The organism is Verrucomicrobiota bacterium (assembly GCA_016200005.1).
Classification (GTDB): Bacteria; Verrucomicrobiota; Verrucomicrobiia; order Limisphaerales; family PALSA-1396; genus PALSA-1396.
Window position 1 is genome coordinate 57,672 of sequence record JACQFP010000053.1, and the last position, 57,671, is coordinate 115,342.

Genomic DNA, 57,671 nt, shown 5'->3' on the forward strand with positions numbered 1-57,671 from the left:
AGCGCCATCCACGGCGAGTGCGCGATCGAACCAGAAGATAGCCTCGCGAGTCTTGTTTTGCGCCGCGAGCAGGAAGCCCTTCAAAGCGAGTGCTTCGGCGTTACGGGGCGTGAGTCCGAGGCTTTTGTTCAAGGCGTCCAGCGCGCTTTCCGTGTGGCCGAAACTAAACTCCAGTTCCGCGACGCGTTCCCAAGCGAAGCCAAAATCTGGCGAGATGGTCACGGCCTGTTTTGCCAGATTCAACGCGCGTTCCAGCGAAATTTCGCGCACAGCGCGGGATTGTTCATGGTAGGAATTCGCAAGGAATTCCGTGGCCAGTTCCGGATTGACGATGGAGGGACTCGTCTGACGCTTCACCGCGGCGATGAGTTGGCGCAAAGCGGTGGCGAGCCGCTGAGGGCGCGCAGAGGCATCGACAACAGACAGCGAAGACAGCGCCGCTTCAGCGTCCTCGACTTGTCCGACACCAAGGAGCAGCGCCGCGTAATAGACACGTTCGGCGTCGGAGTCAGGCTGGCGCGTGGCCGGATATTTCGCCAGCGCCGCCAATAAATCACCCGCACGATATGCATCAATGGATTCGGCAAGGATTCTTTGCTCGTCGGACGTGAGTGGCAGTTCCGCCAGATCGAGCACCGCAGGATAGTAAAAGCACCATTGAAGGACGTTGTTGGCGATAAAACCCGCTGTACGAGCTGGCGCTTGGCCCAATTCCGCAACAGCCTGCTGGCCATTTGTGAGGACGAGTGTGGCCGGCTCGTTGCCAAACTGAATTCTGCCATCGATCACGGACAAAGTTGTAAATTCCGTGGCATTCGTGGCAGTGATCGCCATGACGAACTCGGTGCCCTCCACGCCCGCAACCGCGCCGCGCGTAATCACGCGGATGCGCCCCGGCGTGTCGCGATGGAAAAAGGAAATAATCCCCCGGACCAGGTGCAGGCCGAATTGTGCCTCGCGCGAGTGCGGCGGGAGAATTTCGAGTTCCGTCGAAGCGCCGAAAGGCAGGATACTTTGATCCGACCAACGAAGTGCGCCCCGGCTGTTCACCCCGGAGCGCAATCGGTCGAATGGGTGCAATACTTGGTTGGTTTGCGTGAGCACCCAGGTCGTGGCACCGGCGGGGGAGATTTCCACCGCTCCCTGGAGTTCCGCGATTCGGATTTCATTTTTGACCGCACGGACTGTTGCGGACTGCGCGCAGGACATCTCGGCCCAAGTTGCAAGACATCCCAAAATTGCAGCCAAGACAATCTTCCGACCGCCTGTGGGAAATGGGTTCAATCGTTGTTTCGTAGCGCGTGTTGCACCATGTTTAGGTGAAAAGTTGTCGCCGATCAAGTGATTCGTATGCTACCAGATTCGCTGTTCCCCTGTCCTCAACTCCGCTTCCATTTGATTTGTCGGCGATTGGGCCAAACAATACACTGGTGCGAGACACACTATATGGACGAGTTGATTCCAACGCGCGCGACTCTGATCCAGCGACTCAAGAACTGGCAGGACCAGTCAAGCTGGCAGGACTTCTTTGATACTTACTGGAAGCTCATCTACCACGTTGCCCTTAAAGCTGGTTTGCGAGAGGCCGAAGCGCAGGATGTGGTACAGGAAACAATGATTTCTGTCGCCAAGCACATGCCCAGTTTCAAGTATGACCCGGCGATTGGCTCCTTCAAGGCGTGGCTCTTAAATATGACGCGTTGGCGCATCAGCGACCAACTCCGCAAGCGCGAAATTGCCGCCGAGCACCGTGCATTTTCAAATGACACTGCCACAGGCACCCGCACGGTGGACAAAGTGGTCGATCCGAGGAGTCAGGAATTAGACGCCGTGTGGGAGGCCGAATGGAAAAAGAATCTGTACGATGCCGCAATTGCGAAGGTGAAGCGTCGTTTTGATCCGCAGAAGTATCAGATCTTCGACCTTTACGTAAATAAGGAATGGGCACCCGCCCGAGTGGCCACTGCCTTCGGGGTGTCTATTGACCAGGTTTATTTGGCCAAACATCGCGTGACGGAGATGATTACGGAAGAAGTCCAACGACTGGAAATGCAAATGACATGAAGTCTGATTCTGTGGTCGCGGATACTGTGGGTAAATGCGATTGAAAAGCATCTTTTCCTTATTCTCGAGCAGGTAACGTTTCTCGATCAAGGAATTGCAAAGCAGCTCGTCGGTCATCCCGCATCTCCTGGCAACCACAGGGGAAAATCAGATGGAAGTGCCTGCCTCGCTGCTGAACGAGCGCTTTCCAATAGCTCACGATGACCGGTGATAAGTCCGCCTGCTGCAACGGCTTTATTCACTCAATTCGTGCTGAATCCGCTTTGGTCGGCTCCCAAATGATTTTTTTTGAAAGATTTCCGCATTCCTTCCGTATTGATCTTGGGAAGAGCTATTTGGGTTGCGATAGAAACGGGCAAGAAAGGTTTAGGGGGCGTGTAAAGCCCGAGGCGGGGAAGCTGTTGCATGGCTTTCCCTGCAACAGCTTTTTTGAAGGTTGGAGTCTGGCAAGAGATCAAGTGGCAATGACAAATAAATACATTTTGGCAAAGCAAATATCATGTCCGCCGCACGGATTTTACTTTTAGAGGACAACCCTCACGACCGGGAACTGTTGGAACGAACGCTGAGGGTTAATGGCGTGACGTGCGAAATCGTTCACGTCGAATCGGAACAAGCGTTTCAAACGGTACTCGAAAAAGCCAAGGCCGATTTGATTATCTCGGATTTCTCGCTTCCGTCCTATGACGGCATGGCTGCACTGGCTCTGGTCCAGAAACTTCAACCAGAAACTCCGTTCATTTTCGTATCCGGGACCATCGGCGAGGATCGGGCTGTGGAAAGTCTCAAATCCGGTGCTACGGATTATATCCTCAAAAACCGTCTTGAGCGGCTGGTGCCAGCGGTACGGCGCGCGCTGCGCGAAGCTCAGGAGCGCACGGAACGCCGGCAAATCGAGCAACAGTTGCGCCAGGCGCAGAAAATGGAGACCATCGGCCAACTCGTCGGGGGCGTGGCACACGACTTCAACAACCTGCTCGTGGTCATCCGTGGCAATGCCGAGCTTGTGCTGATGGATGTTGAGCAGCTCAGCGAAGATGCCAGAGAGTCCCTCAAACAGATCGTTGCTGCCTCGGAACGCGCTGCTAACTTGATCCGTCAGTTGCTTGCCTTAGGGCGCCAACAAGTCATGCGGCTTCAACCATTGAACCTCAATGAAGTTGTCGAGGATCTGACTCGAATGCTCGACCGCATTATCGGCGAGAAAATCCATCTGCACTGCAGTTACACCATGCCCCTCCCTCTCTGCAAGGCCGACGTAGGCATGATGGAGCAGGTTCTCGTTAATTTGATCGTCAATGCTCGTGACGCAATGCCCCACGGCGGCCAGCTAACCATCGCAACAGAGAAAACCAACCTAGATGAAGCGCATGCAGCCGTTCATCCTGAGACTCGCGCTGGTGAGTTTGTTTGCCTGACGGTGAGCGACACTGGGACCGGTATTGCATCGGAACATTTGCCGCGAATTTTCGAGCCGATGTTCACAACGAAAGAACAGGGTAAGGGAACTGGTCTCGGATTGGCCACGGTCTATGGCATTGTAAAACAGCATCAAGGTTGGATCGAGGTATCGAGTCGGGTGGGCGTTGGTAGCAGCTTTAAGATTTTCATACCAGCTATCGCATCCCCTGCGACAACCGCGACTAGACCAGAAGCGGAAGCAAACTTACCGGGTGGCAATGAAGGAGTTCTCCTGGTGGAAGACGACGTTGGAGTTCGTATCATGACGCGGCGTGTCTTGGAGACCGTTGGTTATCGCATTTGGGAAGCCGCCACCAGTCGGGAAGCTTTGGACATCTGGAAAACTCGCGCGCCGGCAATCGATTTACTGTTTACGGATATCATCCTGCCCGACGGCCTCACCGGCCGCGAATTGGCAGAACAATTATGGGCGCAAAGACCGGCGTTGAAAGTCATTTTCACGAGTGGCTACAGCGCCGATGTGGCAGGCAAAGATACAGAGTTCCTCCGACGAACAAAGAGTTACTTCTTACAGAAACCGTGCCCCGCACCTACGCTCATAATGATGGTGCGCCGTTGCTTGGATGGGGAATAGGGAATAACTCGACTCCTAAGAAATGGCACAAATCCTTGTTATAGATGATTCCGCCGAAATGAGGGAGACGCTAGAGCAGACGCTCAGGACGGCTGGCCGTTTTCTTCAGCGACGCAAGATATTCGACTAAATCCACGAGGTCTTGTGTGGCCATGGCTTGTTGCAAACCGGTTGGCATGAGCGAAGCCTTCATCTGTTGGCGTTTCACAATGTCGGTTTTCTGATAACGGCTCACGATGCCGGTCTGGGCCTTGATCGTCAGCTCATCCGCGCTCTCGCTTACGATCAGGCCGAACGCTTCGTCGCCGTTTCTCAGATCGATTTGCCACGCCTCGTAACCGGAGGAAATGCCGGCGTTCGGATCGAGGATGGCCTCGTAAAGCGCATCCTTGCCCAGTTTGCTGCCGATTTCGGAGAGGTTTGGGCCTACCTCCGCGCCGTGGCCGTTCACCTGATGGCACTTGATACAGCCGACGGTTTCGCGGGCGAACACTTCAGCCCCACGCACGGGATCGCCTTTCATTCTTAACAATACAGCGATGGGCGGCAATGGCTCGGCGTTCCGGCCCTGTGGCAAGGGTAATAGCTTAGCGGCCTCGGTTTTGATCTCGGTCCAACGAACGTTATTGAGTTCGGTGCTCGCCGTGAATTTTAAATCGTCAGACAGTTTTTCTTCTCTGGCCAATGTTAGTATCGCCGCCGCGCCGTCCTGAATCCTGGCCATTGAGCGCACGACTTGCTTTCGCCAGTTCACTTCGCGATTCGTATCCGTCACCAGCGGCGCGAGGAACGGCACGATTTGTTTCTCGCCGGTGTTGCCCAGCGCTTCGATGACTTTGATTGCGTTGGTGCCGGTGAGCGAATTTGTCAGCAACGCGAAATCCTGATTGGCGAGTATCAACCGCATCGCTTCGACCCCGCTGCTGTCGTTTGGATGTTGAATGGCGAATGCCAACAAGGCCGGGCTTTGGTCTTTGATTTTGAAGTCACGGACGAGGTCGACGAATTGCGGAGTGCCGCGGACTTGGTCGAGTATTTTCAACACGGCGGTCTTTACCGCGGGATTGGTTTCGAGGTCGATTCCTTGTAGGCGGCTCAAAGCTTCGATGGCGATGGCCGTGCGTTCTGGAGGTTTGACGGTCTCGGGTTCAGCGGCAAAAACTGTGTGCAGATGAACCGTGAGGAGGATTGTGCAACAAACCAGTCTGATGAACGGCAAAGGAGGATTCATTCGAGAACGTGCTGAACCGGTTGCAAAAATAAATTGTCGAAAGAAACCCACCCCTGACCCCTCCCAGGAGGGGAGCTAGACCGGTCGCCAGAATATATGTCCTGATAAGAATGCGCAAACCCCTCACCCGGCCTTTGGTCACCCTCTCCCCATTCAATGGGGAGAGGGAAGGGGTGAGGGGCGATCCGGAAATTCATTTTGGCAGTCAGTCTGGCGAGCGGGCCGACCCGTCACCAATGCAGCACAATTTTCCCGACCGCTTTGCGCGAAGCCAGGAATTCCATCGCCTCGGCGACTTTCTCCATCGAATAGCGACCGCCGATCACCGGCTTGATTTTTCCCGCTTCATAGAGCGCGAAGAGATCCTTCCACGCTGCTGCGATCTTGGCCGGATTTTGTTGGCGATAAAGTCCCCAGTGGAGTCCCACGACGCTGTAGTTTTTGATCAGGATATGATTGGCGGCGAAGCTGGGAAACTTGCCGCTGGTAAAACCGATGAGCACAATCCGGCCCTCGAACGCGACGCACTTGACACTGCGCTCCCCAACCTCGCCGCCGACGGGATCGAAAATCACGTCGGCACCGCGTCCTTGCGTCTCGCGTTTGACGACCTCGACAAAATCCTCCGTCTGATAATTGAGAGCGATGTCCGCGCCGCATTCGCGAATGAGGTTTAGTTTTTCGTTCGAGCCGGCAGTGCCGATGATTTTGCCGGCTCCAAGCGCGCGCGCGATTTGCACCGCCGCAAGACCCACGCCGCCAGCGGCGGAATGAACCAACACCGTCTCGCCTTTTTTCAACTGCCCCCGATGCGTCAGCGCGAAGTACGAAGTCTGATAAACCAGTTGGAACGCCGCTCCCTCCGCTTCGCTCATGGAATCGGGCAGCGGCTGGACGGCGCTCACCGGCGCGACGGCATACTCAGCAAAGCCGCCCATGTCCACCTGCGCGATCACCCGCTGGCCGGATTTGAATCCATCAACCCCGTCACCAGCGGCCGCGATGGTGCCCGCGACCTCCAGACCGGGCGTGAAGGGCAGGGGTGGCTTGACCTGATATTTTCCGGCAATGAGCAGGATGTCGGGAAAGTTCAGCGCGGCGGTGTGGACTTTGACGAGCACCTGGCCCGGCTTCGGTTGAGGTTGCGCGATTTCATCAATCACCAAACCTTTTGGCTCACACCATTGATGGGCGCGAATGGCTTTCATTAAAAAATATTTCTTCTTACGTGGACGGAGCATTCTGCTCAAGTAGCTGGAACAATATCTGACCAACGCTCGCCCTCACCCCGGCCCTCTCCCCCAGGAGAGGGGGAAGCTTCGTCTGTCCTCAGCAAATCTTGGCGGCCTTTTGCATTCGCCGCTCCGCACAGTCCAAACGCGGTCCAGCAGGAACTCCCTCTCCCGGGGGAGAGGGCCGGGGTGAGGGCGGACGTGCACTCTGACTTCATGCGATTAACCCGCAATTATTTTTCTGGCGCGGCGCTCGTCAGCAACTCCACCAGCACGGCGTCCTTCTCCGGGCCGGTGATGAAATCGAGAGCGCGGAAGTAATGAGCGCGTTCCTTGTCCGGCGTGTTCTTGTCGTTGATGATTTTCGCGAGCAACGCCGGCGCCTTCTTGGCGCGTGAACGCCAGACGATGTCACGGCCAGCCGGCGTGTTCCATTTGTCGCCAACCTTTGCGAGCCAGGCTTCAAAAAACTTGTCCTCCTGCTTGTCCGCACCGATGCCGAGCGCTTCGAGATACCAACGGTCCTTGCCGTCGTGTTGAGCCGCGAGTTCAGCCCAAAGCGCCGGAGCTTCGGGTGACGGATTGTGACGGAGGGCGATGGCACATTCGCGGCGAACTTGCGGGGAGGCATCTTTGACCAACAGCTTGACGCAAGGAATCACATCGAGCTTCAACTCACGGGCGATGCGCAAACCAGTGATGCGGATATCGGCGTTCTTGTCCTTGAACGCCTGCTCAACATACTTTTTCTCGCTGCCTTTGATGCGGGCAAGGAGTTGCAGCGCGCGGGCGCGTTGCCGCGGATCGTTGCCTTTCCACAGCCGCAGCAAATTCTTTTCGGCCTTGGCCTGCATTTCGTGGAGCTTCGTCCAAGCCAGGTAACGTGTGGCGTGATTGGGCGATTGCAACGCCGCCCCGCAACCGGCCGCTGATTTGAGATCGAGCTTGGGGACGGTCGCCTTGGTGCCCGGCGGCGCGACTCGAAAGACGCGACCGCGCATGGTGGCCGCGACGTGGTCGCCCATGTTGTGGCCGCCCACGCCGGGATCGTGCCAGTCGGCGACGTAAAGCGAGCCATCGGGCGCGATGCACACGTCCGACGGTCGAAACCAAGTGTCGCTGCTGGTGAGAATGTTTACGATGCTGGCGGAATAGCCGGCGCCGTCAGGCTTTACCGGATAAGCGCGCACCACGTTCGGGCCGGCATCGCAGTGAATGACTTGGTTGCGGAAAACTTCTGGAAGCAATTTGCCTTCGTAAACAGCGATGCCGGTGGGCGAACCCGCGCCGGTGTGGAGAAGATTCGGCATGACGCCGGGATCGTATTGATGCCATTCGTAAAAAACCTTTTCATCTTCGCGCGCGCCTTTTTGCACCGCCTTTTTCCAACCGTCGCTCCAGCCCGCGCCGGTCATTTCGTCCTTGTAACCGAAGTTGCCGAATTCCATGACGTAGTTGATCCGCACGCCGCGATTGCCGTCGTCGTCGTTGTCCGACTGCCACAGCGTGCCGAAGGAATCGACGGCGACTTCAAAGTTGTTGCGAAAGTTGTAGGCGAGGGTTTCGAATTCGCTGCCGTCCAGGTTGCAGCGGAAGACCATGCCGTCGCGATACGGCTTGCCTTTGTCGGCGACTTCGTTGCCAGCCATGTCGATGATCGGTGTTCCGTCCGGTTTCTTCACCTGTTTGCCCGCGTTGCCGAAGTTGAAATAGAGCTTGCCGTCCGGCCCGAACACAAAGGCATGCACGCCGTGATCGTGATCAACGCCAGAAATGCCGGTGAACAGAATCTCCTTTTTGTCGGCTTTGTCATCGCCATCGGTGTCGGTGAGAACGAAAACGTTCGGCGCGCACGAAACGATGACTTTGTTGCCGAGCACACAAACACCCAGCGCGGCATTGATGTCCTTGCCTTGATAAAATGTCGTCTCCTTATCGGCGAAACCATCGCCGTTCGTGTCTTCGAGAATCACAATACGGTCACCTTCCGGGCGCAGGTACCCCCAAGGTTTGAAACTGGAACGATAATTTACGTTCTCGACGATCCAGACGCGACCACGGGCGTCCACGTCCATGTTACTCGGCTTTCGGATCATCGGTTCGCAGGCAAACAAACTGACTTCCAGACCCTCGCCGGCTTTCAAGGACTTCATTTCTTCACGCGCGGCTTCCGGACCCGAGCCGTGTTGGGGTTGGGCGTCCTCGGCGAAAGCGGTGAACAAGGCTGAGGTCAAAAGGAGAGCGCAACCCAGAGCGAGAAACGCGCACCTCAGAGCTGTAGCCGCCGACGTAAGGAGGCGGAGATTCGCGCGAAGCTGTGCCCCATTGTCCGCCTCCTTACGTCGGCGACTACCAAGAGGAGAAGTTTTATAACCTGCTTTAGTAGGAGGAAACGCTTTCATGGGATTTACTTCTTGGCCGACCAGGTGCCTTCGCCGACGTCGCCGAATTTGACCGTGCCCTTCATGGTGCCTTTGCCTTCAACTTTGCCGGTGTAGGTGACTGTGACGTCCTCGTCCTGAAGCTTTCCCTTGAAGGAGAATTTCACGTCGCTGCCCTTGATGGTGCCGGTGAGGGGGGCTTCGCCGAGCAATCCCTTGTAGGTGCCGGTTAGGGCCTCGCCGTCCTGCTTGAAGGTGAAGCTTGGCGTGCCCGAACCCTGCTGCGTTTCCACGGTGAAGGTCCATTGGCCGTTGATGTTTGCTGCGCTCGGCTTCTGACCTTTCGGGTCGAGATTTTGTGTCAGATCTCCTTCCGTGACGACGGACTGAACACCATTGGCCGGCACTTCCGCTTTGGCCGTCCACAGCAACGCGTTCAACACCAGCTTGCGGAAATCTTCGTTGCCCCAGTTCTTGTGGAAGTGCGCGCCGGTGAAGCCGAAACCGCGTCCGCCATCGGGACGTTCCACCGCCCAGGCCAAAACCTCGTCACGACCGCTGGCGGCGACGATGTGCGGATACGGTCCGCGCGGCGACGAAGATCTGCCCTTGCGCGTTTCGTCGTCGGGCTTCGCGACGAGGATCGAGGTCACGCCTTTCATCTCCGGGCGGAAACGCATGTTGTAATACCACTCGTCCTTCACTGCGAACGGCTTCACGCCGCGCGTGATCGGATGGTTGGGCAGGCTCTTGATGTCGGCGACCCAGTGAGGGTTGGTGGAAAAGTGGTCTTCGTAGTAGCCGCCAATCCAATCCAGAAATTCCGGGCCACCCTTGTCCTTGGGCACTTCGACCGCGTAATGCACGCAGGCCAGCCCCACGCCCTTCTTCATCAGTTCGCCGATGATTCTCAGATGATCACCTTGAATGATCGGGTGGCCGACGCCGCCGTCCATGAAGAACAGGATTGTGTCGGCATTGTCGAACGCGTGCGGGTCCTGGGGCCAGCCATTGAGGTAGAATGTGCTGACGACGCCCGGCTGGCCTTGCAGGCATTTGTGGAGCAACTGCACGCCGGCGTTGAACTCATGTTCGCCCGGTCCGTGACTCGGATGACCGGCGACCAGAACGATCTTCTTGTCCGCCGCGTGCAGGTTGACGGTCGAGCATAGCGCCGCGGCCAGCAATAAAGTAGTGGTGGTTTTCATGACTTGGAGATTTTGTGGAGTTACTGCGATTTACGCTTATAAACTGCAAAGACTCTGTCTGATCCATCGGTGGATTTGAAATCGGTGGGCCGGGCGCCGCCATTGAGGGCATAGCAGGACTTGAACGTGTCGCCCGACAGTTCGTAAATCGCTGCCAACTGGTCGCCTGACCCGGTGGTAACATCCATGGCCTTGAGGTTGCCGCCTTCCACAAGTTTGAAAGTTCCCGCGTCCTGACCCTGATCGGTGTCCACGGAATAAGCGTTGCCTTTGATCTTGAGCTTGACGCTGGTGAGCGATTCGGCTGGCACTTTCTCCCCATTTGCCACCAACTCCACCGCCACCCAGTCCCCTTGCAATAGATCGAAGTCAGATTTTGCCGAGGACGCGCCGGTGAGCGTCTTGATTCTGATATCCTTGAACTGCACGGTCATGGGGTCGCCGGCGTGCAGTTGCAACGCGAGGATGCCGGACTTGGCCGCTTTGGATTCCTGCTCGTCAACGACATCGACGGTCTGCTTGCCGTTGATGAAATGCTGGAGATGATTCCCCTTGGCGATGATCACGTAATCGTTCCAACCGTCCTTCTTGATGGCCGCTTGAATATCAGCCGAGTTGCCGACAGAGCCGACGACGTCCTTCACGGTCTTGCCATCGACTTCCTTGATGACGACCTTCTGCCCACGCTCCGCCAGGATGCCGCGCATCCTTTCCTCATAGAGTATGCCTGAATATGTATTGCCCGCCTCAAAGTCGGCCTGATAACCGCCAACGACGTGATCGCCGGCCTCCTTGAACTCCCTGCTGCGATATTGAATACCGGAGTTGGCAAAACCTTTATCGTTGTTCGCCGTGATTTTGTAAGAGAGGCGTAACTCAAAATCGTCAACCGTGCCGCCGCGCCAGATCAGAAAATTGTTTCCCTTGGCGGGGTGTTCCTTTGTCGTGCGGCCGGTGATCGCGCCGTCTTCAACCGACCAATGCTGCGGGCGGCCATCCCAGCCGGTGAGGTCTTTGCCGTTGAAGAGATTCTTGAAGCCAGATTCCGCTTCGGCGGCAATCAAGCATTGCGAAGAAAGGAAGATGCTTAGAGCAGTCAGAGCAGGTGAAATGCACCCACACAAAAAATTTGTTTTCATAGTTATTTGTCTTGTTGTTATCCCAAACCTCCGTCCGCCTCCTCACGTTGGCGGCTACGAAAGCGAATTTACTTCAATGTCCGCTTCAAGAACTTCAGTCCTTTCACCGCGATGTCGTTGCGGTTCGGTTCGATCTTGCGCCAGATCGCCGCGGCACGGGCGATGACTTTCACGTCCGTGGTGAACGACTCGATGACAACGTCGCCTTTGTAGCCAATCGACTTGAGCGCGCCAGCGATTGGTTTCCAGTCGATGTGATCGTTGCCCGGCGTGCCGCGGTCGCTGCCACAGGCGTGAAAATGGCCGAGGTGCCTGCCGGCTTTCCGGATCGCCGCCGCCTGATTTTTCTCCTCGATGTTCATGTGGAACGTGTCGAGGTGCAGTTTGAGCGCGGGGCTGCCGACGTCGCGGATCATCTTCAAACCTTGATCGCACGTGTTGATGAAGTCGGTTTCGAAACGGTTGAGCGGTTCCAGGCAAACCTGCCGTCCTCGTTTCTCCGCATATCGGCAAAGCGTTTTGAGATGTTTGACCACCGTCTTCCATTGTTGTTTGTATTCGTCCGGCGGCACGGCATCCGCACGACCGACGGCCGAATACTCCGGCCCAATGAGCGACGGACATTCGAGCACGACCATCTGGTCAATCAGCTTCAACATGTAAGCCAGCCCGGTCTTTTGTTGCTTGGGGGTGCCGCGCAAATCGCGGTCCGGCCCCATGCAGGCGCAGACCGAGCCACAGACCAGCCCGTGCCGGTCCAACTCGCGCTTCACATGGGCCGGGTCAATGTGCGACGGGTCTTCAATGGGAATTTCGACGGTGTCAAAGCCCCATTTCTTGAATTGACCAAAAAGCCGCGTGCTTTGGTCGGTGAACGGCGAGGTAAACAAAAATGTGTTAATGCCAAATCTCATAATGATTTTGATTGGATGGGTGAAAGGCTAGACGAACAGCGAAAAGAGTCAAAAGTATTTCCGGCCGAAATGAACGAGGACGACAAATTCTAGCACTGGCTATTGTGACAGACCAACTACAACGGCATGAGCCTCATTGCCGCTGGGTTTGCAACCGCTCGTATTGTTTGACGGCCTGGATTGCGCGGGCGTCGCCTTTGTCGGCGAGGTTATGGATTTCCGTCATGACGGCTGCCATCGCGTCATTCAAGTCGATCCGCTGCTGGGGGGAAAGGGTGGGCATGGCGCGCAACCGTTGCAGTCGTGTGACGGCGTCTTCCAGTTGTCCGGCCTTGTATGACGCCATGGCCTGGCTCATCTGCTGCGACGGTTTGGGTTCGGCTACGGGTTGATTCTCTTGCGAAGGCTGGGCCGGAGCTCGTTCCGGGGCCGGCTCCTCGCTGGCCAGCGTGCGGGTGGCTTTCTCGAGCACGGCGTTGGCATCGGTCTTCCGGCTACAGCCCGGAAACGCCACAGCCAGAATCGCGCTCAAGAATAATCCCCGGCAACAGTTCTTTTTCATTTTGTAATACCTGATCCTACGGTGCCCGGCCGTTGACGGTACCCGGATTGCAAAAAAGCCGGTTCTTGGTGGGAATGTTGACCTCCTGGTAAAACTTGACGGTTTTCAAATACTCAATATGACCATCCACCACACCAACAGAGGTGCCGACGGAATGGAGCTTGGTGATGCCTTCAGTGGGATAGCTCGATCCATCGTTCCAATCGTCGGCGATGGTTTCCAACGCCTGCCAGAGAATGATCGCGTCGGCACGGAATTGTCCGGCTTTGTAGGATTTCCCGCCGATCTGGCCGTAGCCGCACACGGCGCCGTTCATCAAGTAGCTGCTCAACTTCTGCGCGCGGTTCCGGTAACTGGGAATGGCATTGGTCCTCTCGGATGGGCATTTGTAGATGCCGATGCTTTTGTTGTAGTCCCAGAGCAGGCCACCTTGGTAGGCCAGTTGGAGATCAGTTTTGTAGGGCGCGACCGCCGGGTTGGGCACGCTGCCTTTCGAGGCGTCGTAGAGCCAGCCTTTCGCTATCCAAGGCGAGTTCCAATTCGGTTCCGGCAGGAAATCTTGAAAATCGGAGACGTAAAGATGCGTGGCGAGGATGATCTGTTTGACGTTGTTTTGGCATTGCGCCCGCTGAGCCTTTTCCTTGGCCCTGGCCAACGCCGGCAATAACAGTCCGGCCAGGATGGCAATGATGGCGATGACCACCAGCAACTCGATCAAAGTGAATGCATTGTTCCTCGCAGGCTTGCGTTGATCGAATCTATCACATCTGTTTTTCATTGATAATAATTGGCCTGACGTTTTCACCAACCGGGTTGTGCGCCAAATCTATCGCTTCACATGACCGCGGTCAATAGTCAGCCTAAGATGACGAGTCGCACTCAATGAGGTTGCGTCAGCCGAATCATCTGAATGACTCGCTGCGCGTTGGTGTCGCCGCGCAGTGACGCCTCGGCCAATTGGTGTTGCAGAGTGAACATGGAATTGCGCGCCGCCATCGCCTGCTCGTACGTGAGGTCTTGCCGGTACTGGACGGTTTGTAAAACGACATAAGCCTTTTCGTAATCTCTGGTTTTGAGAGCGCTCGCAATCGCTCCCGCGCTTTGCTTCGGCTCGGCATCGGCGGTGGCAAAGGCTTGCTCAATCTGCGTTGCCGCTTGGGCCGGCGTTTCGACTCTAACGGTGTCCTGGTTGCCGCAACCGACAATGGTGAGCAGCGCTGCGGGCCAGATGATCAATCGCGTGTAGTCCTGCATAGCGGAAGGGCGTTAATTCCCAATCCCATACTTATTGGCCGGATTGCACCAAAGTCGTCCCGGCTTGACGCCTGCCTTGAGATTGCTGCGTGTTCCCGGAAGTCCAGCTTCTTTGTAGTAGTCTTTATACTTGATGAAGTCCACGCTCCCGCCGAAGAGACCGACGGTGGCCCCTTTGTTGTGGCGCTCGCTGATACCCTCGTCCGGAAAACTGGAAGCGTCGTTGAAGAAGAATGGGTCCCGCTCATCCGTTTCCCACAACACAATGCAATGCGGCTTGAACTGTGTGTTCTTGAAAGACCGCCCCACACCGCCCGCCGCGGAACCCTCGGAATAACCGGATACCGCGCCGTTCATCACGTAACTGGTCACGTCGCAGTAACCGTTTAGCACGCGGGCGCGGAACAGCACCGTGTTGGTGCGATCCAGCGGGCACATGTAGAGCCGCCGCTCCTTGAGATAAGGCCACAGAAGTCCTTCATCCAGACGATAGGCGGATTCTCCGGGGACGGCGCGATAATTGTAACACCAACCTTTGGTGCCGTTGCCCCAGTTGGGATAGGGCATGTAATCCTGGCTGTCCGTGACGTACATGATCATGGCCAGGAGCAGTTGCTTCTGGCCGTTGGTGCATTGGGCGCGAATGCCTCTTTCCTTCGCCTTCGCTAAAGCCGGCAGGAGTAAGCCCGCCAGAATGGCGATGATGGCAATGACCACGAGCAGCTCAATCAAGGTGAAGCCACCTTGTTCGGCCGTTGCGCGCGATGGCTCCTGTTGCGTAATGACTTTCGTGCTCAAGCTTTGCTCCCGTTAATTCTCTCCGTGCACACGCTCCATCAAATCCGACATGGCTTTGTAAAGCTGCGGGCTGTCGAGTTTCGGGTTTTGCTGAACTGCCTGCCGGGTTTGAACGATGAGAGCGTCCACGGCCTTTTTTTGCGCCTCGTCGATGGGCTGCGTCTGAACCACCCGGTCCATGGTGATGATTGCCTGCGTGTAGTTGCTCGCCTGGAAAGCCGTACTCGCCTCAACGACTTGTTGCTTCAAGGATGCGTCGGCCTTTTCAAAACTCTTTTGGAGTTGTTCGGCGGTGGCCTGCGCCGTCTGATGCTTGCTGCAGCCGCCCAACGCCAGCGCCACAACCATCACCGCCAGCAACCATCTGGATAGTTGAATCAGCGTTGCCATTAAATGCCGTTCCCACGTTCAAACCTAAAAATCCGATTGATAGGTTTGGCCATCCTCGCGGCCATTGGGAGGATGAGGATTATCCGGCTTCAAACCAAAATCGCCAGTCCGGAGCCGCAGATATTTCCTGTACTCGGCGTGACCATCAATAAATACCAGGTTGCCTCCCTGACTATGCGCGTTAGAGAGATTTTCCCGGTAAGTTTTGGAAACAAAGGATTCATGTGTGTCGTGGCTGGCCCACATTTGCCATTCTTGGTAGGTGGTCGGACTGCGCCCGTCAAACGCCGCATCTGATCGGTCATTCGGCTCGGGCTGGTTCCACAACTGGTTGGCGAGTGACCAAGCCTCTTGCATGAGGATGATCGTCGCCGGTCGTGGAACTGCGGACAGCGGCCGTCCCAACGGGACACTATTAACCGACAAACCGGTGCTGCTGTAAATTGTCGGGGCGTAGCCTTTCGACGGGTTGGGTTTCAGCGACGGACAGTTGTAAACCGCAGGCGAGATGAAACCGGGCTTGGTTCCGAGATATGGTATCAGCAGGTTCAACGCGTTTGGTGGCGCAAACGGATTGTTGAAGTCACCCACTGGATGTCGCTTGGTCGGAAGCTTCTTGGTGTCCTGCTCATACATATGCAGGGCAATACCGACCTGGCGCATGTTGCTCAGGCACGCGATGCGTCGGCCCTTTTCCTTGGCCCTGGCAAGCGTTGGCAGGAGCAGCCCCGCCAAAATCGCGATGATGGCGATGACGACCAACAGTTCGATCAGGGTGAAGCCGCGACGGCCCAGCGGCGGCAACAATCGCGGAAATGGATTTCTCGCAAATGATTTTTTCATAACGGGCGTTGAGCCAAAATAGACAGAATCGCGGCGCTGTCAATCTGATTGGGCGGGCAAATTGCGTTTGAGGGGCTGCACTGCAATGCGGACGAAAAACGGCTGTGAAAGTCGTTGGGGTTGACGCTCCGCTATTTGCCCGGCAATCTCCCGCGCGTGCCACCATTTTTGAACTGCTGTTTTGATTTTCGTTTCACGAAGTGCCTGCGATTAACGCCATCCGCTGGCGACCAGGGATCGCTTCCATTTGTCTCCCCTGTAGCAATCTACCGCCATGAAAGGAGAGTTGGAGGAAGCTAATGAGCAAAGAATCAAAAGGCGCCTGGTTCGCGTTGTGGGTTTTGTTCGGCATCAACGCGATGAATTTTTACGACCGGCAGATCCTTGCCGCCGTCACTGAACCGATCCGCAAAGAGTGGGCGCTGAGCGATACCACGATGGGCACGCTGGGCACGGCCTTCACGCTGATTTACGCAGCGGTCGGCGTCCCGCTCGGTCGGCTGTCCGATTCGTGGAGCCGCAGCAAACTTCTCAGCATGGGCGTGGCGGTCTGGAGCGTGCTCACCGCGGCGTCCGGTCTCGCGTGGAATTTCGCGTCGCTCTTCGTGAGCCGGCTCGGCGTCGGTGTCGGCGAAGCCAGTTGCGCGCCCGCTGCCAACTCTCTGATCGGGGATTTGTATCCGCCGCGCAAACGCGCCGTCGCGCTCTCCATTTTCATGCTGGGGCTGCCGATCGGGCTGTTTCTGAGTTATCGCCTCAGCGGCATGCTGGCGCACGCGTACGGCTGGCGGGCCGCCTTCTTTTTCGCCTGCGTGCCAGGTTTGCTCCTGGCGGTTTTGGCGCTGAGAATCCCCGAACCGCATCGCGGCGCCTCGGAAGAACACCCGTCCGCCGGCCGACAACGGGCCGGTTCGCCTTACTGGGTTGTGCTCGGCATTCCGACCATCATGTGGATCATTGTTTCCGGCGCCTTGCACAATTTCAACATGTACGCCGTCAATTCGTTTCTGACTGCGTTTCTCAGCCGCTACCACCTGATGGGACTTAAAGAAGCCAACAACGCTTCCTCCATCGTGCTCGGTCTGGTGGGGATCATTGGGTTGCTGGGTGGCGGGTGGGCGGCGGACCGGTTGAATCGAGTGCGCGCGGATGGGCGACTGCTGTTGTCCTCCATCACGATGCTCCTCGCGGCGCCATGCATTTACTTTGCCTTGGAACAACCACCGGGCGCCATTGTCCGGTTCATGTTGTTGATGGGCACGGGGTCGATGTTGATGTTCATTTATTATTCGTGCGTCTATGCGGCCATTCAGGATGTGATCGAGCCGGCCCTGCGCGGCACGGCGATGGCGCTCTATTTTTTTGCGATGTATGTTCTGGGCGCAAGCATGGGACCATTGCTCACCGGAATGTTGAGCGATCATTTCGCAAAAAAAGCCATGGCCGCTGCCGGTGCGACCGCGATGGCCGAACCCTTCAAAGCCGCCGGTCTGCACAGCGCAATGTATGTGATCCCGCTCCTCTGCGCGCTACTGGCTGCCGTGCTCTTCGCCGCGTCGCGCACTGTCTCCGCGGACATGGAGAAATTGCGCAAATGGCTTCGGGAACAGGCGGCCGGCTAAGATGAAGATTGCGATTAAGAATCCAAACACGCCGCCGATCGACGGATCGTCATCTTAATCGTTCTTAATCTTGATCTGGCGCGTTGACTAAGCCGCGCATGTCGGGAAATATACTCCCATGAAAGCGACAGCACTCGAACTGCCTTTGCATCGATGGCCGTACGGTTTAGAAGTCCAATCCACACGCAACGGCTTGGTGTTGCGCCCGCGCCGCAAAGCCCGCGCGAATTGGGCCAAGGCTTTCCGCCGTCCGCTCCGTTCGACAGATGATCTTGCTTCAATCCGCGAGTTGACGAATGAGTTTGACCGCAAGGATTGGGAATGGTGATCGAACGGTTCAGCATTTTCCTCGTCAAACTCGACCCGGCCACCGGCGCGGAAACGGCCAAGACACGTCCCTGCGTCATTGTTTCCCCCGATGAATTGAACCGCGCCGTTGCCACGGTCATCATCGCACCCATGACCACGGTCTGTCGCGGTTGGCCGACGCGGGTCGCGATCAAGTTTCAGGGCAAGACCGGAGAGATTGCTCTCGATCAGATTCGGGCCGTGGATAAATCCCGGCTCGTGAAACGTCTGGGCAAATTGGATTCGGAAACCAAAAACGCGGTCTTGGATACCCTCGGCGAGCTATTCGCGCTGTAACCGGAGCGCTGGCCTCCAACCTGGCATCAATCTTGTCTTTCCCTGTCCGGTTTGAGCGGCGGCGGGTACTATTCTGTAGAATGACTCGGATTAAGATGAAGATTATGATTAAGAAACCAGATAACCGGTCATAATCTTAATCGTTCTCTTAATCTTAATCTGGCTCTACGAATGAACAGTCAGACCGACCAACAGCTTTTGCGCGATTACACCGGACGCCGCTCGGAAGCGGCGTTTGCCGAACTGGTGAGACGGCACGTTGACTTCGTCTATTCCGCTGCGTTGCGAATGGTTCACGACGCGCACCTCGCCGAGGACGTGTCGCAAGGCGTGTTCGTGGCGCTGTCGCAGAACGCCCGGCAACTCACGGATCATCCCGTCTTGTCCGGCTGGCTGCATCGCACGACGCAGAACCTCGCAACCAAAGCCGTCCGCACCGACGTGCGCCGTCGCGCCCGCGAACAGGAGGCCGCCACCATGAACGAATTGCTTTCCACCGAACCCGACGTTACTTGGGAACACATCGCCCCGCATCTCGACGAGGCGCTGGGCGAGTTGAACGAGGGCGACCGCGACGCGCTGATGCTGCGCTACTTTGAACGCAAGTCCGCGCGGGAGATGGCGCAAACGCTCGGCACGAGCGAAGACGCCGCGCAAAAGCGCGTCAGCCGCGCCGTGGAACGCCTGCGCGAATTCTTCGCCAAACGCGGCCTCACCGTCGGCGCGAGCGGACTCGTCGTGGTGATCACCGCCAACGCCGTTCAAGCTGCGCCCGTTGGACTCGCCGCCACAATTGCAACGGCTGCCGCCCTTGCCGGAGCAACCATCGCCACCACCGCAACTGCAACCGCAACCAAGGCCATCATTATGACTACACTGCAAAACACTTTTATCACAGTCGCTCTCACCGCCGCCGTCGGTGTGGGAATCTACGAAGCCCGCCAAGCTTCAACCCTGCGGACCCAAGTTCAAACACTTGAACAACAACAAGCCCCGCTCGCCGAACAACCGGCCAACCTCTATTTGCTTTTGGAAAACACAGCGATTGTTTCCAATGCAGTTTTCGAGAAGGAGCTTTTTGTTCCAGACGTTCCGCCGGCAGCGCGCAAACAGACATTCTCGTTCAAGTTTGAAGGCAATAATTATGTCTTGAGTGTCGATGGCATCGACGGAGGGAGATTCGGCGACATTTACTGGCAAAGACAAGGCGGAAGTCTCACCATTTATGATCCGCAGTGGAACAAGCCAGAGGGCGGGAGTGGCGGCTTGGTGCAAACGGAGAGGGTCACGAGAATGACTGTTGATATCGTTCTCAATTGGGGCATTACGGAAATGATACCGGGCAGTGCTGTTCGGGAGAAAGGCGACAACCACTTTTCTGCAACGACGGCTGACGGAAAGAAAATATTTTTGGACATTCAGGAAGAAAACAGCCTTCCTGTGATCGCTGCCATCCGAACCGGAGATACGGGCAAGATTCTTGTCAACGTGAGGTATAAATACGCGCCACATTTTTGCGAGGGCAAGCTGCCGATTGAGTTCACTCGATATTGGGGAGATTCCGGGAACGAAAAAATGAAGATCTTCACGGTGCGGATGCGCGCACTTGAGTTGTCAAAACGACATCTTCCAAAGGAATCGTTAGATCCATTTCAAGTTGCGACGGCATCCACTGCAAAATATTTCTATTCCAACAACCTCGCATACCGGATCGGAAAAAACGGGAAGGTAAACCGAGTTTTGACGCTTGAAGAAAACAACCAAGACCTCGAAAGATTGCGGGCAAACCAGCCAACGAAATGATTGTTGCGGACGCGCGAGACAAGAGCATCCTTCGGATAATGAGATCGCCTTTGAGATAAAGCTGGTCCGGCAGAATGCTGCTGAAAGAACAGGTGTTTATCTTTTTCGGCACATTGGGGGATGAATGGAAGCTAGTGATTGAACTCACGCTGCAAGAAAACAAGCTGCAGTTCAACACATTTACGCGGCCAGCCTCGTTTCAGACGGACAAATAATGAGAGGCGTACTCTTGAGTCGAATTATCGCGACCCTACCGCTAGGTTCCAAATTCGTGCGCAACTCATCACCCGGATGCTGGCCACGTCGCTCCACTGGCCGATTTGTTCGTCGTTGAAAACGGGAGATGGCTTTGTATTTCCAGATGGAACTGGCGCCGGCAGCGGGCAGTTGGGTGGAGTTTCGTGTGGAGCGCTTTGTTTGGGATTAGAACAATACTTCGAGCGACAACAGCAACACATCTGCATTTGGAGCTGATCCATCGAGGTCAAACGAGACGTGCGCCTCAAGGTCAGCCTTTCCGCGACCTCGCCGCTCAGTCCATACCCACCGGTTATCGACGAGCTGAGGGGTTGGACCGTCCTGGAATGGCTGACATTCGTAGAGGGCTTGCGCCTTATCGTTGGCCAACCGCAATGCCAGTAACTTGGCCCGCTCAGGACTTAAGCTGGCGGCTTTGTGTGGAACAGTCGCGGCACAACCCATGATCAGTATGAGCAACGGAAGAAAAACAAGTATTTTCATACTAACACTTTCCCCATCGCCGCATCACTGCGAGCGTTTTCTCCACGCTCACCAGCGGCGGGTAGGCGTCGCTTTCGTATTCGATGATGTACCACTCCACCCCGGCGACCGTCTCGCAAAGGCGGAAAATTTCCTTCCACGGCAGTTCGTCGTCTTTGTCGCCGATCAGCGCGTTGGGTTTGGTCTTCGAGAAAGGCTTTACGTGGACGCTCGCGACGCGGCCCGGTTTCCGTTTCAAGAATTTGACGGGATCGCCGCCCTGGGCCACGCCGTTGCCGGTGTCGAATTGAATGACGACCTCCTTCTTCGCGCGGTTGAAGAATGTGTCCCACGGCAGTTCGCCGTCGAGCGCTTTGAATTCGATGCTGTGGTTGTGGTAGCCCACTCTCATGCCGTGCGGCTTCACTTTGTCGGATACTTCGCTGAAGATGTCGGCAGCCTTCTCCCAATCCTGCTTGGTCTTGCGGTATTTCTCGGGCAGCCCCGGCACGATGAGGAACGGGTTGCCGAGCGTGTGATTGAACTCGATGGTCTTCGGCAGGTTGTCGTCGAGCAATGTTTCGAGGCCGATGTGCGTGCCGCAGCATTTGAGGCCGGTGTCATCGAGCAATTTGCGCAGCGCCTTGGCATCGCGCCCGTGGTAACCGGCGAACTCCACAGCCTTGTAACCCATTTTCGCGACGGCCGCGACGGTGCCATCCAGGTCTTTGGCGCACTCGTTGCGCACTGAATAAAGTTGGAGACCGAAGGGAATCTTGTTTCCACCGTACTCTCCCGCGGCGAAAAGATTCGCAGGAGTTGCAGCGGCGAGCGCAGCGGTGGCGGTGGCGCTGGTTTTGAGAAAGTCACGGCGAGAGATTGATCGTGTTTTCATGATGATCGAAAGAACTATCAGGTTGCAGCCGGTTAAGGAAGAGCGAATTTTCAACTCATATCAATTGGCTGTGATTGTCGGCAAAACCACTCAAGCACCCCTCCCCCTTTCTCTCTCCCCCTCCGACGGGGAGAGAATTCCCTGAACTTCGCACGCGCCTTGTGCCGCTGAACCGAAGGGAATGCGGGTGGTCGCGTCGGCGTTTGGAGTGCGGCGACTTGTCGCCGCTTTGGGAAGGTGCCGACTCCACAGCGGGTGTGTCTTCCCCACACGCCCCGTGCAACAGCGGCGACAAGTCGCCGCACTCCAAACGCTTCGCGCGTATCCGACGGCTTGGAAAGCAACGAGGTTTATGGGTATGGCGGCCGAAGGCCGGGTGAGGATCTGGTGTTTCATTCGACGGATCTTTACCCGCGATTGGTATTATGCGGGGCGCGTCGGTGCCCTCCCTCAAAACTTAAAGTTCCATTCATCCGTGGAGTATTTCTGTTGCATCAGGTTGGCAATTTTGTCAGAGGGAATGTTTTCGAGTGGTTCGGTTGCGCACCAAATTCTTCGCAACGCAGACTTCACTGCATCGGGCGAGACGTGCAGATTGATCAAGAAATCGGCGTGCGTGCGGTTCTGTCGATAGTCGGGCTGTTTGGACGGCATCGCCAGGAATTTCTCCACGAGCGGAATGTCGAACTGAAGCAGAAACGTTCCGTGAAACAGGAGACACTGGCGCTTCCGCCGCTGTGAGTTGCCGGAGAATTTCCGCTTGCCGATGGCTAGGTCGGTTGTGCCGAGAAGTTCAATCGCTTGGCCGGTCAATTTGGAGAGCGCTTCGCGATGACGTTGCAGAATGAAGCGATTCGTTTCGGTGATGCTGTGCAACGGGCCGGCCTCCTGAATTTTCAGAATCAAGCTGTAGTTCAGACAACCTGGCCCTTGCAGAACCGTGCCGCCGCCGCTGCATCGTCTGAGCACTGGAACGTTGAGCGCGCGGCAAGCTGCCAGATTGACCTCGCTCGCAACCTTGTTGGCGTATCCGACGACGACGAATGGATTCTGTGGCTCCCAGAAGCGCAGAATTTCTTCCTCGTGTCCTTCCTCGCACCAATCCAGTAACGCCTCATCGCACGCGAGGTTCTCCGGCGGCGTCGGCAACGTGAGATCGACGTATTTCATTGTGCAACGGGCGAGCCAATCGGTATGGTGCCGCGCGGTTTTAGAGGCGCGCCGAACCAGCCGTCGCCCCGGACGACACGTTTAACAAAATAATTCTGACAGCGGACGGCAACAAAACGCGAGCAACAAAGTGAAAGTTCAGGAACAATCCAAAAAAGCGCACGCGACCGTGAATGCCAGCGGCGTTTCTTCGGCGCGGGAAAATCCCAAGAGCAAGGCCACGGAAAAGTGGTTGGCCGCACTGGAGCAATTGCTGGAAGCCGCCTTGAAGAACCAGGATTCGGCGGAAGCGACGTTGTTTTTCGACAAGCTGGTGGGGCGATTACGCGAGTCGGGCATTGAAGTTCCTCAACCGGTCAGCACGCCGTACCTCAACACCATTCCCGCCGACAAGCAACCGGCTTATCCCGGCGATTGGCAGACGGAAGTGCGGATCAAGAGTTACATCCGCTGGAACGCGATGGCGATGGTCGTCAACGCGAATCGTTTGCACAACGGTCTGGGCGGGCACATCTCCACTTACGCGTCCTGCGCCACGCTTTACGAAGTCGGGTTTAACCATTTTTTCCGCGCGCCCACGGCTGATTTTCCCGGCGACATGATTTATTTCCAAGGTCACGCGTCGCCAGGAATTTATGGGCGTGCGTTTTTGGAACGACGTTTGGACGAACGTCATCTCCACAATTTTCGCCAGGAGCTGGCCGAGGGCGGCGGGCTTTCGTCTTATCCACATCCGTATCTGATGCCCGACTTCTGGCAGTTCCCGACCGTCTCGATGGGGCTTGGTCCGATTCTTTCCATTTACCAGGCGCGGTTCAATCGCTACCTCCGGGCGCGTGGTCTCGGCAAGAGCGCAGAGCCGAAAGTCTGGTGTTTTGTCGGCGACGGCGAATCGGACGAACCGGAAACGCTCGGTTCGCTCACGCTGGCGTCGCGCGAAAATCTCGACAACCTCGTCTGGGTCATCAACTGCAACTTGCAGCGGCTCGACGGCCCGGTGCGCGGCAACGGTAAAATCATTCAGGAACTGGAGTCGGCTTTTCGCGGCGCCGGATGGAATGTCATCAAAGTAATCTGGGGTTCGAACTGGGACGAGTTGCTGGCGGCCGACAAATCCGGCCTGCTCCTCAAACGCATGGAGGAAGCCGTCGATGGCGACTATCAGAAGTATTCCGTCGAGCCGGGAAGTTACACGCGCAAACATTTCTTCGGCAAGTACCCCGAACTGCTCAAGCTGGTCAACCACCTTACCGACGAGCAGATCACCAAACTGCTGCGCGGCGGACATGATACGCGGAAGGTCTATGCAGCTTACAAGGCGGCGATGGAGCACAAGGGCGCACCGACCGTCATCCTGGCGAAGACAATCAAAGGCTACGGCCTCGGGGAAGCGGGCGAAGGCCGCAACATCACGCATCAGCAAAAGAAATTAAACGAAAAGGAACTGCGCGAGTTCCGCGCCCGCTTCGGCATTCCCATCGCCGACGAGGAAGTGGTGGACACGCCGTTCTATCGCCCGCCGCTCAACAGCGCGGAGACAAAGTACCTGCTCGAAGCGCGAAAGAAGTTGGGCGGTTTTTTACCCCAGCGCAAGGTCAGTGCGCCGCCGTTGCACGTTCCCAAACTCGATTATTGCGCCGAGTTGTTGAAAGGCTCCGGGAAGATGGCGGCGTCCACAACGATGGCGTTTGTCCGGCTGCTGAGCATGTTTCTGCGGCACAAAGCGATTGGCAAAAACATTGTGCCCATCATTCCCGATGAGGCGCGGACGTTCGGTCTCGACGCGCTCTTTCGCGAGATCGGCATCTACTCCACCAAGGGTCAGCTCTACGATCCGGTGGACAGCCAATCGCTGCTCTACTACCACGAAACCAAGGACGGCCAGATCCTCGAAGAAGGAATAACCGAAGCGGGGTCGATGGCCTCCTTCACTGCCGCCGGCACCGCGTACGCGAGTCATGGGATCAACATGATTCCGTTTTACATTTACTACTCGATGTTCGGTTTCCAGCGCATCGGCGACTTGATGTGGCTGGCCGGCGACATCAAAGCCAAAGGATTTTTGCTGGCGGCCACGGCCGGGCGCACATCACTCAACGGTGAGGGATTGCAACATCAGGACGGCCACAGTCTCATCCTGACCAGCGCCATTCCCAACCTGCTGACCTACGATCCGGCGTTCGCGTACGAGCTGGCGGTGATCATTTCCGATGGCATGAAGCGCATGTATGAGCAAGGCGAGGATGTTTTTTATTACCTCGCGCTCTACAACGACAACTACCTGATGCCGCCGATGCCGGAAGGTGTGGAGCAGGGGATTCTCAAAGGACTTTACAAATACAAGACTGGTCCGGCGCACAAGAAACACAAAGCCCACATCTTCGGCAGCGGCCCCATCCTCAACGAAGCCCTGCGCGCCCGCGACATCCTGGCGGAGAAATACAATGTGTCCGCCGATGTCTGGAGCGCGACCAGTTACAAACTCCTGCGCAACGACGCGCTGCGAACGCAACGTTGGAACATGCTCAACCCCACCGCGACACCGAGAAATTCTTACGTGGAAACCGTGCTCGAAAAAGAAAACGGCGTCTTCGTGGCGGTGTCTGACAACATGAAAATTGTGCCCGACCAGATCGCGCCGTGGGTGCCGGGCGGTTTGACGACCTTGGGCACGGACGGTTTTGGCCGCAGCGACACGCGGGAGAATTTGCGACGCTTCTTTGAAGTTGATGCGGAAATGACCGTCATCGCCACGCTTCACGCGCTGGCTGAAAGAGGCGATGTGGAAAAACAGATCGTCGCGAAGGCAATGAAGGATTTGGATGTCTCCCCGGACAAGGCGCATCCGGTGATTGTTTAATTGAAACCGTTCGCCCTTGTTGCGCCGTGGTAAGGCGAAGGCAGACGCAAACGGACTTCATCCAGCGGCACTCTGAGACGGAGATGATTTTGAGCGCTCACGGGGCAGGCATTTCGATTTCAAAGGAGTGAGCATGCGCACGTGGCAATCAAGCGCCGCAGCCATTGTGGATTCCGGGGTCGGCGCGTAATTGCTGGCGTCGAAACTTTACAAGGCGGGATTGCGACACTAGAATCCGGAGATGAATTTCAACAATCCAGTTTTGCTGGCGGTCGCCGGCCTGATTGTTTTGGTTGTCGTTATTGCCTGGTCCGCGCATTTCTTTTCTCCCGAGGCGAAGCTCGAACGACGACGTCGCCGCAATAACTATCGAGTGGTCAGCAAGACCCGACGGCGGCTGATAAAACTGAGCGCGCGCACGAAGAAGCGTTAAGCCACCCAATCAATCTCAAGTTGGTGACTTTCCCGATGTGAAGGTGTCGAGAGAATTGGTGGGAAGCGCTGGGAACGCTCGGGTTCGCCACTTTTGGGGCGTTATTTTGCGACACCCGATTTGCGCAAGCTGACGCGCCAGTCGCTGGGAAATCCTCTTTCGCACATCGGAAATCGAAAACGAAATGGTGCGGCTGCCGGGAATCACCGCCGGACTTCCTCCGTGGCGGGGAGAAATTCGGCTGTCAAATCACAGTCGCGCGAAAAAAGCTCATCGTTGAGGATTGATGGTGGAGGGGCCGGAAAACAATTTCTCGGCGCGGGGCCGGATAGGCCCGTGCCACTTTCAGTACAAACAAGAACAAACACCGTCACAGGGCGCCATCTCTGTGGCCACAGGCATTTGGTGGTGGACGTTTCGGTGTTTGGGCGGGCACGGAAAGGGCGGACAGGATTGCGCGCTTGACTCTGCTGATTACGACGGCATGTTATCCTGCATCGCCACAAGAGAATGAAATCGACGATCACGTTTTATCGAACACCAGAGGGCGGCCATCTCGGGTGTCGTTTTGCTGGCGGCATTGGTGCCTGCTTCGTGGCCTTGAAGCTGAATCGCAGAAAGGGCTTCACGTTGATCGAGTTGCTGGTGGTGATCGCCATCATCGCGATTCTAGCCGGTTTGCTTCTGCCCGCGTTGGCCAAGGCAAAATTGAAGGCGCAAGCCATCATGTGCATGAACGACACCAAGCAGATGATGGTCGCCACCCACATGTACACCGGTGACAATCGAGAATGGTATCCCGGCGCCTTCCACGGCGGCCTCGCCCAAAATCCACAGCCCGACGCAGCCAAAGGTCCGTGGGTGGTCGGCTGGCTGGATTGGAGCACCAGTCCACACAACACGAATATTCAGTATCTCATCGACCCGCGTTATTCGAAGCTGGCAACTTATTTCGCCAACAATCGGAACGTCTTCAAGTGTCCGGCGGACAAATACCTGAGCAACGTGCAAAGAAGCCGGGGTTGGACCGAGCGGGTGCGCAGCGTTTCAGGCAACATCGTGGTCGGCGATGGCAACGCCGAGGAAGGCCCGATGGACGCCGCCTTCACACACGTGAAAAAGACTACCGAGTTGAGATTCCCCGGACCTGCCGATGTATGGATCTACGTGGACGAGCACCCGGACAGCATCAACGACGCCGGCCTTTTCTCTCCGTCCGCCAGCGAGTGGATCGATCTGCCCGCCAGCTATCATAACGGCGCGTGCGGTTTCGCGTTTGCGGACGGCCATTCGGAGATCCACCAATGGAAAGTGTCCACCACCAAACCACCAGTTCGAATTACCGACTTGTCCCGCATCTCGGTCAAACCGGGCGATGTGGATGTGCGCTGGATGCGTTACCACACACCGCGAAAGTCAGAGAACTATTAGCGGGATCAATTCAGTCCTGGTTTGGTTGAAAGGCCAGCGGGGGCCGCCGCAGCGGAATCGGGTTGAATGAAACCGGGGAGACAACGTCTCATTAGCGGGAAACAAAATCACTGGAGCAGGAGTCCTTTATGAACATAGCAAATCGTTCAGCCGGCAGAGTTGGATTCGTTCTGGGCAGCGCGTTGCTGGTGGCGCTGGCCGGATGCACCACCTACGTTCAACCGCCACCGCCTCACCCAGTGTATTTGCCACCACCAGTGGAACAAGCACCTCCGCCGGTCGTCTATGCGCCGCCAGTGGAGTCTCCGGTGGTCGTGATTCACGCGGAAACTGATTTTTATGCGCCGCTCAGTCCTTATGGCGAATGGGTGGTCGTCGGTTCTTACGGGCGCTGCTGGAGGCCGGCTCGCGTCGCTGTAGGCTGGCGTCCGTACTGCAATGGACACTGGGTGCGCTGCGACGCAGGTTGGTACTGGGCCAGCGATGAGCCGTGGGGTTGGGCCACGTATCATTATGGCCGCTGGGATTTCACGGCACGGTTCGGCTGGGTCTGGGTGCCGCAAATCCAATGGGCGCCGGCGTGGGTTTACTGGCACGAAGGCGGCGGCTACGTCGGCTGGGCGCCGCTGCCTCCGTCCGCGAGGATTTCCGTCAGCGGCTCCGTGGAGTTTAACGCGGCCCTCATCTCGCCGCGCGCGTTTGTCTTTGTAGAACAACGCCGCTTCCTGGAACCCATCCGCCCCAACACCGTGGTCCTCAACAACACAACCGTCATCAACAAGACCGTCAACATCACGAAGATCAAAGTCGTGAACAAGACCGTCATCAATGAAGGCCCGCGCACTGAAGTCGTCGAACGGGTGAGCGGAAGAAAAGTTCAGGCCGTGCCGGTCCGAGAACTGCGCCGCAAAGAAGAAACGGAGGTCGTCGCCCGGCAACCGAACATCCCTTCAGCGACGGAGAAAAAGGTCCAGCCAACAGTGCGCGGGGAGCCTGAACCTCGTGAGAAAAAAACGGTTGCTCCACGCGGAACGCGGCAGGTTGGCAAACCTGCCGAACCGACGAAAGAATTGCCGCCGCCCGCCACCAGGCGCGACATCCGCGAGCAGAAACCGGCGGTGCAGTCCATCCAGCCCCAGGCAGAAAGACAGGGCCGGAAAGAGCCGCGACCTCAATTCGCGCAACCCGCCGAGGTTAAAAAATCCCAACGTCCACCGACCGAGAAACAGGGCGAGACGCAGCTTAAGTCGCTGAAGTCTGGCAAGGGAAAGTCGAACGCGGGCAAGCAAGGCGAAAAGAATAAGCAGAAGAAAGACGAAAAGAAGCAGGGCGAAGAACAAGCGGCGCCGCAACCCTGATGTCTCCCTGTCCCCGGCAACTACTTTTCCCTGACCGAGTAGATTCTTGCATCGCGAAGGTAAAAGCGAAGTCGTACTTTGCGGCCAACGAGCGCGCTACCGTCCGCCGTGTCCCAGCGCAACGGGATGGCGTGGCCATCTTGATTTGCGATCAAACATTTGCCGCGCTCGAAGCCGCGGATTACTCCTCCGCTCTTATCGCGCAACTCGGCCATCACGTAGGCGCGGCCGGTCGTGCCTTCGGCCGGTGCATAAAGGACGTTCGCACTGAGAAACAGGCCGGTGGACGGCATCGCAAACAGTGGAGTTGAAAACGCACCGTTGGCGCGGCAGGTGACGTAGAAGATGCGGTCTTCAGGCAGGACGGCAGCCTTGCCATCGGGCGAATAAAATCGCATAACGCCGTTTCGAGTGAGCGGCCCTTGCACCGGCAAACCACCCGTGTTTTCGGTGGCGTCGGTTTCCCGATGCGGCCGTTGCCAGTTGAGACCGTCGCGGCTGATGGCCCATTCGACATGACTGCGCGGGCCGTGTTTGGTTTTCGCACGGCGCGAATTGGCCTCCGGCGGCGGCGCCAGATAATCCTGCAACAACATGGCGTAGCGACTTTGATTCGGAAACACGATGGAGCGGTAGAATTCAAGATCGACGGGATCTTCCGCGTCGGGCGTCCAAAGTGATTCGCCCATGAGGAAGGTTGGCGAAAAGGATTCCCATTGGACTCCGTCCTTCGAGCGACGGAATGAAAGGACGCGCCGATAAGCGCCGATGTTGTCCGGGTAACGCTTGGGAAACGGCTGAAGTGTATTCTGATAATTTACAAACTCGCCGAACGGCGGATACCAGATGACGCACATGGCATCGTGATCGCCGTAAGCTTTCGCCGTCAACAGTTGCCAATCGCGCCCATTGTAACTGCGAAAAACGTGCAACGCGGCTGGTGCCCAGGCAAACAGGAACAAGGCGCCGTCAGTGGGACGCTGGATGATGTTGGCGAACCCCTGCCAGTCCTGGTTGGTTTGCGAGGCGACGATCTCCGTATTCGTGAAATGTAATCCGTCAGCCGTCATGCAACGGACGATTTCGATGGCTCGTCGCGAACGGTCTTCCCAATTGGCCATGCGCCAGCCGTAAATCCAGGCGGTGCCGTCGCTGCGCGGCAATTCGCAACCGAACTGCATGTTGGGAAACCCGATTGTGTCAGACTCAGGCTGCAAGGATTCGGCGCCAAAGACAATTTTCCCGAAGGTGTTGGTCACGTCATCTTGGTCCCAAAACAAGAGGTGCAGAGCGGGATCCGTTTCCAAAGCTTCAGCGCCAGGCGTAGAACGCACGTTGACAAAAAGAGTCAGGCAAACCAGTCCGATTGGCAGCTTCACAATTGAAAACTTTCCCAGCAAAGGTCTGCTGCCGCAAGCCAAAGGGTTGGCGTGGTCGATCTGCCTTTAACTTGCCGCGCCCGCATAGTTCGATAGCATGTCCAAGTGAGCAATCTGGTTGATCATATTGAAGAATCCATACTCACCCGCCGATTGTTCCGGCGTGGCCAATCAATCCTCGTCGCTGTCTCCGGTGGGCTGGACTCGATGGTCTTGCTTTATTCACTTCATCAACTGGCGGCAAAACAGAACTGGCGTCTGGTGGTGGCTCACTTCAACCATCAGCTCCGGGGTCGGAGCAGTGACGCAGATGAAACATTGGTCCGCCAGACCGCGACCACGCTTAAACTGCCCATCGTTGTTGAGCGCGCCCATGTCAAACAGTTCGCCGCTCAACGCGGGTTGTCCGTCGAAATGGCCGCGCGCCGGTTGCGTCACGAATTTTTTGCGCGGACCACCCGCACCCTCAACTCTCAACTCTCAACTCTCAACTCTCCTTTCGTGGTTGCCTTGGCGCATCACGCCGATGATCAGGTCGAGCTCTTTTTTCTCCGGTTGTTGCGCGGCACGGGCGGCGAAGGGCTGGCCGGAATGAAATGGGTGACCGGACTCTCAATTCTAAACTCTCAACGCTCAACCAAACTGCGGCTGGTCCGGCCGTTGCTCGATCTGGACAAGGCGGCGTTGGCAGGTTTCGCCCGGCAACAAGGCATTAAATTTCGCGAAGATGCCAGCAATCGGTCGGTTGAATTTCTGCGGAATCGAATCCGCCACGAACTGATTCCGCTCTTGCGAAAGCACTACCAACCCGCCCTGGACCGGACGACGCTGCGCCTGATGGAGATTGTCGGTCAAGAGGCGGCGTTCGTTACGCAAACCGCGAGCGCCTGGCTGAACTCTCACCTGCCCACTCACTCACCTGCCAACCTACGGTCTTCGAAAGTGGGAAAGTGGGAAAGTGGGAAAGTGGCAAAGACACTCAGCTTAACTCTCAACTCTCATCTTTCATCTCTCAACTTTCTGGATTTGCCTGTTGCGGTGCAACGTCGGGTCGTTCAGCTTCAGTTGTTGGAACTTGGGGTGGCTGGGGATTTTGATCTGGTTGAGGAACTGCGCGGCGCAACCGACCGGGTGATCACGGTAACTCCCCAACTCTCCCTGTATCGTGATTCCTCTGGGCGGATTCATACAACAAGACCTGAAACGAATCCATTTGAGAGCGCGCAAACAACACTTGAATTCACCGGGAAAAAGGGACGGACGGTGTTTGATTGTGTAAAAATCCAGTGGCAGATCGAACCGGGCGGACTGCCAAGCTTTCGACCGTCAACGCTCAACTCCCAACCCTCAACTTTCCCTTGTGAGCATTTTGACGCCGACAAGGTTGGTTCACCCATTGTGCTGCGGCATTGGCAACCAGGTGATCGGTTTCAGCCGATTGGGATGTCGTCGCGAGTGAAATTACAGGATTTGTTCACCAATCAAAAGATTCCGCGCAGCGAACGGCGTGGATTGATTGTAGCGGTAAGCGCCACTGGCGAACTGTTTTGGGTGGAAGGAATGCGAATTTCCGAGCTTTTCAAGCTAGACAAGAGGACGGTTCGCCGGTTGAAATGGGAATGGCGGCGGCGTTAATACCCGCAGTTGCGGGTCAAACTGGGCCATGTTACTGTATCGCGAACAAACTCTGACACGATGGCAGACGAGAAAAATTTGAAAGACGACGAGAAGAAGGGCGGGGAATTTAGGATTCCGCCGCGGACGTGGATTATTTGGAGCGCCATCATCAGCAGCATCCTGCTGATCCTGCTGTTCAAAGATCGCTACGATACCGCCGGCCAGGTTCTGACCCAATATCAGTTTACCCAGTTGGTGAATTCCAACTTGATTACCAAAGCCTACGTTAGTTGCGATGTGCAGAATCCCCTGCAAAGTCTTTTTCAGATTTCGGGAAAATATGATGTGACCGGCACGGACGGCAAGCATCTGGAAACTCCATTCAAGGCTGAGGTTTATCTGACGGATAAACTCAAGGACCAGATTTTCAGCAGCGATAAGTTTGAAATCAAGAAGTCGAACACATTGTTGATGGGGTTGCTGATCAACCTGCTGCCCATCCTTCTGATTGGCCTGGTGATCTGGTTTGTTTTTATTCGGCAGATCAAAATGGCGGGCAAAGGCGCGTTGAGTTTCGGCAAGAGCAAGGCTCGCTTGCTGGCCAAGGAAAAAAACAAGACGACGTTCAAAGACGTGGCCGGGGTCGAGGAGGCGCAGGAGGAGGTTTCTGAACTGGTCGAGTACCTGAAGGACCCGAAGAAATTTCAAAAACTCGGTGGCCGGATTCCCAAGGGGGTATTGATGGTGGGACCGCCCGGCACGGGAAAAACCTTGCTGGCCAAGGCCATCGCCGGCGAAGCCGATGCCGCGTTCTTCAGCATCAGCGGGTCGGATTTCGTGGAAATGTTTGTGGGCGTCGGCGCCAGCCGGGTGCGCGACATGTTCGAGCAAGCGCGCAAGGCGACACCGTGCTTGATTTTCATTGATGAAATTGACGCCGTCGGTCGCAGCCGCGGCCACGGCCTTGGCGGCGGCAATGACGAACGCGAACAGACGCTCAATGCGCTGCTGGTCGAGATGGACGGTTTCGATACGCAAGAGGGGATTATCATTATCGCCGCGACCAATCGCCCGGATGTCTTGGACCCGGCATTGTTGCGGCCCGGTCGGTTTGATCGTCAGATCACGGTCAACCTCCCCGATGTGCGCGGTCGCGAAGCGATTTTGAAAGTTCACGCCAAAAACGTGAAGCTCTCACCCTCGGTGGATTTGTCGGTCATCGCCCGCGGCACGCCCGGTTATTCCGGCGCAGAACTTGCCAACCTCCTGAACGAAGCGGCATTGCTCGCTGCGCGCACAAGCAAGAAATCCGTCGGCATGACGGAACTGGAAGAAGCGCGTGACAAGGTCCGTTGGGGCCGTGAACGCCGCAGCCTGGCCATGACGGATGAGGACAAGAAGTTCACCGCCTGGCACGAAGCCGGCCACGCGCTCGTCAACGTGATGCTCAAGCACACGCATCCGTTGCACAAGGTCACGATCATTCCGCGCGGCCAATCGCTCGGCTCCACGATGTCCCTGCCCAAAAGCGACGTGCTGAACCGCCGTCGCAAGGAAATGCTGGATATGATCGCAGTCACGATGGCCGGACGCATTGCCGAGGAAATTGTGTCGGGCGACATTTCGACCGGCGCGGCAGGCGACATTCAGCAGGCCACCACCATGGTCCGGGCGATGGTGACACAGTGGGGCATGAGCGACAAGGTGGGGATGGTGCAATACGGCGGCGACGATGAATACATCTTCCTCGGTCGCGAAATGACGCGCGGCAAGATTTATAGCGAATATACGGCGCAGGAAATCGATGCCGAAGTGAAACGAATTATCGACGAGGGTTACAAGGTCGCGAAGGACATCATTGACACCAACCGCGACAAGCTGGAATTGATCGCCAACAGCCTGCTCGAATACGAAACCTTGGATGGAACGCAAGTCGATGAAATTGTCCGGACCGGCAGGTTCACGCCGCCCGCGCCGATCCCGCAAGTCGAGCCACCAACAGGCGCGCCGGCCGGCACGCCGTTGCCCGAAGTTCCCAGCAAACCGTCGCCGCCCAAACTCCCCGGTCTGGGCACACCGGCGCCGGCCACGGCTTGACGAAACATCGGGAATCCAATTCCCGCGAGCGGTTTTCCAGTGATTGACTCAGCCGCAGTCAATTCATTAGCCTGTTGGCGCATGATTATTGCACCTTCTCTGCTGGCCGCCAATTTTGGCCGACTCGAGAAAGAAACCCTGCGCGCGGAACAGGCCGGCGCGGATTATCTCCACCTGGACATCATGGACGGACATTTCGTGCCGAACATTTCCTTCGGCCCGGAAGTCGTGCGCGTGCTGCGGCCGGTGACGAAATTATTTCTGGACGTGCACTTGATGTGTTCGCGACCGGAAATTCTCTTGGAGCCTTTCGCGCGAGCTGGCGCCGACCGGATGACTGTGCACGTCGAACTGGGCGAACAGGTCAACGCGCTGCTGTGGAAAATCAAATCGCTGGGCAGGAAAGTTGGCCTCGCCATCAATCCGCCCACGGCCATCGGTTTGGTGCAGCCTTACCTCGAACAAATCGACCTGCTCCTCATCATGACCGTCAATCCTGGCTTTGGCGGACAACCGTTCATCGTCGAGACGCTTCCCAAAATTCAACAAGCCCACGTCTGGCGGCGGGAGAAGAATCTGGACTACCAGATCGAAGTCGATGGCGGCATCAACTTCGCCACCGCCGCGGAGTGTGCGCGCGCCGGCGCGGACACGTTTGTCAGCGGCACCGGCTTGTTCGGCCAACGCAGTCTAAAGACCGCGATCAAGAAGATGCGAAAGATTGTGAACTCGGCGCAGCCCCTGCAACTTGCTCCTCAACTTGCCGCGACTTAATCCTTCAATGGCGCAAATCAAATTCGGAACAGACGGTTGGCGCGCAATCATCGCGGAGGACTTCACTTTTGCCAACCTGGACCGTGTCTCGCAGGCGACCGCTGATTACTGGAACGAAAACCCGGTCGAAGGAACGGAGAAGCGGGCGATTGTTGGTTACGACCGTCGTTTTCTCTCGGACCAATTCGCGCGCCGGACGGCGGAGGTCTTGGCGGGGAACGGTTTTCAGGTGACGCTCACATCCGAGCCAACACCGACGCCCGCCGTTTCTTTTGCGGTCAAGCACGAGCGGGCCGTTGGCGGTGTGATGATCACTGCCAGCCACAATCCGCCGGCGTTCAACGGCTTCAAACTCAAGGCTCACTACGGCGGTTCAGCCGATCCCGCCCTTTGTCAGGCCGTGGAACAAATGCTGGATAAAAATCCTATCCGCGCCCTCGACCTCAAACAAGCCCTCAAGGAAAAACTCGTTTTGTTGAAGGACCTTCGTCCTGTCTATTACCGCGCAGTTAAGAGGCTGGTGGATTTCAAACTCATTGCGCGCTCGAAACTCCGCTTCGCTCACGACGCTTTGTTTGGTGTCGGTGCGGGTTGCTTTGACGAACTGCTGGCGGGCACCAGTTGCAAGGTCACGACCTTGAACGCCGTGCACGATCCGCTCTTCGGCGGCATCGATCCTGAACCGATTGAAAAGAATTACGGGCGCAGTCAGATTTACTTGCGCAAACATCCGCACGACATCTGTCTGGTTACCGATGGCGATGCGGATCGCGTCGGCGGCATGGATGGCCGGGGCAAGTATCTGAGCACGCATCAGCTAATCTGTTTGTTGCTGCATCATTTTGTCGTTAATCGCTCGCCCCGTGGAGTTGCCGGCCTTACTCCACCGGGCAAGGGCAGGGGACGGGTCATCAAGGCCCTGACCACGACCTCGATGGTGGACAAGATGTGCGCCGCCTACGGATTGGAACTGGTCGAAACTGGCGTCGGTTTCAAATACATCTGCGCCGAAATGCTCAAGGGCAACGTCTTGCTCGGCTTCGAGGAAAGCGGCGGTATCGGCTTTCCGGGGCACATACCTGAAAGAGACGGCATCCTTGCCGGCCTGATGTTGCTGGAAATGTTGGCGACGGAACGAACTTCGATTAACAAAATGCTGGCGCGATTGGAAAAGCAATTCGGCCCGCACCGCTATGCCCGCATCGACGCGCATTTCCCGCTGGAGAAACGCAATGCGCTCATGGAATTCTGCAAAAACAATCCGCCCACCGCCCTGCTCGGTTCACCGCTGGCCGACATCAAATCGTACGACGGTATCAAGTTTGTTGCGCAAGACGGCTCCTGGCTGATGCTGCGCGGCTCAGGCACCGAACCAATTCTCCGTATCTATGCCGAGGCGAATTCCGATGCAGGCGCGAAAACACTTCTCAGGCTGGGAGTTCGTTTGACTAAAATGATTCAGAGAGATTGAAATGACCGATGGTGAACATACTTTCTGGCCGTACGGTTTTTCCAGCCGGAAGTATGATCTACTGCGTGTTGAACATGGACGACAAACTCTCATCGTGCGATCCAGGACACGGTCAAGGCACGCGGTCGCTTCATTTGGTCGTAGCAGGTTCATTGGTTTCGACGTTGTTCTTTGCTTGGTTATGGATTGAACGGAGAGGACCGGGAATGCCTAACTTTTCGAGTTCCTGAGGCGCAATATGCTCCAAAGTCGCTGCTGCAAAAAATTCACGTCCGGAAGCAGAATCGTGACAGGCTTCCAAAAGGACCGGCACCAGAAGCTCCTTGTCCGATGTTACGCGAAGCAGACTTTCTCGTGCAGCTACTCGCACGCCAACATCGGAGTCCTTGGTGAGCAGTGCCAAGGACGGCGCAGCGGACTTGGCTTCCTTTGCAAGGATTGCAAAGCCGTCCCAAGCCATGCCACGCCGCACGGATGCGCTGCGAAAGCGTAAATGAATGATGGTTTGCCGATCCAGAAGCGAATTCAACCGCGTCTTAAGCAATGAATCTTTGGCCTGTATCATTTTGAGCAGAGTCGGAATGGCATTTGTGCCTATTGCTTTGATGGCCCGTTGGACTTCCGGGGATTTCGGATCACGCTCAAACCGGGTGTTGAAGGGATTCCGCCGCTTGGGTTGCGGTTCAGGTTCGAGCCATTGCGTGAGGGTGCGCCCTTGATAACTCGGCTCCCTGAGAAGGGCGAGATCAAACACCAGACATCCCATGAGAATCACGACAGCAAGGATACCAATCAGGCGCAGTCTTTTCATGTTCGCGACAATTTACAAATGCTGTCGAATCTGAAGCAGTGTACCCGCCGTGGCGTTGGCACCCAACGATTCACCTTTTCGGCCCATATGATACGGATTCTTGGTAAATCCAAGAATCCTTCTCTACATCGTAAATGGCATCAACTCCGGCGATATGTCCAATGTCGAGCTCGATCAGTATCAGTTTCGCGGTTATCCAAGAAACCGTCACCGTGCGGAAATCTGTGATCGACAATTCCCTCGGTTGATCAAGGCCCCGTCCTTCGATCCGAATGATACACTTCTGGTTTTCGTAACCGTATTTGTCGCCTCTGGTGCGAAAAACGGTTGTCTTTCTGCGGTGAGAATCGCCCCAGACGACTACGGGAGCTTCCAGTTCGTATTCACCCAAATCGAAAGCGCGCTCGCTGCGTAACGGATAATGGCTGCTGAAGCTGTCGGAATACAAAACGTCGAAGTCCAGTTCAGGAGTATCGTTGACCTGTGCGCGTGCGTCCGGCTTAGTGACGCCTGTCTGCCGCGACTCAATGGCTTGGGGAGAGGGTTGGTATGCCGCGCAACCGGCTCCGACGATTACCGCACAACTGATGGGGAGGGAGAAACAAATAATGCCAATTGAGTGGGTGCATGTGAGGCGTCTAACGAAAGTTGAACCACGGGCGGTCAATTTGCTCATGAGACAAGATACCGCATGCACTCTGGCAGCCAAGCACACTCAGGAACTACAAGGGGCAAGGCAATCAATTGCGGAGAGGGCGGCAGATTTCGTTCATTTAATTTCAAGGGAACTGTGCGGGATGCCTGATGGAAACAGGTTCGTGCTATTTGATTGGAATAAGTTCGTGCGACTTGTTAGGACTAGATTAGGCAGATTGACTGGATGTAGTGTCGTATCGCCCCATCTACTCCGTCGGAAGTACATCCTGTCCAGGTAATGAATCGGTCGAAAGAACTTTTCTGGAATGCCTCCATAATCGGGAGCGGTTGCTGTGGCCTTAGACACTACACCCCCAGTCATTATAGCGCTCCACCACACCGTCCCGGAACGAACCATCGCAAAATAAAGCAATACGTAAACACCGACACTCAGACAAAAGGCAACCAGAAAACCTTCTATGCCGTGAGTTTTCATAGTTAGTTCCCTGTGCAAAGGAATTGTTGTCGATCTCGGTTCATACCACTGTTATCTAACGCTTTTGAAGCGTCGTGTCCAACTTGGAAAAGCATCTGTGCCAGCATATTTTTTTGAACATTGGGTAGTGAAATTGTCAATGTGGTCAATGCCAAACCGGCGGCGCATTTCTGAAGCCGTCTTCCTTTGACCAAGTTTCCATACCAAGTTGGGCGTGAACGACGATGCGATTTTTTTGATTGCTGGTGTGGTCGAAGTGAGATTCAGTTCAATGACCTCGCTGGCTGTAACACAGAAAAACTTACCAGAGAAAATGGTCACGGTCCTCGCCGGCTCGTCTTCAGTTGCAAACCCGTCATTCCTTTTGCAGGGATGTCGACCTGCTGTTGCAGGCGATAGTTCTTTGGCGTCGCCCCGACGCCCCATACTGAACCCATCTGCTGTGGCGGGGCGAGCAGCACCACAGTGATATGTCCAGCCGGTAGTTTCGCGTTGAACGAACCGTCAGCGCCAACTTTTGATTCGCTTCCCACGCCGCCACATTCCTGATCCCAGATCGCATTGATTTTATCATTATAGTTGGCGGCGAGTTCCACCGGTTCATCCGGTGGCTTCCCGTTCGCGTCCAGCAACGTGCCAGAGACTGAGACCATCGGCCGGACGGTTATGAGGAGATCATTCGTGTCCCCCCAATCGCTCGTCGCTTGCTCACGCGTCGCCGTTTTCAGGGTCGTCGTCGCGAAGCCGTCGCGATAGACGTAAAACCCGAGGATCCGCAGCGGTCCAGGGATTTCCAACTCGAACCGCCCCGCCTCGTCCGTCAGGGCCGACGAACCGGTGAGGCTAGTGAATATTTCCGAACGCACGCAGTGAACACCGGCAACCGGTTCGCCATTGACAGAATTGACGACGCGCCCTGCCACGCGAATCAGCGGTGCCAGCCTGAAATCAAGGGGGACGTTTTTCCGTGACTCGGCACCGGGGTCGGGATCAAGTTTTATATTGAGTTTTGAAGCCCGCAGTGGGTTGTCGGCCACGGCTTCAAAAACTGCCGTGGCCGGGACGGAGTGATCTTGCAAGACAAAATCGATTCCCATCATCGACCAGACTCCGTTGGCGGTGCTATGCGCGATTAATTCGGGTGTCTTGGTCAGATGCGTCTTCGTCGAGTTGAACGGGGTTTCATTATATGATTGGAGTTGAGCCAAAACGAGCGACACCTTTGCGTCGGCAACAGGACGACCTTTGGCGTCTGTCGTTCTGCCCTCGATATTGAAAGGTCTGCCGAGCCGACGCACGGGCGTCCTAGGCGCGCTCTTTGGATGGCCGGTGACGCCTACTTCGCACATCATTGCACAGCCTTCGGCTCTGACAATGAGGTGCCCCACCCACTGCTTATCCTCTTGCGTAACGTCCGCTGAAAAAATTCCGCCAGCATTGGCGATAACTTCGAAATCTGTCTTTTCGTTGCCGCTGCCATAATCACCCAATACCCGCACCTTGGCACCCGCTGCTGGTTCCCCGTCAAACCGGACAAGACGGCGCGACACATTCAGCGTCTCGGAATGCGCCAACAAAGAGAAACTGAACAAGAGACCGAGCGCGAGGCAGAAAATAATTTTGTGTTTCATGGTTTGCCTTTTGACGACTGATTCTCTACGGGTCGCTGTGGACAACCTTTCCGCTTTCAAAAATCAAATATCTCCACCTGCCCACTCCATCCACAGTAAACGTGGCTGAATATCCCGAATCAACTTTCTTCACGAGCACGGAACGCGGGCCGGATTGTGGTTGTTGGCCTGTGTAATCTGCAACCGGCCAATTGCTAGATGCGCGGATGGCTTCCGGCAATTGTTTCCACGCCAGATGTTCCGCCCAAGCAACATTGTTCACTGGCGCGTCAAGGAAGCGGAAGCTTTCCAACAGAACCATAACCTTCCGACGATTCACTTTCGTTACAGGCTCTCGCAAATAGACGGATATGTTCCACCCATGCCCGCGTTTGAAAAATCTCACGTGAAGCGCAGACACACCCGGTTCGGAAGATGCCGAAATGTGGTTTGTGGTCAGAAGAGGAAACAAATCGTTGATTACAGAATCTGGCCTCATCGTTGGGCCGCCAGGACCGTCGAAATAACCTATGGACACATATACTTCGCCCGGTTGCATTTGCTGAAGTATGGTTTTTGCACTGAACTGAAATTCACCTGGGTGTGTTTTTTGCATTTGAATTATCAAGCCAGGTCGCTTGCTGTTGACCGTCAGGAACACGTCGTTGTAATGGAACACCTCAAAATTAGTTTTCGTGGCCGTCCAGTCTTCCGGCACCATGAATTCAAATCCGTAATTCGTATTCCGATAAACTTGTCCATCTGCATGAGCAATCTTGCAACAGCCAAATAGAACGCCGGTCAAAACAAGCGCGAGGCAGAGGATGATTTTTCGGTTCATTTGCCAGAGTCGCTAATCTTCCGTCCGTTCTTGTAAAGTGCTGCGCGAACCAGTTTCCGATTGGCCGAATCGGAACCGGGTTTATTCTCATATACGAGTTCAAGCTCGTAATTCCAAGTGAGCCAGTACTGCTCCTTTTCCGGAAATGAGGAGACTCCTGCTAAATGGCCTTCGTACGGCGTAAGACGCAGTTGTTTCCAAACCTGTTCGCGACTCGTACCGGGCCGCAACGCCTTTACGCGGCGGGGCAATTCTTTGACGATCTCGGGTGAGACGGTATCAGAATTAGTCCGCACAGAACCGGGCACGCTGTTCGTGACGAAATCCCGCAGGTAAAACCAACACAGCCAGACACTGGAAATAGGGCGTTTTCCACTGTGTGCCTCTTCCCAGAGGTAGAATCGGGAAGCTGAAACATACGCATCGGCAATCGTGAAGACGAACTCCACGCCGTTTGTTCTCCAAAGCTGTTCGACGGCGCACCGAGCGATTTGGTTGTCCTCATCACCGACCGTGAGATTCGAATGGAGAAACTCGTCCATCGTGGTCTCATTTGTTTTGTAGAAGACCGCGATGCGTTTGCCAAAATTATCATCAGTAACACGGACTGAGATCGGGAATCGAGTGATGTTCGTGGGTGTAACTCGAAAGTCCATGACCGTGGCTCGGCCGCATGTGGCAGCCGTGATTATGAGGGCAAGGATGATTTTTGGTTTCATGGTTCGCTCAACGCATTCATTCAACAGTCTGTTTCAGGGTTCGCTGCCAAAGAACTTTGTAGTTCTTGCTGCTCTGCGGTTGCCACATGTGCTGAGACGGTATGTCTGTTTCAAAAACAATTAAATCCACCTCGATAATATATTGTTTGCCCGGTAATGGAATGCCTCCCTGTTTCGTGTGCCAAAAGCTCGTGCCCAGGTTGAAATCTGTTCCTCCCAATCCATATATGCCATTCGCAAGCCGGGGTTCTCCTTGAGGATAAACATACCATTTGCTCTCTACCCCGGTCACCATGTTCGTGCCAACCATGAGATTTGTGGATTCAAGCGAACTGCGATCAATCTCCACAGAAAGGCTGTCGGTTGTCCGCTGCACTTTAGTTTTGGTGGGAACGCGAACTGAAACCGCCTGGCGAATGGATGGGTTTGCATTCGTAATTGGCGGAAGGATTGGAAAGCCGTGCCATCGCTCGGATTTTGCTGAACTTTGGGTAGTAGTGGAACAGCCGAGTAAAACGCCGCTCAATACGAGCGCGAGGCAGAGGATGATTTTAGGTTTCATAGTTTAATCCTTGCTATTGTAAAAGTATCCTCCACCGATGTCGTAAATACGCTGGATGACGGTTGGCGCTCGCTTACGGTCATACTTGAAAACCTCAACTTTATCGCCCTTTCGTATCGACACAGAAACCGCCTTACCAAACTCCACAGTCTTATCCGATGGCGGTAACTCGCCAGATATTTTCTGGAGGCTGAGCACCTGCGAATGGCTAAGCTTTCGCGTCTCTTCACTCTGCAAAGCCCAATTGTAAACCTCCCGCACTGTATAAACGCTGTAGGCCTGAAGATTCAGCGTCATCACCATCGCGACGTTGGGTTTCTCATTCAAAAACCAAACGCACCGGATTTCGTTTGTGCCGCATTTCGCGAGGTATTCCTGAAAATGCTTGGTCGCCTTGGCATCATCCGTCGGGCCATCCACGTTCCCCTCAGTATCATTGGCAGCAACCTTTCGCTTTGAATTAAGATCAATCAACCCGGAGGCCATGCTCTGCGCGAGGTCTGGCGTGATGATATTTGTGGAAGTGTGCTGGACATAGACCCACAGATCCCCAAAGCGAGCGCATAGCCACTTCCCTGTCATGCGCTCAATGACCTCGCGCTCTGATAACTTCTCAACCATTGGTTCTTGAATTGTTTTGGGGTCGCCTGATTTCCAGAATTCCGCCCACAGCTCGTCAAGCTGGGCTGTGCTGAATTCTACCGGCTTCGCAGCATACGAGGCCAATGCTGGAAGCAAGACGGCGGCGATAGCACTCAACAAGAAAAAGTGTTTGGTTCTCATGGCGCGCGAACGATGCCAACGACCAATATCGCGACCGCCGCCGGAAACGCCCGGCGACTGCAAAAGTCGCATCCAAATTCTCCCGAATCGTCCGCCTGTTCAACGGGGCACTGCAGCGCACGTTTACGTCATCGTCCTATCTCCAACCAATGTAGCCGTCTGATCTGATGGTCAGCGGCTCGGACACGGTGTAACGCTTGCCAGCTTTCCATGCTCTGGTGCGCATGACAACCTGAAACCAACCGTCCTCTCGGGGCAACCACTGGATGGGTGTCGTCTCAAAACGATCATAACCGGCCCGGCCCGCGATCCCAAGCTTGCCAAAATTGCCGGCCTCCACGCCCCTGGCGTCAACCGCTAAGTAAGTCCCGTTTGTCTGGCGGAGAAATACGAAAATGATTGATGCCTTCGGTTTCGAGAGAGAAATCGCAACAGCCGTGCGATTGGAATTCCAAAGCCCCGTCTGCAAAACTCTAACCACCTCGTTGGTGGCGATGTCCTGGGGCAGCGACTTCCGGGCAGCGATAAACAGTGTGTCATCAACGCGCGACTCGCCAGATAATGCGTGAGCAGCGGCCGACAGGGCAAACATGATGACAAGTATGGCGCGTGACATGGCCTAATTTTTAGGTATGCAAACGAATTGTTGTCTATCTCGGTTCATACCACTGTTATCTAACGCTTTTGAAGCGTTGTGTCCAACTGGAAAAGCCTCATACAGTGGACAGCGGAGCGGACTGATTTACTTTGTGTCCGGCGCGGAACAAATCGGGTTTGTTGCGAATGCGTAATCCGCCACGATTCTTCCCTTGATCAGATGTTCTTGGATGATTCGCTCCAAAACTTCCGGCGTGCATGAGTGATACCAGATGCCTTCCGGATAGACGACTGCAATCGGGCCGTGCGCGCAGACGCGAAGGCAATTGGCCTTGGTGCGATATACCAGCGGTTCCGGCCCGACGAGGTTCAGTTCCTTGAGCCGGCGTTTCAAATATTCCCAGGACTCGAGGCCCTTTTCCTTTGGGGCACAGTGCGGCTCGGTCTGATCGGCGCACAGGAAGATGTGGCGCTTGTATTTTTCAAGACCCAACGAGTTTACGACTGCCTTCAATTCGTCCGCCATAAGATCATTGTCCACAAGGTTGAGTTTGCCAGCAAGCGGATTGTGTTGCTGTCTCGCAAAGTTTGCGCGCCTCCGCATATTTTCTGAGCCACCCCTCACCCGGCCAGAGGCCACCCTCTCCCCTCATCTGATGAGGGGAGAGGGAAGGGTGAGGGGAGTGCCTTCGACATTGGTTGCGGGTTCGCCAAGCTGTGTTAAAACGCAGAGGCGATGAGCCTCAAACGACATCTCATGCCTGAAAAAATAATCTCCGGCGGCCAAACCGGAGCGGATAGAGCCGCTTTGGATTTTGCCATCGCCCGCAACATTCCTCACGGCGGCTGGTGCCCGCGCGGCCGATTGGCCGAGGATGGAAGGATCAGCGAACGCTACGAGCTGGCAGAAACGCCCGCCACTGATTATGCACAGCGAACGGAATGGAACGTGCGCGATTCCGACGGCACAGTGATCTTCACGATAGGAAGAGCACTGGCTGGCGGCTCGAAGCAGACCAGCAAGTTTGCAAAGCAGTTAGGCAAGCCGTGGTTGCATTTGTCGCAAGATGCTGACGGTAACGCCACTGTTGATAAGTTGAGGCAATTTTTGTCTGAAAACCGAATCAAGGTGCTGAACGTTGCTGGTTCACGAAAATCCCAAGAACGACAGGTTGGCGACTTTACCACGGTCACCCTGACGAGACTCTGGGATGGAAGTGAGGCTGCTTATACCAGTTGCCAAAAGTAATTTTCGATTAGAACGACCTGACACCGACACACCCACCCCCGACCCCTCCCAAGAGGGGAAGAATTCACCGTGTGCCGCTCCCCTCCTGGGAGGGGCAAGGGGTGGGTTCGGAGCTCGATTCGCTTACTCTGGTTTGTGCCATCTCTCCTCATTCGTCATCGTCATCGCCAGTAAGACTCAGTCCAAGCTTCTTCAGACCCTTGCCATGCGCGCCGGCCAGATGAGCAGGGTAGGGCGCGTCCACCCCTTTGACCGAATGCCAGATGATCCGGTTGAGTGTGTCCTCATCGGCTTGATCCACCTTATCAAACGGTTGCGCGAGACTTTGCTCAGCCCAATAACGTTCGGCGCCCCGGAGCTGGCCCAGTGGCTTGTTGAGTTCGTCCAGCGGAACGTTGTTCTTCAAACAGGTGTAAGTCTTGAAATCGGGTTGGCTCGTGAAACAGTCCGTCATCAACGGTGACAGCGCGTCCATCTGGTTCATTGGAGGGATGCCCAACATCCTTTCCATCGTGTGCAGCACGGAAGTCTGATTGTAGAACTTGCTCACGACCGCGCTACGCTTGCAGTAAGGACTGACCACCAGACAAAGCGAGCGGTGGCCATCAACATGATCGAACCCAGCCTGCGGATCATCTTCATTCACGAAAATACACGTCTTCGGCCAGAACCGACTCTTGGAGATGCGCTCGACAATGCGCCCAACTGCCAGATCATTGTCAGCGACCTGCGCGCGCGGCGTCGGCCCGCCGGGTCGCGTGCCGGAAGTGTGATCGCTGGGCAGGTAGATGATCACCAGGTTGGGCCACTCACCTTTCTTCTCGTAATCGCTGAATTCGTTGAGAAAAACGTCCGCGCGAATCGCGTCGGGAATTCGCATGTTCCAACCCGGTGATTGCGGACAACTGTAACGTCGCAAGGTTTCAATCTGCATGTCGTGCTTGAAAGAAATGTTGGTGCCGTTGGTGCGATAGTTCTCGTAGATCGCCAGCCACCCTGCGTCTGCCGGGATGGGTGCGGTGTAACTCATTTCGCCGTAGTTGCGGAAGGAAAGGCCGTGCAACAGCACATTGTCCCAGATGAAGCCCGTCGCGGCATAGCTGATGGGGTCATCGCCGGCAAACGGATAGCTGCGGGTGAAACCGCCAAAAGATTTCTCCAGATAATCGGTGGCGTAACCTTCCATCGCCCACGCATGGCCGTCGGCGGAGAGGACGCCGTTGCAATAATAATTATCCAGCAGCACAAACTGTTCGGCCAGCGCGTGATGGTTCGGCGTCACCTCGCGGCCAAACATGCACAACTCCGGGTCGGCATTTCCTTGCGGCAGATCACCGAAGACCTGATCGTAGCACCGGTTTTCCTTGATGATGTAAACGACATGCTCGATCAAGGAGGGCTCGCCAGTGCGACGCGGCACTGGCACTGGCTTTCTGCCGCTGTTGCCTTTTTCCCAGGCGCGCAGGATTTGCGGCACGCGCGAGTCTGCTTTGACCTGGGCGGTGTAGCTTTTCAACTTTTCCGCGGCGGGAATTTCAACTTTGGTGACGGTTCCCAGATACATGTGACTGTTCCAACCTTTGCGATCCGTGCGCGGATTCCGTGACCCGAGACCTTTGACGTTGGCAACGTAAAGAAACCTTCCATCATTCACCAACGCGCCGGGATACCACGCCGTCGGAATAAATCCTTCGAGCTGATTCTTTGCCCCGAGCTGGACCATGGCGACGGCATTATTGCCTCCGTTGGCGACGAAAAGTTTGCTGCCATCCTTGCTCAACGATACTGCGTTTGGCGCGCTGCCAAACGGCAACGTCGAATCAGGGCGGACCAGCACGGCGGCGGTGACCTTCAAACTTGTCGTGTCGATGACGCTGACGGTGTCTGAGTTGGCATTGGCGACGTAGAGCGTTTGTTGGTCCGCACTCAATTCCAAATCCGACGGATGCAACCCGACAACGATTTGAGCGACCTCTTCGCCTTTTTCAAGATCGACAACCGACACCGTTCCACTGGCCGCCACGCCTCGTTCATCCACCAAAGTCTCGGTGCCGGAAGACTTGGCGGTTCTTTCGCCTGGCTTCGGACGACGACCGCCCCAATTCGAAACATACGCAGTTTTCCCATCGGCCTTGATCGCTACGTCGAACGGAGCGACCCCAACGGATATTTCCTTTATCAACATGCCTGACTCCAGATCGACCACCGCCAGGCTGTTGTTGCGCGAGAGGCAGACGTAAGCCTTCTTTTCATCTTTTGAAAGGGCGATGCCGCCCACATGGGAATTGCCGCTGCCGCCGGGACCGGGCAGAATAATCTTTCGTCCCCACAACATTTTCCCGTCTTCGCCCAGTTTGGCTTCCCACAAGATATTTTGCGCGGTGGTCAGAAACAGGCGCGTGCCATCGCGCGTCACCGCGATGCCGTGTGTGGAACCGCCACCGGCGATGAATTTCAGTTCCTGACGAATTGTCCAAGTCTCAACGTCAATGACCACCAGCCCGCGATCATCTTTCACGTACAATGTTTGTTTGTCCGGGGAGAGCGCAAGGTCAACCGGCCGACCGCCGAATTGCAGTGATTGACCGGCGGCATGCAGCACCTGATAGGTGGAGACGATGTGGCCTCCACCCTCCAACGGACCCACGTGTTCGACCTTGGTGGTCTGACAGCCGACGAAAAGGAAAACAGCACAGAAGGGGAAGAATAAATGTTTCATACCGGTCGTTGGTTCAAGCAAATGACGCTACTATTCAGGTTAATTCAACGTAAAGCTTTTTAGTGATCCTGAGAAATGCGGGTGGAGACGCTGACCGAAAGCGAGCAGAAAAAGTTTTTGGAATCGAGAAATGAGACTCATCACTTCAACCTTGACTCGTGATCCCTCATAGGAGATCGCGCAAAGGCGCCAGGGAGCCTGGGAAAATGGTTCCTGACACCTTCTTTTCAAAATAATTTCACCTATGGGTTTTGCGATTTCACGTCGAGCGGTATTCCGGTTCTTCGTGAAATGTCCAGCAGGTCATCCACCACAGACTTGATCAACGGAATGCCTTCTTTGCTTCGAATCCCTTCCGCTTCTCGCTCAGGATCGCCGGGGATCAGTGGCCCGTTGGTCCCGGGAGCCGGTTTTGTATTGCGGAAGACGTGGATCCAGTCATCGATCTGTTTCTTGAATTCATCTTTGTCGATGAAGCCGTCGATCTGCATGGCGCCGAAAAAATGGCCGATGCCCTTGCCGACGCTGCGCGCGGGAATTTCCTGTCTCTGAGTGAAGGGTGTCGCGAAGGGTCCCCAGTTGGCACCGCTCAACACGGAGCACAAGATATCGACCATCGCGGCGAGACCATAGCCTTTGTGCCCGCCCGTTTCTCTCTCGGAGCCAAGCGGCAATTGCGCGCCCCCATTGCTCATGTCCTGTGGGTTGGTGGTGTCGCGACCGTTTTTATCGATGATCCAGCCCCTGGGCACTTCTGTTTTCGTTCGTAGCGCGATTTCGATTTTGCCGTAAGCGACGGCACTGGTGGCCATGTCGATGACGATCGGTGGCTCTTTGTAGCCTGGGAACGCGATGGCAATGGGATTCGTGCCCAGCATTCTTTCCGCCCCCCACAGCGGTGCGACCAGCTTCGTGGAATTGGTCATGGCCCAGCCGATGAGATCTCTTTCGAGAGCTTTCAAAGGATAGTAGCCCGCGATTCCGAAATGGTTGCTATTGCAGACACTCACCCAACCTGAGCCGTAAGTCGCGGCTTTCTCCATAGCGATCTCATTCGCCTTGGGTCCCACTACGAGGCCCAACCCATTATCGCCATCGACAGTTGCCACGCTGGCGTTTTCCCGGACCATTTTGATATTGGGCTTGGGGTTGATCCGGCCCAACTCCAGCATATCAAAATAAATATGCAGCCTCGCCACACCGTGGGAGTCGATGCCTCTCAAATCGGACTTGGCCAAAACATCTGCGGCTTGGCGGGCGTCCGCTTCGGAGATGCCGCAATGCATGAAAACCTTGGCTGAGAAGTCTTTGAGGTAGTCCGCGGGGAAAAGGTATGATTCTCTCTCGTCGGTCATGACTTTTTACTCGCGACTAATTGAACGCGCTCTTGTAACACGCGGTGTCGCTGGCTTTCTGCGTGTCCTCCGCCTTGCCGGAGGTGCCGTCGGCGAGACCAAAATGTTTGGCGCGCAAGTTGATGGCCTTCCGAAACTCGGCATGGCCGTCCGTGAACACAAAATTCCCGCCTTGCGCGTGGACCATGCTGTACCAGTCCACTCCGGGTTTCAGATTGACGTGCCAATAGGTGTACTGTCCCTGGCAAAGTCCGAAGTCGTTGCCCACCGCCGGACGCAACGCCGTGTAACTGACGAGGCGGATGGTTTCCTGAATGAAAATGACCTCACTCGGTTTGGAAACCTGTGCCAGGCTCAATTCCATGACGACGGCGTTGGGCAGATAACTCGTGGCGCTGGCGGCCGTGGCATCGCTGCCATCGCCCGGCTTCTTCGCGCTCGGACAGGCGTAAATTTTTGAGCTGGGCGTTTTCTGCGAGCTTTGCAGGTAAGGCGTGATGGCGTAGAGACAATTATTCTCCCAACCACCCGCATTGGGATTCATGAAGTCGGGAACTTGCGAGGCCCGGGGCGGCATTTTGCGATGGTCGCCTTCATACAGCACCAGCGCGATGCCGATCTGCCGCATGTTGTTCATGCACTTGGTGCGCTGGGCCTTCTCCTTCGCCTTGGCCAACGCCGGTAAAAGCAGCGCGGCGAGAATGGCGATGATGGCAATGACCACCAACAGTTCAATCAGCGTGAACGCGATAACTTTCCGCTTAGGCATGGAGCAATGATGCGCCACAAACCCAATCAAGTCCAACCGCTTCTCAGCCTTGCCTTGGCCTGACGCTTTCGCGAACGGAGTCGCCGATTCCTTCCGCGTTGATTCTTTCTGGGTCACCGACTAAACTGGGCCCATGGGCACGCTTTGCACGGCGAAAACCTCGACATCCCACGCAGCCAGAATGCGTGCAAATTGAAGCGCGAACACAATTTCAATCGATTATGCGTCCGAACGAAACTGTGGAGGTGACCAGGTTGTCGAACCGTGAGTTTCTGGAACGTTACGCGGCACCAGGTCGCGTGGGACTATCCGGCGGGATCACGTTGGTGGACCGGGCCATCAGCCGCGCGGAACGGCATCTGGATGAGCAGGGGCGCTGGAGCTACTGGTCGCACGCGTTCCTGTTCCAAGGTGAACGCCACGACGGTCATCATTGGGTCATTGAATCGGACCTGCACGTGGCCCGGAAACACATCCGGCTGGGCGTGCAGGAGAATCGCATCGCCAAGTATTTTGATGAGGAGATGTACACGACGCTGGCGGTGCTGGACTTCGGTTTGGCGGAAGCTCAGGTGGCCGGCTTGTTGCGCGAAGGTCTGGAACTGGTCGCCACGCGCGCACGTTATTCGTTGCGGGAATTGCTGGGAACGTTGATGGCATTGCGGAAACCTGATTTGCGCACGCAGGACAATGTGCTGGCGCGCGAGTGCTCGTTTTATTGCTCCGCCTTTGTCGAGCATCTCTTCCGCAAGTCCGGCATTGACCTCACACCCAGTCGCTCGGTGAAGAACACGACGCCGGAAGATATTTCGCGCACGCCCGTGCCGCACACCACTTATCTGCTGAAACGACGAGTCGCCACCAGCAAGTTGTCCGAGCTGGCAGATCGTGTGCGAAACAAAGTGCGGTCGAAAATCAAATCATGACCCCGGAGCATCAACGGCTGCACGAACCATCGAAAGAGCATGTTGTCCCGTGGAAGAAGTGGGGGCCGTATGTGGCCGAGCGGGCGTGGGGCACGGTGCGGGAGGATTACAGCGCGGAAGGTGAGGCGTGGGATTACTTTCCGCACGACCTGGCGCGCTCCAAAGCCTATCGCTGGGGAGAGGATGGGTTGGCGGCGATTTGCGACCGCTACCAAATCCTGGTCTTCGCGGTGGCGTTGTGGAACGGACGCGATCCGATCCTGAAGGAAAGGTTGTTTGGCTTGGTGCCGACGGAGGGGAATCACGGCGAGGACGTGAAGGAATATTATTTTTATCTCGATTCGACGCCCACGCATTCCTACCTGAAGTATCTCTACAAGTATCCGCAGACGGAATTTCCCTACAGCAAACTCATCGAAGAAAACCGCAAGCGTTTGAGCAATGAACCGGAATATGAGCTGCTCGACACGGGTATTTTCGACGACAACCGCTACTTCGATATTTTCGTGGAGTACGCCAAGGCTGCGCCGGAGGATATTTGCATCCGCATCGAGGTGTTTAATCGCGGACCGGAGCCGGCGCCGATTCACGTCCTGCCGCATCTGTGGTTTCGCAACCGCTGGGCGTGGGGAAAAGAGGCCAGACCAGAGCCGCGCATTTCGCTCGGCAGAAAAAGCCAAAGCCATCTGGTGCTGATTGCAGACGACACCTGTTGCCACTCGCTCAAGAAGATTCCTTACGACTACCGGCTGGGTCGGCGTCACCTCTACGCCGATCCGGGTGCGCAACCGCTGTTTACCAACAATGAAACCAACTGCGAACGGGTATTTGATCCGGCGGCTAGAAGCCGCAGCCCGTTTGTAAAGGACGCGTTTCATCGTCACATCATCGAAGGCGCGGACTGCGTCAACCCGGAACAGTTCGGCACCAAGGCCTGTCTGCACTACGTCGGCCAGATTGTTCCTGCGGGCGGCTCAGTCGTGTTCCGCTTGCGCCTGACCGACGAATCGTTGAGCAAGCCGCTCGCGGAAATTGATAAGATCATCGCTACGCGCCGCGCCGAAGCCGACGAGTTTTACGCAACGATTCATCCGGCGAGCGCCACTGAGGATGAGCGGCGCATCCAACGCCAGGCTCTGGCCGGTCTGCTCTGGAGCAAACAGATTTATCTGTTCGACGTGGCGGAATGGTTGGATGGGGACTTTCCGGATTGGCCGCCGCCGGAATCACGAAAGAGCATCCGCAACGTCCACTGGAGACATTTGAATTCCAAACGCATCCTTTCGATGCCCGACAAATGGGAGTATCCGTGGTTTGCCGCGTGGGATCTGGCGTTCCAGGCCGTGCCGCTGACGCTGGTTGATCCGGAGTTTGCCAAGCAACAACTCTGGCTGCTATTGTTTGAACAATTCCAACATCCCAATGGACAGCTTCCGGCTTACGAATGGGAATTCTCCGATATGAACCCGCCGGTTCATGCTTGGGCCATCTGGCGCGTCTATAACATGGATCGCATCCGCTCCGGCAAGGCCGACCGCGCGTTCCTGGAAAAGTGTTTCCACAAATTGCTCATCAATTTCACTTGGTGGGTGAACAAGGTGGACAGCGACGGCAACAATGTTTTTGAAGGTGGTTTCCTCGGCCTCGACAACATCACGGTGGTGGACCGCAGCAAGAAAATGCCCGACGGCGCCGTGCTGCAGCAGTCCGACGGCAGCGGTTGGATGGGAATGTTTTGGCTGAACATGATGCGCATCGCGCTGGAACTGGCCAAGGAGAACAAGGCTTATGAAGGACTGGCCACGAAGTTCTTCGAGCACTACGTGTATATCGGCGCGGCGATGAAGAATATGGGGCGTCGTGGTTACGAACTTTGGGACGAACAGGACGGATTCTTCTACGACGTGTTGAGTTATGCCGACGGGAGCTTTCAGAAATTCCGCGTCCGTTCGCTGGTGGGATTGATCCCGATGTTTGCCGTCGAACGGCTCGAAGAGGATTGGCTGGAGCCGTTTCCGGAATTCCGCGCCAACATGCATTGGTTTTTGAAAAACCGGCAGGACCTGGTCGAGAAGTGCGTGACCACGCTGGAACATGACGGAAAAAAAGTCCACGTACTGGCCATCATGAACCCGGAGCAGATGCAGCGGTTGCTGCGCGTGATCTGGAGTCCGAAAGAATTCCGTTCGGACTTCGGTCTCCGCAGTCTAAGCAAATACCACGAAGCGCATCCGTATCAGTTTGATTCGAACGAAATCCGTTACGAACCGGCGGAGTCGGTGGCGCGGCTCAAAGGCGGCAACTCCAACTGGCGCGGGCCAATCTGGTTTCCCACCACGTTCATGATGATCGAGTCGTTGCGGAAACTTCGCAAAGCCTACGGCGGCGCGTTTGCCATAGGCGGCTGCGCCTCTGTAGAAGACTGTGTGAACCTGGAGGAAATGGCGGACGGTTTTGCGAACAACCTCATCCGTCTGTTCACGCGCAACGAACGAAACAAGCGGCCCATTTACGGTGCGGCACAAAAGTTTCAAAGCGATCCGCACTGGCGCGATTACATTTTGTTCCATGAATATTTTCATGGCGACACCGGGCAGGGGTTGGGCGCGTCACACCAGACTGGTTGGACGGCGCTGGTGGCGTCATTGATTGACGAGTGGCGGAAATAGCGGCGTTACCAGAATAAATGTCCGAATAAACCTTTGCAGGACCCCGATCCGACCTTCGGCCACACTCGGCATGAACCTTGTAGCAGCGGCCGTGAGTCCGCTCCATCTGAATTCGATGAAAGTCAGAGCCGACTCACGGCGGCTGCTACAGTTCAGCTGTTCAAAGCGCAGAAATCTTTTTCGGAGAATTCTCTTTCCAGCCGATCCGGGGAGGAGGTGAGGGGCAATTCGGAAATTAATTTTGGAAAACAGTATTGAACCGGAATCGTCCTCCCTCAGCACTACGGCTTAATATGAGCAGTGCTCCTGCATCCAAAGCACGTCGGGATTGTTCTTGCTCGGCACATTCAGTGGCAGCCCGGTGCGAATGGGAGGAAAGGTTCGAGAGTCGCGCCATTTGTGGATCTCCGAGTGACCGTCCGCGAAAGAAAAGCCAGCCGCGTGGTTATGATAGCTGGCGGGGTAATCGACAATTTTCGTGGTCGCGGGATTATTAGGGTAGCCATCCATCTCAGTAACGAAGTAGGCGTCGTTGATGCTATCCTGGCGTTCGTCCAAAAGTACGAACGTCATGGAAGGTCCGGGATGGATCATTTGGCTGAGCTTCCGATAAACAACCGAGTTCGGCGAATTCAAACCCCAGCCGCCTTTGTAAGCGTTCTGGGGCGAGTCGCCATTGCCGCCCACCCAGTTGCTCATGCTGACGCTGCGGACGCGGGGCACGCGCTGGTTCAGATTGTTGATGCCAAAAGCGGTGTCTGCCGGACAGCGCCAGATGTTGATCGAGCTGCCGACGTACGGGGCCAGCAAGCTCTTGCGGACTGTGGTATCAACATTCCAATTGTCGGATGCCCTCGGATTGGAATCATCAAGGTAGCCCACCACCCAGACATAAGGTGTGGTTGTCGAGTATGCGAAAGGCAGGGTGTCCTGGTTGTCGTCCGCATACAGGCGCCACGCCAGCGTCAACTGCTTCGTGTTATTCATACACATGACGGCGTGGGCTTTTTGTTTCGCCTTGGCCAATGCCGGCAGCAACAAGCCCGCAAGTATGGCGATGATGGCGATGACCACCAGGAGTTCAATCAGGGTGAACCCACCGCGTGCGGGTTGGTTCTTGCGGAGTTTCACAGTTCGATAGCTCGAAGGTTGGTGTCGCCGTAAGGATGGTGGAACCATATTCAACTGTTCATTGATCAAGCGAGATTTTGAAGTAGCAGACCCAACTGCCAATATCGCCACCGGTCGCGCCCAGAAAAACTTTCTTCCCGTCAATCCAAGCCACAGACCCGTCCTCAAACAGGAAGTTGCCACCTTCCGGTGCGCCGGTGCTGCGTGGATGAGTCGCCGTCATAACGGTCTTGTTGTTGTAAGTCGAAGTGGTGCGCCAGCCCAGGCGCGGGTCATACATGTTGTCGGTCACCGGCGGACTGAAACCCTGCATCCGGTCAATCAACACCGGTGCGCGCCGGTATTCAGTGCCCATCTTCACCCGGTAAAACCATTCAGCCGTGCCTCGGGCCTGGGCAAAACTCGCGACATCGGTCCGCGCGGATTGGCTTCGTCGGCCTGGCAGATAAAAGTAACCCAACAATTGAGGCTCGTTGTCCGACCTGATCATCCCGGCTTCGGCATCGCGGTGCCACTGGTCCGTCGGGCAAAACAGGACGTCGTTCCGGTCGCGTTGACCTTTGGTGGTGCCGCGACGGTTGGGCAGGAGATAGTTTTTCCAGAAATTGCTCATGCTCGGCATCATCCAACTCAAGTGGAACCCGTCGGAATTGTCGGGGAAGAAATCTCCGTAATCGCCCGCGTACATGGTGATGGCCATGCCCCATTGCTTGCAATTGCTCGTGCAGAGCGTGCGCAGGGCGCGCGTCTTCGCCTTGGCCAAGGCCGGGAGCAACAACCCCGCGAGAATGGCGATGATGGCGATAACCACCAACAATTCAATCAGCGTGAAGGCGTCGTGACGTCGGACGCCGTGATTCGAACGATCGCGAGAAGTGCCTATCAGCCAATGCATATATTTGTTGCGCGTCTGAATTAAACTATTTCTTACCGCATGTCCGGACGCAATGCCAGTCCAATCGTATCGGCATGCGCCGAATCGGAGCTTTACTTTCACTGCTTGATGATTATCATGCCACCAGATGAAAGCTGTTCCAGTTGGGCGCACTTTGGGCATTTGCTCGCGGAGGTGGTTCGCTGTTGTTTTACTTGGAGCACTGGTCGTTTTCCCCCGTTCTTCCCCGGCACAACCCTCAGGCGGACTCTTCACCCCAAGGCCGTCCTTTAACGCCACCAATCACCTCGTCAGTGTCAGCGTTTTTCACTGGTTCACGTCCAATGGCGGTCAACTCACCGGCCCGTGGCGACCGGTGGAGGGTCGGGCGAACTGGACGGGCGAGCCGGAGTTTTGGAAGGGCCAGATCAAGCAGATGATGTCCGCGAACATCGACATGCTTTACGTCCACTTGATTCCGAGTTCGGAACAACAGCGGATCAATCTTTTTCAAGCGCTCAATCAAATGCGCCGTGACGGTTACGACGTGCCCAAGATCGCGCCGTTTCTTGACCCGCTCATTACCTGGAATCAACAACCCTTGGTGGACGTGGCCACGACAGCGGGCAAGGACACTTTCGCCGGCCAATACATTCGTTTCTTCAACCAATATTTCAGCGTCAATCAGGACCCGTTTGCGGACGATTACCTCGGACGAATCGACGGTCGCGTGGTCTTGGACACGTGGCACGTCAAATTCAATTTGAGCAACTTAAATTCGCTCACGCGCTCGGATGTTGAAACCCGTTTGCGATCGGCGTTCGCGCAAAACCATCCGGTCTTCACCAACGGCATTCGCATGGTGACGACGGCGTTGAACGATCCGACGTTGACGTTCGCGGATGAGAAAGTTCCACAATTCGAGATCACGGAGTATTTCCGCGTGGCGCAGTGGTTGACGACACGGTCGGTGCAACTCAAGGGTGGTTACTGGGACCAGAACATCCGCAACCCCGGCGATTTTCTGGCGCGCAACGGCGGACGCGATTTCAGCAATGCGTGGAATCAGGTGGATCGAAATATTGTGCGCCGCGTATATCTTGAGAGTTGGAATGAGTATGACGAAGGCTCCGGCCTCTACGCTGCAAACACGGGCCAACCTTTTATCCAACCCGGCAGCGGCAACACGAACACCGATGTCTGGTCGAGCAGCAACGATCCCTACGAATACATCAGGACCATTGCGCGCGGCGCGGCGGCCTTCAACGACACGCCGGAACGCGGTGCAAGAATCCTTTGGCACAATCTTCCGTCCCGCATGATGCCGGGCGAAACACGGACCGCTACTGTCATCGTTCGCAACGAAGGCGACGTGAAGTGGACCGAGGCCACGAAATTCCGCTTCGGCCAGAAGGATAACATTGACCCCGTGCTGTTTGGTCCGGGCCGGTCGTTGATCAACGACACGCAGGATGAGATTCCGGTCTATGGCGGAATTTTTCGCGGGCGGCCCAAGATTTTTCAAGTTACCTTGCACGCGCCGATGACGCCCGGTGTTTACACGACCCATTGGGGAATGGTGCAGGAAAACGTGACGTGGTTTGGCGATGAGATTGTGCAGAACATCACCGTTGATCCGACTCCGATCCTCCACGGCACGCCGCAGTCCCTCGACAGCACCTCACTGCTCACCAACCGCATCAATGACTTCAGCGAACACACTTACACGATCAACAATCTGCCGGTCGGCAGTTTCGCAGAGTGTCCGATCACACGCACATTTGCCGCTCCCATCAAGAGCATCAAAGTAAGCATCGTCTCTGGCACGGCGGACGACATCGGGTACGTTGGCAATATTCTCGTCACGCCCGACTCGCTCAACACCACCTGCCAACTTGGGCATGTGGCCAACGTGGTGGATGTGACCGGCGCGGTGTCGGTAAATCAACATGTCGCCAGCCTGACGCTGCGGGCCAGGGACACTTGCTGCTGCAACACCGGCTGGGGCGAGGACACCGTGAGCGGCCGGCTCAACGCCCGGCTGCATTGGGAGGTTGAACTCTTGCCGCCGGTGCCCATCAGCCCGGTGTTCAGCAATTCGGCCAACGGCCACTATTACGTGCTGTTGAGTCCCGCCACGTGGAGCTTTTCGGAGCGGGCCGCAGTGGCACTAGATGGTCACTTGACCAGCATTCTGGATCTGGCGGAGCAGAATTGGGTCTTCAACACATTCGGTGGCTTCGGCGGCACGAATCATCTCCTGTGGATTGGAATCAACGACGTGGCCAGCGAGGGTCATTTCGTCTGGTCGAGCGGCGAACCCGTCGGCTTTACTTATTGGGCGCCGGGCGAACCGAACAACGCCTTGACCGGCGAAGATTTTGCCGCGCTGTATCCGCCCGGCCATCCGCTCGCGGGGCAGTGGAATGACTGGGGCGAACGAGTGATCGACGGCAATGGCCCATTCAACGGCGTCGTGGAAATCGTGTCTCCGAACGGGCCGCCTGTGATTACCTTCCAGCCGCGGGGATTGAAGTTGAATTCTGGATACACTTTCCTGGCCTCAGTCAGAGCGAC

The 57,671-nt window shown here is 56.0% G+C and carries 49 protein-coding genes (2 of these 49 cut by a window edge); 18 read left to right on the plus strand and 31 right to left on the minus strand.

From position 1 onward, the window contains the following. On the minus strand, positions 1 to 1,209 hold the 5' portion of the coding sequence (locus tag HY298_18895; protein ID MBI3852328.1) for a TonB-dependent receptor. The gene continues 2,292 nt to the left of window position 1, outside the view; the window shows 1,209 of its 3,501 coding nt (coding positions 1–1,209); it begins with the start codon at positions 1,207 to 1,209; its stop codon lies off the left edge, out of view. Between the two features lie 237 nt (positions 1,210 to 1,446). Here HY298_18895 and HY298_18900 point away from each other — a divergent pair, with 237 nt between their 5' ends. Continuing rightward, positions 1,447 to 2,064 carry a sigma-70 family RNA polymerase sigma factor gene (locus tag HY298_18900; GenBank protein ID MBI3852329.1) on the plus strand — a complete coding sequence of 206 codons (618 nt, stop codon included), beginning with the start codon at positions 1,447 to 1,449 and terminating at the stop codon, positions 2,062 to 2,064. Positions 2,065 to 2,563: 499 nt separating this feature from the next. Beyond that, complete coding sequence (locus HY298_18905; GenBank protein MBI3852330.1) at positions 2,564 to 4,120, plus strand: response regulator; 1,557 nt, start codon at positions 2,564 to 2,566, stop codon at positions 4,118 to 4,120. 70 nt (positions 4,121 to 4,190) lie between these two features. Here HY298_18905 and HY298_18910 read toward each other — a convergent pair whose 3' ends face one another. The 12 genes from HY298_18910 to HY298_18965 form a co-directional block, all read right to left on the minus strand. Continuing rightward, positions 4,191 to 5,351 carry a c-type cytochrome gene (locus HY298_18910; GenBank protein ID MBI3852331.1) on the minus strand — a complete coding sequence of 387 codons (1,161 nt, stop codon included), beginning with the start codon at positions 5,349 to 5,351 and terminating at the stop codon, positions 4,191 to 4,193. Between the two features lie 230 nt (positions 5,352 to 5,581). Continuing rightward, entirely contained in the window at positions 5,582 to 6,559 is a 978-nt protein-coding gene (locus HY298_18915; protein ID MBI3852332.1) for an NADPH:quinone oxidoreductase family protein, read from the minus strand. Between the two features lie 257 nt (positions 6,560 to 6,816). Then, complete coding sequence (locus tag HY298_18920; GenBank protein ID MBI3852333.1) at positions 6,817 to 8,985, minus strand: PQQ-dependent sugar dehydrogenase; 2,169 nt, start codon at positions 8,983 to 8,985, stop codon at positions 6,817 to 6,819. A 5-nt stretch (positions 8,986 to 8,990) separates the two neighbouring features. Continuing rightward, complete coding sequence (locus HY298_18925) at positions 8,991 to 10,172, minus strand: ThuA domain-containing protein (protein ID MBI3852334.1); 1,182 nt, start codon at positions 10,170 to 10,172, stop codon at positions 8,991 to 8,993. Positions 10,173 to 10,192: 20 nt separating this feature from the next. Further along, complete coding sequence (locus tag HY298_18930) at positions 10,193 to 11,311, minus strand: DUF1080 domain-containing protein (protein ID MBI3852335.1); 1,119 nt, start codon at positions 11,309 to 11,311, stop codon at positions 10,193 to 10,195. Positions 11,312 to 11,379: 68 nt separating this feature from the next. After that, entirely contained in the window at positions 11,380 to 12,225 is an 846-nt protein-coding gene (locus HY298_18935; GenBank protein MBI3852336.1) for a sugar phosphate isomerase/epimerase, read from the minus strand. Between the two features lie 133 nt (positions 12,226 to 12,358). Continuing rightward, a complete protein-coding gene (locus tag HY298_18940) occupies positions 12,359 to 12,787 on the minus strand; it encodes a hypothetical protein (GenBank protein ID MBI3852337.1) in 429 nt (142 codons plus the stop codon). A 16-nt stretch (positions 12,788 to 12,803) separates the two neighbouring features. Next, positions 12,804 to 13,565, minus strand: a complete 762-nt coding sequence (locus HY298_18945; protein ID MBI3852338.1) for a DUF1559 domain-containing protein — start codon at positions 13,563 to 13,565, stop codon at positions 12,804 to 12,806. A gap of 101 nt (positions 13,566 to 13,666) precedes the next feature. Then, positions 13,667 to 14,041: a hypothetical protein gene (locus HY298_18950; protein MBI3852339.1), complete on the minus strand. Its 375-nt coding sequence runs from the start codon at positions 14,039 to 14,041 to the stop codon at positions 13,667 to 13,669. A 12-nt stretch (positions 14,042 to 14,053) separates the two neighbouring features. Further along, on the minus strand, positions 14,054 to 14,839 hold the full coding sequence (locus tag HY298_18955; GenBank protein MBI3852340.1) for a prepilin-type N-terminal cleavage/methylation domain-containing protein: 786 nt from the start codon (positions 14,837 to 14,839) through the stop codon (positions 14,054 to 14,056). A gap of 12 nt (positions 14,840 to 14,851) precedes the next feature. After that, positions 14,852 to 15,229 (minus strand): hypothetical protein, encoded by a 378-nt coding sequence (locus HY298_18960; protein MBI3852341.1) that lies wholly within the window; start codon positions 15,227 to 15,229, stop codon positions 14,852 to 14,854. Positions 15,230 to 15,253: 24 nt separating this feature from the next. Continuing rightward, positions 15,254 to 16,072: a type II secretion system protein gene (locus HY298_18965; protein MBI3852342.1), complete on the minus strand. Its 819-nt coding sequence runs from the start codon at positions 16,070 to 16,072 to the stop codon at positions 15,254 to 15,256. Between the two features lie 299 nt (positions 16,073 to 16,371). Between HY298_18965 and HY298_18970 the strand changes: the two genes are divergently transcribed. The 4 genes from HY298_18970 to HY298_18985 all read left to right on the plus strand — a co-directional run bounded on the left by HY298_18970 (position 16,372) and on the right by HY298_18985 (position 20,142). After that, on the plus strand, positions 16,372 to 17,694 hold the full coding sequence (locus HY298_18970; protein MBI3852343.1) for an MFS transporter: 1,323 nt from the start codon (positions 16,372 to 16,374) through the stop codon (positions 17,692 to 17,694). A 118-nt stretch (positions 17,695 to 17,812) separates the two neighbouring features. Then, entirely contained in the window at positions 17,813 to 18,022 is a 210-nt protein-coding gene (locus HY298_18975; protein MBI3852344.1) for a hypothetical protein, read from the plus strand. Then, positions 18,016 to 18,339, plus strand: coding sequence for a type II toxin-antitoxin system PemK/MazF family toxin (locus tag HY298_18980; protein ID MBI3852345.1), 324 nt, complete (start codon positions 18,016 to 18,018; stop codon positions 18,337 to 18,339). Before HY298_18975 ends, HY298_18980 begins: the two co-directional genes overlap by 7 nt. A gap of 171 nt (positions 18,340 to 18,510) precedes the next feature. Continuing rightward, on the plus strand, positions 18,511 to 20,142 hold the full coding sequence (locus tag HY298_18985) for an RNA polymerase sigma factor (GenBank protein ID MBI3852346.1): 1,632 nt from the start codon (positions 18,511 to 18,513) through the stop codon (positions 20,140 to 20,142). 423 nt (positions 20,143 to 20,565) lie between these two features. Here the strand turns inward: HY298_18985 and HY298_18990 are convergent, their stop codons facing one another. From HY298_18990 to HY298_19000, 3 genes are all read right to left on the minus strand, one after another. Then, positions 20,566 to 20,883 carry a hypothetical protein gene (locus HY298_18990; protein ID MBI3852347.1) on the minus strand — a complete coding sequence of 106 codons (318 nt, stop codon included), beginning with the start codon at positions 20,881 to 20,883 and terminating at the stop codon, positions 20,566 to 20,568. Position 20,884: 1 nt separating this feature from the next. After that, the gene (locus tag HY298_18995; protein ID MBI3852348.1) at positions 20,885 to 21,757 is read right to left on the minus strand and encodes a sugar phosphate isomerase/epimerase; all 873 of its coding nucleotides are present in this window, start codon (positions 21,755 to 21,757) and stop codon (positions 20,885 to 20,887) included. 450 nt (positions 21,758 to 22,207) lie between these two features. After that, positions 22,208 to 22,927, minus strand: a complete 720-nt coding sequence (locus HY298_19000; protein ID MBI3852349.1) for a lipoate--protein ligase family protein — start codon at positions 22,925 to 22,927, stop codon at positions 22,208 to 22,210. A gap of 169 nt (positions 22,928 to 23,096) precedes the next feature. Between HY298_19000 and aceE the strand changes: the two genes are divergently transcribed. The 4 genes from aceE (at position 23,097) to HY298_19020 (ending at position 29,009) form a co-directional block, all read left to right on the plus strand. Continuing rightward, on the plus strand, positions 23,097 to 25,787 hold the full coding sequence (gene aceE, locus HY298_19005; protein ID MBI3852350.1) for a pyruvate dehydrogenase (acetyl-transferring), homodimeric type: 2,691 nt from the start codon (positions 23,097 to 23,099) through the stop codon (positions 25,785 to 25,787). A 241-nt stretch (positions 25,788 to 26,028) separates the two neighbouring features. Next, positions 26,029 to 26,220 carry a hypothetical protein gene (locus HY298_19010; GenBank protein MBI3852351.1) on the plus strand — a complete coding sequence of 64 codons (192 nt, stop codon included), beginning with the start codon at positions 26,029 to 26,031 and terminating at the stop codon, positions 26,218 to 26,220. Positions 26,221 to 26,826: 606 nt separating this feature from the next. Further along, positions 26,827 to 27,651 carry a prepilin-type N-terminal cleavage/methylation domain-containing protein gene (locus HY298_19015; GenBank protein ID MBI3852352.1) on the plus strand — a complete coding sequence of 275 codons (825 nt, stop codon included), beginning with the start codon at positions 26,827 to 26,829 and terminating at the stop codon, positions 27,649 to 27,651. 128 nt (positions 27,652 to 27,779) lie between these two features. Continuing rightward, positions 27,780 to 29,009, plus strand: coding sequence for a hypothetical protein (locus HY298_19020; protein ID MBI3852353.1), 1,230 nt, complete (start codon positions 27,780 to 27,782; stop codon positions 29,007 to 29,009). Positions 29,010 to 29,029: 20 nt separating this feature from the next. Here HY298_19020 and HY298_19025 read toward each other — a convergent pair whose 3' ends face one another. Further along, entirely contained in the window at positions 29,030 to 30,388 is a 1,359-nt protein-coding gene (locus HY298_19025; protein ID MBI3852354.1) for a hypothetical protein, read from the minus strand. A gap of 105 nt (positions 30,389 to 30,493) precedes the next feature. On the opposite strand from HY298_19025, the gene tilS reads away from it, so the two are divergent. The 4 genes from tilS (at position 30,494) to HY298_19045 (ending at position 36,347) form a co-directional block, all read left to right on the plus strand. After that, positions 30,494 to 32,023 carry a tRNA lysidine(34) synthetase TilS gene (gene tilS, locus HY298_19030; GenBank protein ID MBI3852355.1) on the plus strand — a complete coding sequence of 510 codons (1,530 nt, stop codon included), beginning with the start codon at positions 30,494 to 30,496 and terminating at the stop codon, positions 32,021 to 32,023. A gap of 60 nt (positions 32,024 to 32,083) precedes the next feature. Continuing rightward, positions 32,084 to 34,102 carry an ATP-dependent zinc metalloprotease FtsH gene (locus HY298_19035; protein MBI3852356.1) on the plus strand — a complete coding sequence of 673 codons (2,019 nt, stop codon included), beginning with the start codon at positions 32,084 to 32,086 and terminating at the stop codon, positions 34,100 to 34,102. An 81-nt stretch (positions 34,103 to 34,183) separates the two neighbouring features. After that, a complete protein-coding gene (gene rpe, locus HY298_19040) occupies positions 34,184 to 34,876 on the plus strand; it encodes a ribulose-phosphate 3-epimerase (GenBank protein ID MBI3852357.1) in 693 nt (230 codons plus the stop codon). A gap of 7 nt (positions 34,877 to 34,883) precedes the next feature. Continuing rightward, complete coding sequence (locus tag HY298_19045; GenBank protein MBI3852358.1) at positions 34,884 to 36,347, plus strand: phosphoglucomutase/phosphomannomutase family protein; 1,464 nt, start codon at positions 34,884 to 34,886, stop codon at positions 36,345 to 36,347. Between the two features lie 130 nt (positions 36,348 to 36,477). Here HY298_19045 and HY298_19050 read toward each other — a convergent pair whose 3' ends face one another. The 9 genes from HY298_19050 to HY298_19090 form a co-directional block, all read right to left on the minus strand. Continuing rightward, complete coding sequence (locus tag HY298_19050; protein MBI3852359.1) at positions 36,478 to 37,158, minus strand: hypothetical protein; 681 nt, start codon at positions 37,156 to 37,158, stop codon at positions 36,478 to 36,480. A gap of 70 nt (positions 37,159 to 37,228) precedes the next feature. Then, complete coding sequence (locus HY298_19055) at positions 37,229 to 37,834, minus strand: hypothetical protein (protein MBI3852360.1); 606 nt, start codon at positions 37,832 to 37,834, stop codon at positions 37,229 to 37,231. Between the two features lie 773 nt (positions 37,835 to 38,607). Then, the gene (locus HY298_19060) at positions 38,608 to 39,921 is read right to left on the minus strand and encodes a carboxypeptidase regulatory-like domain-containing protein (GenBank protein ID MBI3852361.1); all 1,314 of its coding nucleotides are present in this window, start codon (positions 39,919 to 39,921) and stop codon (positions 38,608 to 38,610) included. Between the two features lie 25 nt (positions 39,922 to 39,946). Further along, a complete protein-coding gene (locus tag HY298_19065; protein MBI3852362.1) occupies positions 39,947 to 40,621 on the minus strand; it encodes a hypothetical protein in 675 nt (224 codons plus the stop codon). Between the two features lie 116 nt (positions 40,622 to 40,737). Next, on the minus strand, positions 40,738 to 41,460 hold the full coding sequence (locus tag HY298_19070; GenBank protein ID MBI3852363.1) for a hypothetical protein: 723 nt from the start codon (positions 41,458 to 41,460) through the stop codon (positions 40,738 to 40,740). 16 nt (positions 41,461 to 41,476) lie between these two features. Further along, complete coding sequence (locus tag HY298_19075) at positions 41,477 to 42,022, minus strand: hypothetical protein (GenBank protein ID MBI3852364.1); 546 nt, start codon at positions 42,020 to 42,022, stop codon at positions 41,477 to 41,479. Between the two features lie 3 nt (positions 42,023 to 42,025). Next, positions 42,026 to 42,805 (minus strand): hypothetical protein, encoded by a 780-nt coding sequence (locus HY298_19080; GenBank protein ID MBI3852365.1) that lies wholly within the window; start codon positions 42,803 to 42,805, stop codon positions 42,026 to 42,028. 136 nt (positions 42,806 to 42,941) lie between these two features. Next, complete coding sequence (locus HY298_19085) at positions 42,942 to 43,421, minus strand: hypothetical protein (protein MBI3852366.1); 480 nt, start codon at positions 43,419 to 43,421, stop codon at positions 42,942 to 42,944. A 126-nt stretch (positions 43,422 to 43,547) separates the two neighbouring features. Continuing rightward, complete coding sequence (locus tag HY298_19090; GenBank protein MBI3852367.1) at positions 43,548 to 43,928, minus strand: (2Fe-2S) ferredoxin domain-containing protein; 381 nt, start codon at positions 43,926 to 43,928, stop codon at positions 43,548 to 43,550. Between the two features lie 231 nt (positions 43,929 to 44,159). Here HY298_19090 and HY298_19095 point away from each other — a divergent pair, with 231 nt between their 5' ends. Then, complete coding sequence (locus HY298_19095; GenBank protein ID MBI3852368.1) at positions 44,160 to 44,651, plus strand: putative molybdenum carrier protein; 492 nt, start codon at positions 44,160 to 44,162, stop codon at positions 44,649 to 44,651. Between the two features lie 148 nt (positions 44,652 to 44,799). On the opposite strand, the gene HY298_19100 is transcribed toward HY298_19095, so the two are convergent. The 3 genes from HY298_19100 to HY298_19110 all read right to left on the minus strand — a co-directional run bounded on the left by HY298_19100 (position 44,800) and on the right by HY298_19110 (position 49,494). Continuing rightward, positions 44,800 to 47,370 carry a bifunctional YncE family protein/alkaline phosphatase family protein gene (locus HY298_19100; GenBank protein ID MBI3852369.1) on the minus strand — a complete coding sequence of 857 codons (2,571 nt, stop codon included), beginning with the start codon at positions 47,368 to 47,370 and terminating at the stop codon, positions 44,800 to 44,802. Positions 47,371 to 47,612: 242 nt separating this feature from the next. Then, positions 47,613 to 48,725 carry an Ldh family oxidoreductase gene (locus HY298_19105; protein ID MBI3852370.1) on the minus strand — a complete coding sequence of 371 codons (1,113 nt, stop codon included), beginning with the start codon at positions 48,723 to 48,725 and terminating at the stop codon, positions 47,613 to 47,615. 16 nt (positions 48,726 to 48,741) lie between these two features. Continuing rightward, on the minus strand, positions 48,742 to 49,494 hold the full coding sequence (locus HY298_19110; GenBank protein ID MBI3852371.1) for a DUF1559 domain-containing protein: 753 nt from the start codon (positions 49,492 to 49,494) through the stop codon (positions 48,742 to 48,744). 221 nt (positions 49,495 to 49,715) lie between these two features. Between HY298_19110 and HY298_19115 the strand changes: the two genes are divergently transcribed. Both HY298_19115 and HY298_19120 read left to right on the plus strand, forming a co-directional pair. Continuing rightward, the gene (locus HY298_19115; protein MBI3852372.1) at positions 49,716 to 50,420 is read left to right on the plus strand and encodes a hypothetical protein; all 705 of its coding nucleotides are present in this window, start codon (positions 49,716 to 49,718) and stop codon (positions 50,418 to 50,420) included. Further along, positions 50,417 to 53,089: a glucosidase gene (locus tag HY298_19120; protein MBI3852373.1), complete on the plus strand. Its 2,673-nt coding sequence runs from the start codon at positions 50,417 to 50,419 to the stop codon at positions 53,087 to 53,089. The genes HY298_19115 and HY298_19120 overlap by 4 nt, the downstream gene beginning before the upstream one ends. A 288-nt stretch (positions 53,090 to 53,377) precedes the next feature. Here the strand turns inward: HY298_19120 and HY298_19125 are convergent, their stop codons facing one another. Together HY298_19125 and HY298_19130 are read right to left on the minus strand one after the other, a co-directional pair. Then, on the minus strand, positions 53,378 to 54,268 hold the full coding sequence (locus HY298_19125) for a type II secretion system protein (GenBank protein ID MBI3852374.1): 891 nt from the start codon (positions 54,266 to 54,268) through the stop codon (positions 53,378 to 53,380). A gap of 10 nt (positions 54,269 to 54,278) precedes the next feature. Beyond that, positions 54,279 to 55,115: a prepilin-type N-terminal cleavage/methylation domain-containing protein gene (locus HY298_19130; protein MBI3852375.1), complete on the minus strand. Its 837-nt coding sequence runs from the start codon at positions 55,113 to 55,115 to the stop codon at positions 54,279 to 54,281. A 127-nt stretch (positions 55,116 to 55,242) separates the two neighbouring features. On the opposite strand from HY298_19130, the gene HY298_19135 reads away from it, so the two are divergent. Next, positions 55,243 to 57,671 carry the 5' portion of a tandem-95 repeat protein gene (locus HY298_19135; GenBank protein MBI3852376.1) on the plus strand. 1,270 nt of this gene lie beyond the right edge of the window, so only the first 2,429 of its 3,699 coding nucleotides appear in the window; it begins with the start codon at positions 55,243 to 55,245; its stop codon lies off the right edge, out of view.

What these genes read in the sequence shown, in the direction of transcription:
- HY298_19010 (MBI3852351.1), top strand. Translation starts at nt 26,029, where the DNA reads ATGAATTTCAACAATCCAGTTTTGCTGGCGGTCGCCGGCCTGATTGTT.
- rpe (MBI3852357.1), top strand. Translation starts at nt 34,184, where the DNA reads ATGATTATTGCACCTTCTCTGCTGGCCGCCAATTTTGGCCGACTCGAG.
- HY298_19090 (MBI3852367.1), bottom strand. Translation starts at nt 43,928, where the DNA reads ATGGCGGACGAATTGAAGGCAGTCGTAAACTCGTTGGGTCTTGAAAAA.
- HY298_19115 (MBI3852372.1), top strand. Translation starts at nt 49,716, where the DNA reads ATGCGTCCGAACGAAACTGTGGAGGTGACCAGGTTGTCGAACCGTGAG.
- HY298_18995 (MBI3852348.1), bottom strand. Translation starts at nt 21,757, where the DNA reads ATGAAAACACGATCAATCTCTCGCCGTGACTTTCTCAAAACCAGCGCC.
- HY298_18960 (MBI3852341.1), bottom strand. Translation starts at nt 15,229, where the DNA reads ATGGCAACGCTGATTCAACTATCCAGATGGTTGCTGGCGGTGATGGTT.
- HY298_18935 (MBI3852336.1), bottom strand. Translation starts at nt 12,225, where the DNA reads ATGAGATTTGGCATTAACACATTTTTGTTTACCTCGCCGTTCACCGAC.
- HY298_19050 (MBI3852359.1), bottom strand. Translation starts at nt 37,158, where the DNA reads ATGAAAAGACTGCGCCTGATTGGTATCCTTGCTGTCGTGATTCTCATG.
- HY298_19060 (MBI3852361.1), bottom strand. Translation starts at nt 39,921, where the DNA reads ATGAAACACAAAATTATTTTCTGCCTCGCGCTCGGTCTCTTGTTCAGT.
- HY298_19065 (MBI3852362.1), bottom strand. Translation starts at nt 40,621, where the DNA reads ATGGTGCCGGAAGACTGGACGGCCACGAAAACTAATTTTGAGGTGTTC.
- HY298_19070 (MBI3852363.1), bottom strand. Translation starts at nt 41,460, where the DNA reads ATGAAACCAAAAATCATCCTTGCCCTCATAATCACGGCTGCCACATGC.
- HY298_18910 (MBI3852331.1), bottom strand. Translation starts at nt 5,351, where the DNA reads ATGAATCCTCCTTTGCCGTTCATCAGACTGGTTTGTTGCACAATCCTC.
- HY298_19035 (MBI3852356.1), top strand. Translation starts at nt 32,084, where the DNA reads ATGGCAGACGAGAAAAATTTGAAAGACGACGAGAAGAAGGGCGGGGAA.
- HY298_19080 (MBI3852365.1), bottom strand. Translation starts at nt 42,805, where the DNA reads ATGAGAACCAAACACTTTTTCTTGTTGAGTGCTATCGCCGCCGTCTTG.
- HY298_18940 (MBI3852337.1), bottom strand. Translation starts at nt 12,787, where the DNA reads ATGAAAAAGAACTGTTGCCGGGGATTATTCTTGAGCGCGATTCTGGCT.
- HY298_19095 (MBI3852368.1), top strand. Translation starts at nt 44,160, where the DNA reads ATGCCTGAAAAAATAATCTCCGGCGGCCAAACCGGAGCGGATAGAGCC.
- HY298_18930 (MBI3852335.1), bottom strand. Translation starts at nt 11,311, where the DNA reads ATGAAAACAAATTTTTTGTGTGGGTGCATTTCACCTGCTCTGACTGCT.
- HY298_18970 (MBI3852343.1), top strand. Translation starts at nt 16,372, where the DNA reads ATGAGCAAAGAATCAAAAGGCGCCTGGTTCGCGTTGTGGGTTTTGTTC.
- HY298_19085 (MBI3852366.1), bottom strand. Translation starts at nt 43,421, where the DNA reads ATGTCACGCGCCATACTTGTCATCATGTTTGCCCTGTCGGCCGCTGCT.
- HY298_18975 (MBI3852344.1), top strand. Translation starts at nt 17,813, where the DNA reads ATGAAAGCGACAGCACTCGAACTGCCTTTGCATCGATGGCCGTACGGT.
- HY298_18915 (MBI3852332.1), bottom strand. Translation starts at nt 6,559, where the DNA reads ATGAAAGCCATTCGCGCCCATCAATGGTGTGAGCCAAAAGGTTTGGTG.
- HY298_18965 (MBI3852342.1), bottom strand. Translation starts at nt 16,072, where the DNA reads ATGAAAAAATCATTTGCGAGAAATCCATTTCCGCGATTGTTGCCGCCG.
- HY298_19000 (MBI3852349.1), bottom strand. Translation starts at nt 22,927, where the DNA reads ATGAAATACGTCGATCTCACGTTGCCGACGCCGCCGGAGAACCTCGCG.
- HY298_19105 (MBI3852370.1), bottom strand. Translation starts at nt 48,725, where the DNA reads ATGACCGACGAGAGAGAATCATACCTTTTCCCCGCGGACTACCTCAAA.
- HY298_18925 (MBI3852334.1), bottom strand. Translation starts at nt 10,172, where the DNA reads ATGAAAACCACCACTACTTTATTGCTGGCCGCGGCGCTATGCTCGACC.
- HY298_19130 (MBI3852375.1), bottom strand. Translation starts at nt 55,115, where the DNA reads ATGCATTGGCTGATAGGCACTTCTCGCGATCGTTCGAATCACGGCGTC.
- HY298_19110 (MBI3852371.1), bottom strand. Translation starts at nt 49,494, where the DNA reads ATGCCTAAGCGGAAAGTTATCGCGTTCACGCTGATTGAACTGTTGGTG.
- HY298_19120 (MBI3852373.1), top strand. Translation starts at nt 50,417, where the DNA reads ATGACCCCGGAGCATCAACGGCTGCACGAACCATCGAAAGAGCATGTT.
- HY298_18985 (MBI3852346.1), top strand. Translation starts at nt 18,511, where the DNA reads ATGAACAGTCAGACCGACCAACAGCTTTTGCGCGATTACACCGGACGC.
- HY298_19125 (MBI3852374.1), bottom strand. Translation starts at nt 54,268, where the DNA reads ATGGTTCCACCATCCTTACGGCGACACCAACCTTCGAGCTATCGAACT.
- HY298_19020 (MBI3852353.1), top strand. Translation starts at nt 27,780, where the DNA reads ATGAACATAGCAAATCGTTCAGCCGGCAGAGTTGGATTCGTTCTGGGC.
- HY298_19100 (MBI3852369.1), bottom strand. Translation starts at nt 47,370, where the DNA reads ATGAAACATTTATTCTTCCCCTTCTGTGCTGTTTTCCTTTTCGTCGGC.
- HY298_18920 (MBI3852333.1), bottom strand. Translation starts at nt 8,985, where the DNA reads ATGAAAGCGTTTCCTCCTACTAAAGCAGGTTATAAAACTTCTCCTCTT.
- HY298_18990 (MBI3852347.1), bottom strand. Translation starts at nt 20,883, where the DNA reads ATGAAAATACTTGTTTTTCTTCCGTTGCTCATACTGATCATGGGTTGT.
- HY298_18905 (MBI3852330.1), top strand. Translation starts at nt 2,564, where the DNA reads ATGTCCGCCGCACGGATTTTACTTTTAGAGGACAACCCTCACGACCGG.
- HY298_19075 (MBI3852364.1), bottom strand. Translation starts at nt 42,022, where the DNA reads ATGAAACCTAAAATCATCCTCTGCCTCGCGCTCGTATTGAGCGGCGTT.
- HY298_18900 (MBI3852329.1), top strand. Translation starts at nt 1,447, where the DNA reads ATGGACGAGTTGATTCCAACGCGCGCGACTCTGATCCAGCGACTCAAG.
- HY298_18950 (MBI3852339.1), bottom strand. Translation starts at nt 14,041, where the DNA reads ATGCAGGACTACACGCGATTGATCATCTGGCCCGCAGCGCTGCTCACC.
- HY298_18945 (MBI3852338.1), bottom strand. Translation starts at nt 13,565, where the DNA reads ATGAAAAACAGATGTGATAGATTCGATCAACGCAAGCCTGCGAGGAAC.
- HY298_18980 (MBI3852345.1), top strand. Translation starts at nt 18,016, where the DNA reads ATGGTGATCGAACGGTTCAGCATTTTCCTCGTCAAACTCGACCCGGCC.
- HY298_19045 (MBI3852358.1), top strand. Translation starts at nt 34,884, where the DNA reads ATGGCGCAAATCAAATTCGGAACAGACGGTTGGCGCGCAATCATCGCG.
- HY298_19055 (MBI3852360.1), bottom strand. Translation starts at nt 37,834, where the DNA reads ATGAGCAAATTGACCGCCCGTGGTTCAACTTTCGTTAGACGCCTCACA.